The sequence below is a fragment of the Nitrospirota bacterium genome, assembly GCA_016194305.1.
Classification (GTDB): domain Bacteria; phylum Nitrospirota; class Nitrospiria; order JACQBW01; family JACQBW01; genus JACQBW01.
On record JACQBW010000034.1, the window covers coordinates 1 to 43,204 of the forward strand.

Consider the following 43,204-nt stretch of genomic DNA (forward strand, 5'->3'; position numbering starts at 1 on the left):
CTTAATTTATATAATCGATCAATATGATCATCGGCGTTCCGAAAGAAATCAAGGTCCACGAATACCGGGTGGCCATTGTGCCCCATGGGGTCAAGCGGCTTGTTGAAAACCGTCACGCCGTTTTGATCGAAAAAGGGGCCGGCCTCGGAAGCGGAATATCGGATGAAGAGTTTTCCTCTTCCGGAGCTAAACTGGTTTCCAAGAAAGAACTGTTTCTTCAGTCTGAACTCATTTTGAAAGTCAAAGAACCTCTTCTGGAAGAGGTTCCTCTTTTCCGAAAAGGTCAGATTCTCTTCACCTATCTCCATTTGGCAAGCGCTCCCTTGCTTGCAAAAGGCCTTTTGGAAAGCGGTATCACAGGAATTGCGTATGAGACGATCGAACTGCCGGACGGCACACTTCCCCTCTTAATGCCTATGAGCGAAATTGCCGGACGTCTTTCTGTACAGGTCGGTGCTTTTTATCTCCAGAAATCTCAGGGAGGGATGGGCGTCTTGTTGTCCGGCCTGGCGGGGGTTCCCCGGGGAGAAGTTGTGATCCTGGGTGGAGGAACGGTCGGTTCCAATGCCGCCCGGATGGCGATCGGCCTGGGAGCAGGGGTGACGGTTCTCGATTCCCGGCCGAACCCCTTAAGACGACTGGATCAGGAGTTCAAGAACCAGATTCAGACGTTGATCTCCTATCCGGAAACTGTGAAAGAGCAGGTGATGAAAGCCGACATTCTGATTGGAGCGGCGCTTATTGCGGGTGCGAAGGCTCCGTTCCTGGTTTCAAAGGAATTGATTTCCAATATGAAAAAGGGGTCCGTAGCGGTAGATGTGTCTGTCGATCAGGGGGGATGCTTTGAAACAACCCGTCCGACAACACATCAGGATCCGGTTTACAGGGTTGGCGAAGTGCTCCATTACGCCGTGACCAATATGCCCGGGGCGGTTCCAAGAACGGCGACTTTTGCACTGACCCATGCCAGCTTTCCTTATGTGTTGAAATTGACCGAGCTCGGGTTTAAAAGAGCGATACAGAATGATCAGCCCTTTTTGAAAGGGGTCAATCTCCTGTCGGGAAAAGTGACCCACCCCGAAGTGGCCAGAGCAATCAACTGTCGATATGAACCTGTTCTATAGTTAAAACGCCCATAACCAGGGGAAACGCGTATTCCTTCCTTAATCGGCTATACTTCAGGTCTCAAACCCAACCAGATTCGTAAACTCACTCAGCTTTATCGCAGAAAAAATCTCCCTTCTCAACTTATTTCGCCGGAACTGGCAAGAAGCCTCACAGAGCTATCTCTTGAAACCGGCCGGCAGGTCGGTTTGTTGATACACCGGCAGGGAGGGATTGAAGCGGTGATCATAGGGGACGAACGTGAAATCGTCATTCCCGATCTGAGCGCCTATCGCCTCGGTGGAAAGAGGCTCAGAGGCCTTCGTTGTATTCATACCCATTTAAAACACGAACCCTTGACGCAGGATGACCTGACTGATCTGGCCCTCCTTCGGCTGGACTTCATGGCCGTGATCGAAGTCCTGGAAGATGGACTTCCTGGATTTGTCACGTTGGGGTATTTGGTTCCTCCTGATTCGGACCATAAAGTTTACGAGATACTTCCTCCCGTCCCTTTTCATCAATTGAAGCTTCCCTGCGACGAATTTATATCGGATCTTGAAAAGAAATTAACCCAGGCTCAATCCACGTTCGACATTCATGATCCTCGGGAGAGAGCCCTTTTGGTGTCGGTATCCACCGGAGATCGAATGGACCAGGAGGATTCGCTCGAGGAGCTAAAAGAACTGGCCCGTTCCGATAATTTGTTGATCCTTGATGCGATGATGCAAAGACCGAAATCGATTCACCCGAAATATTTGCTCGGTTCAGGAAAAGTCAAGGAGGTAGTCATCAAAGCGCTGCAAGCGGGAGCGACGCTTCTGGTTTTTGACCAGAGTCTTTCACCCGGACAGGCCAAGGCAATTGGTGAACTTTCGGAAATGAAGGTCATCGACCGGAATCAGTTGATTCTCGATATCTTTGCCCAGAGGGCCAAAAGCCGGGAAGGAAAAGTTCAGGTGGAACTGGCGCAATTGAAATACCTTCTCCCCAAACTTTCAGAAAGGAGCACCGATCTTTCCCGGCTGACCGGAGGGATTGGAGGGAGAGGTCCGGGAGAAACCCGTCTGGAAATTGATCGTCGAAGGGTGCGCGAGAAGATTGGAAGACTTGAAAAAGAGCTCAGATCGCTGACCCTGGGACGTGAACAACGGAGAATGAGACGGAAAAACAGTGACATTCCCATTCTTTCGATCGTGGGTTATACCAATGTCGGTAAATCGACCCTGCTGAATATCTTAACCAAAAGCGATGTGACGGCGGAAGATCTCCTCTTTGCAACGCTTGATACGGCCAGCCGCAGGCTCCGGTTTCCCCGGGAAAGAGAAGTCATCATCACCGATACGGTCGGGTTTATTCGTGACCTTCCCAAAGATCTTTTTGCCGCCTTTGCGGCCACCCTGGACGAACTTCAGGACTCAGACCTCCTTTTACATGTCGCGGACATGTCGAATCCGAGGGTCGAACAGCAGATCAAGGCGGTCGAGTCCATATTAGCCCAGCTTCATCTGGAGACGAAACCAAGACTGTTGATTTTGAATAAAATGGATAAAATGGACCCCGAAACGGTCAAAAATCTTACGTTTAGACTTCAGGGAATTCCGGTCTCGGCGCTTCATCCAGAGAGTCTGGAGAATCTCCTCTTGGCCATGGAGGAAAAAGTCTTTCCTCCCCGTAACTTTTTGGAATAAAAGGGGTTTAAAAAGTATGTGGAGGGGAAAAACCGCCCTGAAGAAGGCGGATCGTCACGAAATTGATCCTGATGCCCGTCTGATGCTCCGGTATCGCGAGGGGGATGAGCGTTCCTTTGACCTTCTGTTTCACAAATATTTCAAGTATGTTTTGAATATTTCCAGGAGGTTTTTTGAACAAGAGGCGCTTGCCGAAGAGATGGCCCAGGAGGTTTTTACCCAGATTTATCTGGCCAAAGAAAGTTATGAAGCAACAGCCGCTTTTAAGACCTGGTTATACCGGATCACGCTCAATAAATGTCTGAACGAAAAACGAAAAGGGGTCTACCAATTTCCAACGCATTCAATCGACACCCTGATTGAAGATGAAGATGGAGGTTCATACAGCAGGGAGTTAAAGGATCAATCGCAGATGTCCCCTCTGGAAGGGCTTGAAAAGGCCGAATTGGAAAAATTATATCAAAAAGGATTGGGATCACTTACCGAGCCGCAGCGGGTCTCGTTTATCCTGAGCCGGGACGGGAATCTCTCCTATGCGGAGATTGCACAATCGATGAAAACGACGGAAAATGCGGTGAAATCCCTCATTCATCGGGCGAACTGTTCCCTCAAGAATTATTTGAAAGCTTCTTTTAAGGATGAAGGAAATTGAAATGATGAATTGTCACGAAACTGAAGAACAGTTAACTTCCTATCTGGATCTCGAGTTATCGTTAGGGGAAAGGGAATCGATTAAAGAGCATCTTTTGGGCTGTTCCCATTGTCGGGAAGCCCTTAATGAATTGAAGAAAGTGGGGCAATGGGTTCATCTGGTTCAATCTGAGCCGGACTTCTATTTTGAAAAACAGTCTCTGAGAATCGTTAAATCTTCGGGTGTCACTCGCGAAGAGAAGATTGTTTGGGCTCTGGCTCCGTGGGAGCTTTTCCGTGTCCCCTCATTCCGGCGGGCCGCGATCACGTTCGTTTTTCTTTTCGCGGTCGTGACTGCCTATTACCTGGGTTATCAATCCCGTCCTTTCTGGGTGGCTCAAAGTGTGGGTGTTTCAGAGCGTGACCTTGAAAAAATCAACCGGGAAATCGATTTCTATCAAGATTTCGAAATGATTCACCAGCTCGATCTTCTCAAAAAGATGGATACGGGGAGCGAAAAGGGAAAGGAGCAGAATTTATGACAAAGATTCATTCCGTTATCCTGGGTGGAATCTTCTTCCTCACTTGCATGGTGGCCACTCCCGTTTCTGCGCAGGTGGAACGACTGACTCCTCAGGAAAGAGAAAAGGTCAAAAAGAATTATGAAGAGTATGAAAAGTTGCCACCCGAGGAAAAGAGCCGTTTAAAACAGAGATTCCAGGAATATCAGCAAGCGCCCCCGGAACAGAAAGAGAAATTGAGGGAAAATTACAAAAAGTACAAAAACATGAGTCCCGAAGAGCGGCAAAAACTCCATCGAGAGCTGGAAAAAAGAGGTTAAATCCGAACGCGCAATGAGTTGAAGTCGAGGTCTTTTTTTTAATCAGCTAGTTGTGTTATAGTAAATTAAATGAAATTAGTTCGATTCTGCTCCACTTTGATATTATTGGGCGTGGCCTTGTCCATGACGGGCCGGGGAGTTTACGCCGTGGAGCCTCAAACGACCGCAGGCGCGTCTAAAATTGTCATCGTCACCCCAAAAGAGGGGGACCATCTCCCTGCCAGTGATGAAGTCCAGATCGAATATCAATTTGTCCGTGGCATGAAAGACAACGGAAATCATGTTCATGTCTATCTGGATGGCGAAAATGAGGGGACGTCAAGACGTTCTCCAAGAGGACTGGGAAAACTTGCTCCCGGAAAACATACCGTATTATTAAAAGTGTCCAATCAGGATCATGAGTGGGTCAACGTGGAAGCCACGGTGCAGTTTGAGGTTTCTGCTCATCCCTCCCGTTAAGGAGTTTTTTTCATGTTAAAAGAAACAAAATTTATCTGGCTGGACGGAAAACTGGTCCCCTGGGGTGAAGCGAAGGTCCATGTTCTGACCCATTCCCTCCACTACGGATTGGGGGTATTTGAGGGGATCCGTTGTTATAAAGGGAGTGCGGGACCGGTCATTTTCCGGCTGAAGGAACATACCGAACGCTTATTTGATTCGGCCCATATTACCCGGATGAAAATTCCGTTCAGCATAAAAGAGATCATGGATGCGACGATCGAAACGGTGAAGACAAATGGGCTGGAAGAAGGTTATATCCGGCCACTGGTATTTATCGGCTATGGTGAAATGGGTCTTTACGTTAAGGAGAATCCGATTCAGGTGATGATTGCGGCCTGGCCCTGGGGGACCTATCTCGGAGATGAAGGAATTAAGAGCGGCATTCGGGTCAAAATCTCTTCATTTACACGGCACCATGTCAATATCAGCATGACTCGCGCAAAAGTGAGCGGATACTATGTGAATTCCCAGATCGCAAAGCTCGAAGCAAAGGAACTGGGATTTGACGAAGCGCTCCTCCTGGATACCGAGGGGTACGTTGCTGAAGGTCCGGGGGAAAATATCTTTATCGTCAGGAAGGGTGAATTGAAAACCGTACCGCTGACATCGATACTGGATGGCATTACCAGAAACTCGGTGATGACCCTTGCCAGGGAGCTCGGCATTCCATTTCGGGAGGAACGATTCACCCGGGACGAACTCTATATCGCCGATGAAGCCTTTTTTACCGGAACGGCGGCGGAGATTACCCCTATCCGGGAAGTCGATGGAAGGCAGATTGGAAAAGGAAAACCGGGTCCGATAACCCAACGCATTCAGGAGAAGTTTTTTAATATCGTCAGGGGAAAAGAAAAATCCCACGCCGAGTGGCTTGTCCCGGTCCGGTAATCAGCATCCTGGATGAAATTCGATTACAATAAGATCAGATCGCCTCGAGAAAAGCTTGGGGGGTATCTCTTTCTTCCCCGGTTAATCGACAAAGTCCGATTGCAGGCAAAGGGAGAACTTCCTGCCGAATATTGCGGCAATCTTTTTGGAAAAGGGAACGCACTCGATAACCGATTGCTTCAGTTTACGGGTCTTGATGCAGAAAAACTTCGGGAAGTCATTTTAACATCCTATCGGGACGAAGAAGTTCTCGACTGGGTCGAAAAAAATGCAATTCGCCATACCGAAAAAGAAGTGGCGGCCTGGATTAAAGAGATCGACACTTATCGTCCTGCTCCGGAAGGGGTCCTCTTTCGAAAAAAGAACTATCCCGAACTTGCAAAAAGAATCGATATCGGCGCTCTCAATGTCCTGGACATGATCGACATGGATGAAGGCCGCATACCGGTCAAATAAACCCGTTCCCCGCTCGTCAGGCATTTCTAACAACAGATCCCCATTTCTTGACAGTCACTCATCGAAAGCAGTAGTCTCGATCCATGGGACGTCCGAGTTCTGAATTCAAGAAGGGCCGCGGAAGCGGAGAGAACCCTCGAAATCGATTTGAGTCATTTTCCAGAATTAAAATAACCGACCCCGACTGGGAAGCGGAAGAAGAACCTTCTCCTGCTACTCAATTTCTTACCGATACATCCCGCACGATTATTACCACCCACACCAGCCCGGATGTTGGTTTTGAAGCAAGTATTAATCCATATCGTGGATGCGAACATGGGTGTGCCTATTGTTATGCCAGACCGACTCATGAGTATCTGGGGTTTTCAGCGGGAATGGATTTTGAAACCAGGATCATGGTGAAACCGAGGGCGCCCGAGCTCCTGCGCGGGGAGCTTTCGTCAAAAAGCTGGATTCCGAAATTTCTTGCGATGAGCGGAGTCACCGATCCCTATCAGCCGATTGAAAGGAAGTTGGGATTGACCCGCAAGTGCCTTGAAATTTTGCTCGAATTCCGAAACCCTGTCGCAATCATTACTAAAAATTACGGCGTGGTGCGAGACAAAGACCTCCTTTCGGCTCTCGCGAAATTTCAGGCAGCCATTGTCTATATCTCGATTACCACGCTTGACCGAGACCTCTGCGGGATCCTTGAACCAAGGACTTCCCGGCCGGAGAAGCGATTGGAAGCCATTTCAATCCTTCACTCAGAGGGGATCCCGACCGGAGTCATGGTCGCACCCGTCATTCCAGGTTTGACCGATCCGGAAATTCCCCGGATCTTGCAGTCGGCAGCTCAGGCCGGGGCCCGGTTTGCAGGGATGGTTCCGCTTCGTCTTCCGTTTGCGGTGGCTCCGCTATTTGAGGATTGGCTGGAACAGCATCTCCCGGATCGGAAGAACAAGATTTTAAATCGTATCCGCGAGATCCGGGGAGGCGCCCTGAACGATCCTGAGTTTGGTTCAAGAATGACAGGAAAGGGGGTTTTTGCCAGACAAATTCACGATCTATTCGACCTGTCGTGTCGAAAAACAGGTCTTAACCGGGAGAAATTTCAACTTTCTACCCGGCATTTTCGGCCGCCCGCCGGGAGTCAGATCTCTTTTGATTTCTGATCTTCTTGATTTCCAAAATACGGGACTTCCATACTTCGTTCGAAAACATTCGGCGATTAAAACAAGGAATCGGATTATGGAGAAGAAAGGAATGGAAAGCATGATCGAGAAAATACCGGTTCGAACTATTGCATTCGTCATTTTTTTGATCATGGCTTCTTTAAAAGTTTATGCAGGAGAAATGACGATCTCTGCGGCCGCAAGTCTTACCGATGCCCTTCAGGAGATCGGAATGGTTTTTCTGGAACAGCATCCCGAACACCACGTTTATTTTAATTTTTCAGCATCCGGTCCCCTGATGCGCCAGATTGAACAAGGCGCGCCGGTCGATCTTTTTATCAGTGCCTCTCCCAACGAAATGAATGAACTGGAATCAAGAGGCTTGTTGATAGACAAATCCCGAAAAGATCTTCTGAGCAATGACGTGGTTCTGATCCTTCCGGCGGGGTTGGATCGTCGCGTTCAAAGCTTTCATGATCTTCGGGATGCCTCAATAAAGAAGATTGTTATCGGCGATCCTGCTTTCGTGCCGTGTGGCCGCTATGCCCAGGAAATCCTGAAAAATCTTGGAATCTGGGATGCTCTCAAACCCAAATTGATCTTTGGAGAAGATGTTCGTCAGGTCCTGGAATATGTCGCGAGGGACGAAGTTGATGCCGGAGTGGTGTTCGCAACCGATGCGGCAATCAAATCTGGCAGGGTAAAGGTGGCCGCCTTTGCTCCGGAGAAGAGCCATAGTCCGGTGCTCTACCCCGTGGCTATCATCAAGAGCTCAAAGAACCCGGAACTAGCCAGAACTTTCCTCAACTTATTGGGAAGTCCAGACGCGCTGGCTATTTTTAAGAAATATCAATTTAAACCTTTCGAGGAGAAACTAAAATAATGAAAATCAGCGGTCAGAATAAATTACCCGGAGAGATTATCGCCATCAAGAAAGGGGATATCGAATGTCAGGTCACGATAAAAGTTCACGAAAATCAGGTTGTTTCCGTGATCACGCGAGACAGCGCTGAAGAGATGAAACTGAACATAGGAGACAGGGTGATTGCCCTGATCAAGGCTACAGAAGTCATGATCATAAAGGACTGATTATGAAAGAGATCCCATCCAGTCGATAGGTTTTTTAGGCCATACATTGTTGTCCGTCGGAAAATACGAAATTGTTTTGTTCACGCATTCCACCCCGTTCTCTCCGGTGAAGAGCTCGCCTGGATTCATAAAAATGACTAAAAATAAAGGCGAAATTCCATATTGATTCGTTTTTTACTATTGGCATAACCTTTGCTTATTTTAAGGGCAGAGTCCAAATCCTTTCTCTTCTATAAGGGATGCTCAGTTCAAATTTCAACTAAAACAATGTATGAAAGGGATAGATGGTTAAAGTAAAAGAGATTATGACTAAAAAGTTTGTCAAAATAGAAGCGGATAAATCGATTCGTGAAGCGTGCAAAATGATGGCAAAAATGAAGATTGGAAGCCTGATGGTATGCAAGGGAACTGAAGTGATTGGAATACTGGAAGAAGGTGATATTATCAGAAACGTTCTGGCGAGAGATCTCAATTCCTATGTGACCAAAGTGGAGAAAGTGATGTCGGTTCCTTTCATCATTGACGAGGAAAGTACTGATGATGAAGCGAGTGATATGATGAATCAGCATCATGTCAGGCATCTGGCTGTGACTTCGGACTCGAAGATCGCCGGGATCATCTCGATGCTCGACTTGATCCGCCCGGTCTATTCAGGAAAATCATTTTGGGCATAAAAAATCGATTTTTTTGTCGAGAGGTAATTTTGGAAGAGGCGCGAGCCTCTCTTTTTTTGCCTGTTTTAACTGCGGAGTAAGCGATTTTACCCCAACGAAAAAAAGGGTTACAGCTATAGCTGTAACCCTTTTTTTTCTTCATTGCGGGGATAGGATTTGAACCTATGACCTTCGGGTTATGAGCCCGACGAGCTACCGAGCTGCTCCACCCCGCAGAAGCATCGTAACAAAGCCATCAGGCGATGTCAATTTTAATTTGGGTATGGCTCCCTTCACGTCAGGGAAATTCGTGATTGAACCCCTTTTTAAGGCTTGATAGAATGGATCAATGTCAGCCATTCAAATTGTGACCTTTCCTGCCCCCATTCTGAGAGAAAAAGCGTCGCTCGTGATAAACGTCGATGGCGGTCTGCAAAAATTGATCGATCAGATGATTGAAACCTTATATGGCGTGCCGGGTCTCGGCGTTGCGGCGCCGCAGGTCGGGAAGTCTCTTCGTCTTTTTATTTATGATATGACCCTTAAAGAGGGAGAAAAGCAGAAATTGACTGTGTTGATGAATCCGGAAATCATCGCTTCCGAAGGGGAAATTATCGCGGAAGAGGGCTGTCTCTCTATTCCGGAACATTGGGAAAAGGTGAAAAGGGCCGCCCGTGTTCAAATTAAAGGGATTAATCGTGAAGGAAAGGAGCTCCGGTATGAGGCCGAAGGGCTCCACGCCAGGCTGATTCAACATGAGATTGATCATCTAAATGGCGTCTTGATGTTCGACCATTTGAGTTCTTTGAAACGCAATATCCTCCTAAGAAAATTGAAAAAAGAAAAAAAGCAAAGTTAATTAATGAGGGAGCGTCGGTGTGAATATTGTTTTCATGGGCACCCCTGAGTTTGCCGTCCCCTCGTTAGTGGCTTTGGCCGATTCCGGGAAAAACATCATCGCAGTGGTCACCCAGCCTGACCGTCCCAAAGGAAGAAAACAGATTCTGACACCGTCTCCGGTTAAAGAACGCGCTGAAAAACTCTCTTTTCCAATCTATCAACCTGAAAAAGTCAGAGACCCCCGATTCATCGAAACGATAAAAACGCTTTCTCCCGATGTCATGGTTGTCGTGGCATTTGGTCAGATCTTGCCCCAGACATTACTCGATGTACCTCGTTTCGGATGCGTCAATGTTCATGCTTCGCTACTTCCGAAATTCAGGGGAGCGGCGCCAGTTCATTGGGCCTTGATTGAAGGCGAAAGGGAGACCGGGGTGACCACGATGCTTTTGGATGCCGGGATGGATACCGGACCGATGTTAAGAAAAAAGAGTCTGACGATTCTGCCTCAAGAGACGGGAGTGACGCTCTCGCAGAAACTGTCTCATCTGGGTGCGACAGTTCTCCTGGAGACCCTTGAGGATTTAGAAAAAGGAAAACTCCACCCAATTCCTCAAGATCCGAAATTGGCGACGTATGCGCCACTCCTTAAGAAAATGGATGGAGAGGTGGTTTGGGAAGAGTCCGCAGTGAGAATTGAAAGAAAATGGAGAGCCTTGACTTTGTGGCCCGGGATGTTTACTTACCATCGTAAGGGACTCATCAAATTGGTAACGGTAAGGGTCTCCCAGGAAATAATCCGGGCCCAGCCCGGGGAAGTGCTTGATGCCGGAAAAGAAGCGATCATTGTTGCAACCGGCCAGGGCAGTCTTGAAATTTTAGAACTTCAGCCGGAAAATGGCAGAAAAATGACCGTTTCGCAATATCTTTCCGGACATCCGCTCATGAGAGGGGAGAGATTGGGGGAAAAATAGAAAACACGATTTGATTTATGGTATACTGACCTCCTGGTTTCACAAACAATGCAATTAAGTACCTGACGAAGGAATGAGAAAATGAAGAATAATTTGAAAACCACTTTTTTGCTAGTTTTATTGACTCTTCTCATGATTTTTATAGGAGGCGCGATCGGCGGCAGGGGAGGAATGACCATTGCCTTTGTCATGGCAATGGGAATGAATTTTATTTCCTACTGGTTTAGCGACAAGATTGTTCTTGCCATGTATGGAGCCAAAGAAGTGTCCCAGAGCGAAGCACCGGAACTCTACAGTACGGTCAGTTATCTTGCCACCCGGGCAAATATTCCGATGCCAAAAATTTATATCATGGAAAATCCGACACCGAATGCTTTTGCGACAGGGAGAAATCCCGAACATGCTGCGGTAGCGGTCACCACAGGAATTCTCGGAATATTGAATCGCGAAGAGTTAACCGGTGTTCTGGGTCATGAACTGGCCCATGTTCAGCATCGTGATATTTTAATCAGTACCGTTGCAGCGGCGATTGCCGGAGCGATCAGCATGCTTGCCAATATGGCACAGTGGGGTCTGATTTTTGGAGGCGGGCGAAGCGACCGGGAAGAGGGTTCAGGTGGTTTGGCTGGTTCGCTCGTGATGATTATTGTCGCTCCGATTGCCGCGATGCTGGTACAGATGGCGATCTCCCGTTCGAGAGAATTTGAGGCGGATCGGGGCGGTGCCCTTATTTCAGGCAACCCCATGTCGCTCGCCAACGCACTTCGAAAACTGGAACGAGGTGTTCAAGCAGTGCCCATGGATGCCAATCCGGCGACCGCCCATATGTTTATTGTAAGTCCTTTGACCGGCAATGCTTTTTTCAAGCTTTTTTCCACGCATCCTCCGATGGAAGAGAGAATTGCCCGGCTAGAAAGTATGGTTGTTAACGGCTAATCTCATCTTTAAGATTCCAAAAAAACCCCATCAAACAGCTTAAAAGTGTTTTTGGGGTTTTTTTGTGGAAACCGACCGAATGATGACGAAATCGAATCCTCGACTTTCTGCGCTTCACATTGTGAATGAAGTCGAAGAAAAGGAGGTGTTTCTCGATCCGCTGATGGAACGGGAATATGAAAAGCTCACTTCGCTTGATCGCGGTTTGCTGAAAGAGCTGGTCTATGGGACCTTGCAATGGCAAGGCTATCTGGACTGGGTGATTAACCGGTATGCCGATCGAAAGACCCATCGGATGGGAGAGTGGGTTCGAAATACCCTCCGGTTGGGAACCTATCAGCTTCTCTTTTTGACGAAAATTCCTTCTTTTGCCGCAATTCACGAGAGTGTCGAACTGGTCAAAGAAAAGGAAGGGCTCCCTTCTTCCGGATTTGTTAATGGCGTTCTCAGATCCATTCTTCGGGATAAAGAAGCGCACAAAATCCCCGATCTGAAAGACGACAGTTCCCATAATATTGCCATCAAGTACTCCCAGCCGGAATGGCTTGTAAAACGGTGGGTTGCCCGATACGGAATTGAAAACACGCGGACCTGGTTCAAAAGCAAAATCGGCACGCCCCCATTTACCATTCGGGTGAATCGGGTCCTGATCGATCGGGACCATCTCTCGTCTATCTTGTTAGACGAAGGGATCAGTAACCAGAAAACAGAATTCTCTCCTGTCGGATTGGTTCTGGATAGACCTGGAGATGTGACACGCCTCCACTCTTACCAGAAGGGTCTTTTTTATGTCCAGGACGAAGCATCACAACTTGTCCCTTTTTTATTATCTCCTCGATCCGGAGATCAGATTTTAGATGCCTGCGCCGCTCCAGGTGGAAAAGCGACCCAATTGGCAGAACTCATCGGAGACCGGGGCGAAATTATGGCCGTCGATCAGAGTCCCGACCGGATTAACACGCTCCAGAGGAATTTAAAGCGTCTCGGCCTGACATCTGTAAAGCCACGCCAATTCGATTTAACCCGAAATGTAAAAGAATTTGAAAAGAGAGGATTTAACAAAATACTCCTGGATGCCCCCTGTTCGGGCCTTGGAGTGTTAAGCCGCCATCCGGAAGGGAAATGGCAAAAACGGGAAAATCTCCTCCCCTCCTATTCGAAATCCCAGTCCCAGCTCCTTGAAGTGGTTTCAAAGAGCTTGAAAGGGGGCGGAATCCTGGTATATAGTACCTGTTCAACTGAACCGGAAGAGAATGAAAAAGTAATTGAAAAGTTTATAAAGAACAATCCTGCATTCCGGGTTGAGAATCCGAGGGCTTCCCTTCCGGAAGGTTGCAACCGGTTTATTGGGAAAGACTATTATTTCCGGACCTTTCCTGAAGGGGAGAATATGGATGGATTTTTTGCAGTCAGAATGGTTAAAAAGACATGAAAAAAATAGCCCCTTCGATCCTTTCGGCCGATTTTGGCCATTTGGCGGATGAGATAAAAAGGGTAGAAGAAGCGGGGGCTGATATGATCCATGTGGATGTCATGGATGGCCATTTTGTCCCCAACCTGACCATTGGTCCTCCTGTGATCGAATTCATCCGGAAAGCCACCGCTCTTCCCCTGGACGTTCATCTGATGATCGAAAGACCAGAACAGTCTATCAATGACTTTGTTTCAGCGGGGAGCGATATTCTGACTGTTCATGTCGAAACCTGTCCTCACCTTCACCGGACTATCCAGCAGATTAAGGAAAAGAATATTAAGGCAGGTGTCACTTTGAACCCGGCGACCTCCCTGACGCTGGTGGAAGAGATCATCGACTCGGTAGATCTTCTGCTCATCATGTCGGTGAATCCCGGTTTCGGGGGACAGAGTTTCATCCCTTCGGTTCTTTCCAAGATTCGCCTGGCCCGCAAAATGATCGATCGTAAGAATGCGAAAGTCATGCTGGAGGTCGACGGGGGAATCAAGATCGACAATATTAAAGAGATCTCCGAAGCCGGCTGTGATGTTTTTGTGGCCGGGTCCGCGATCTTCAAGAGCAAAGATTATCGAAAAACGATTACGACGATGAAACAGTTAATATAGGACCGATTTTGAACATTTCTGAAATCATCGACTCGCTCCATCCCCTCGAAAAAAAAGTCCTTCTCTATTTCCAGCAGGTCCCTATACTCCTTTCTGTACCCTTAAAAAAATTAGTAGATTCCCAAGTCATCGATCCTTCTCAAATTGAAATGGTCCTCGGCTGGCTTCATTCCAAACAGATCTGCGAAGTCATTGTAACAGGGTCCCGCAAGTTTGCTTCATTGACGCCTCTGGGTGAAACCTATGCAAAGTCAGAAATTCCTGAAATCAGAATTTTCAGTCGGATCAATCAAACCCCGACGACCATCAAGGAGATCCAGACGAGCGCGGAATTTGAACCGGAAGAAAAGAGTTCGGCCATTGGCGCTTTAAAAGAATCAGGGTTAATCCAGATCGGTCCGGGGGGTGTTCTTCAGGTAAAGAACAGGGATGTTTTAGCCCAGTTTAACAAGATTCAGGATCTTCTCAAAAAACTTTTGGAAAAAGAGGGGCGTTGTCCAATTCAAGAATTATCTGAAGTTGAAAAAATGATTGCGGAAGAATATTCCCATAAACGAGGAAAGTCAAAAGGCCTGATTCGGATTGATGAAGAGGTCGAAAGAGAAATTGTCGTTACCCCCGCTCTTGGAAAAAAGATCCTGTCTTCCTTATCCAACGAGCAGACCGAAGTGACTTATTCCCAGCTCACGCCCGAGATGTTGAAGGATGGGAGCTGGCGAAATCAGGCGCCCCGTAAATATAACATTCATCTGAGACCTTCCCGGATAGCCATTGGAAAAAAGCATCCCTACAGACAATTTCTCGATCTTTTGAAATCGAAACTGGTCGGACTTGGATTTATGGAAATGAGGGGTGAGCTGGTCGAAACGGAATTCTGGAACAATGACGCTCTTTTTATGCCCCAGTTTCATCCTGCGCGTGATATTCACGATGTTTATTTTGTCAAAGAGCCATTGTTTGCCAAATCGATTGGCCAACCTTTTCTCAATCAGGTCTCTGAAGTCCATAAAGACGGCTGGAAGACCGGCTCCAGGGGATGGCGATATGATTTTGATCAGGAAAGGGCAAAAAGACTCATTTTACGCAGCCAGGGGACAGCGGTTTCTTCCAGGACCCTTGCCTCTAAACCGGAAATTCCCGGAAAATATTTTTCGATCGCGCGCTGTTTCCGTTATGACCAGGTCGATGCGACCCACGCTTCTGACTTTTTTCAGGTGGAGGGAATTGTACTGGGCGAAACCATTCATTTCAAAACGCTTCTTGGTCTTTTGACCCTGTTTGCGAAAGAAGTGGCGAAGGCCACGGAGGTAAAATTCCTTCCGGCCTATTTCCCCTTTACGGAACCGTCCGTCGAAGTGCATGTCAAACATCCTCAACTCGGCTGGATGGAACTGGGGGGGGCAGGACTTTTCAGACCGGAGGTGACCCTGCCTCTCGGGGTAAAGGTTCCGGTCATTGCCTGGGGGCTCGGACTTGATCGAATGGCAATGATGGCATTGGATATCCAGGATATTCGGGATCTCTTTTCCCCGGATCTGGAATTAGTCCGCTCCAAGAAAGTCTCGGTGTAACCGATGCCCTCCATTTTAATCAAAAAGAGGGATCTGGAGTCTCTGGTCGGAAGAAAGATTTCCATTGTTCAATTCGAATCCTATCTCCCCTGGGTCAAGGGGGAGTTCAAGGAATTTGATGAGAAGAACGGCGAAATCAAGGTTGAACTAAACGACTCCAATCGTCCCGACCTTTGGTGCAGCGAAGGGATCGCCCGGCAAATCAAGCTAAAACTTAATAACCGAAATCCAAAATATCCTTTTTATAGACATTCGGCCAAGTCCAAAAAATACAGAATTTTCGTTGAAAAAGAGGTCGAATCCGTCCGGCCGTATATCGCCGCCTGCGCCGTTTCCAATTTTGTTATGACTGAAGAAGCCCTGGTTCAGTTCATCCAAACCCAGGAAAAGCTGGCGGATGTCTTTGGTCAGAAAAGAAAATTGTTATCGATCGGAATCTATCATCTTGAACCGGTTGTTTTTCCGCTCGTTTATAAAATGGCATCGTCAACCGGAACCGGGTTTATCCCGCTCGGATTCGAGGAGAGGATGACTCTCAGGGAGATTCTTGAAAAACATCCCAAGGGGAAAGCCTATCGTCATGTTTTTAAGCATGAGAACAAATTACCCGTTTTTGTTGATCAAAAAGGGACCGTTCTCTCCTTTCCTCCCATTATTAACAGCCGCGAAGCGGGAGAGGTTAAGGCGGGAGATCGGAATTTAATGTTGGAAGTGACCGGGACCGATCTAAGGCTGGTCAATCTGGTACTGAATATCCTGGCTACCAATCTTTTTGACCGCGGAGCGAAGATTGAACCGATTGCAGTCTCCTATCCCTTTAAAACCCCGTATGGAAAAGAATTGATTTTCCCGATGGCAATCGATGTGCCGGTGATGGTAGAAATACGGGAGATTGAGAAGCTTCTGGGGGAATCTTTTAAACCGGAACGGGTCAAAAAAGCGCTGACCTCCTACGGGCATAACGTGGGCAGGGGGACCGGCACCAAATTGCGAGTAAACCCGCCACCGTATCGAGACGATCTGCTCCATTCTGTCGATGTGATTGAGGATGTCGCCATCAGTCTCGGTTATAACAATTTTGAACCGGAGCTTCCGAAAGATTTTTCAAGAGGGAGCTTGTCCAGGGAAGAGTCTTTCTCGGATACACTCCGCGAATATTTTATTGGGTTTGGATTTCAGGAAATGATCTCCAATATCCTGAGCTCGCGGGAAGAGCTGGTTGAAAAAATGAATCTGAATCACGCCCCCCTTCATCTGGTTGAAATCGAAAATGTCATGACAGCCCAATTTTCTATCGTCCGGAACCAGATACTTCCTTCGCTTTTACGTGTCGAAGCGGCCAGCAGTAAGGCATTTTATCCCCACCATATATTTGAAATTGGAGAGGTGGCCGAAAAAGATCTTTCACAAGATCTGGGATCCAAAACCCGGATTCAGCTTTCGGCGCTCATCGCCCATCCGAACGCTTCTTTTTCTGAAATGCATTCCTACCTGGATATGCTTTTCTATTACCTGGTCGGGAGCAAATTTCTGTTTCATGGATTAAAGTCAGTGAATCATTCGAGCTATAATTCCGGAAGATTTGGTGAAATTTTTTACAGGGACGAAAATAGTCCGGAAAAAGAGATCCGGGTGGGATCGTTAGGCGAAATTCATCCCGAGGTCTTGGAGAGGTGGCAAATCGGAGTGCCCTGTTCCGCACTCACGCTCGACGTCAATCTCCTGTTAGCACTCACCCAATCCGAATAATATCATATCAATCCATAGGCCGGCGAAGATGGAATCATGAGCCAAATCGATTGGATCGGATTTATCCCGGCGTCCGTTGCAGTCATACTCGCTCCAGGTCCCGGTTCCTTGTGGGTAGCCCGGGTGGCGGCTTCGTCGGGCAACCGCGCTGCCGGTTCGGCGATGCTCGGAATTTTAACCGGCGATGTCATCCTGGTTTCGCTTTCTCTCTTGGGGGTTTCAGCGCTCTTTTCAGCTTATCCCGCCCTGTTTCATGCATTTCAACTGGCGGGCACAGCCTATCTGATCTACCTGGGACTGAAGTTATTTCTGACAACGGGACTTCAAAAACAAACGCTTGGCTTAGAAGAAATCTCGGGAACATTCAAAAAAGGGGTTACCATCACCCTTTCCAATCCGAAGGCCATCTTTTTCTTCATGGCCTTTTTTCCGCTTTTCCTCAGATCAGGAGGGGAGGGGTTTCTCTCTTCTTATGCGACGATGACCTTGCTCTTTCTGGGAGCCAACCAGGTTTATCTCTTTTTTTTAAGTCGAATTTTTTGTAAAGTGGGCGCCGTATTTCAGGAGAACTTGCGGCTGCAAAAAATAGCACGCAAAACCTGTGGAATCGTTTTTATTTTTTTCGGAATCAAGATCGCTTTTTTCACAGGGTAAGGCTTTCTGAAGATCGGGTTTAGAAAGGAGGAAATCAAATTTACAGGTTAGTCAAAAAACTTCATATGCCAGGCCGCAGAAGCGAGGCATACGGAGCGTACATGATGAGTACGTGAGTAATGCCGAGCGACGAGAACGAAGCAGATGAGTTTTTTCACTAACCTGTGGGTTAAGCAGCGATATGCTGTTTCGCCACCTCCACAATCTTATTAAACCCCGCCAGGTCGTTTACCGCTAACTCAGCGAGCATTTTGCGATTAATTCCGATATTGGCCTTTTTTAAGGCATTGATAAACCGGCTGTAAGCGATTCCAGCCAATCCTGCGGCCGCGTTGATTCGGGCAATCCAGAGCCTTCTAAAGTCTCTTTTTTTAGCTTTCCGGTCGCGGTAGGCATATTGAAGACCCTTATCGACCTGTTCAGTAGCTGATCTGAAAAGCTTGCTCTTGGCGCCGTAATATCCTTTCGCCATTTTTAATCTCTTTTTATGTCTTGTTCTGGTTTTGGTGCCGCCTTTAGCTCGAGGCATGTTATTCTCCTTTATCGATCTGACGATAATGAATCACTTGCTGCGTTCTCGCATCTCAACCTCCTTCAACGTACTAACTCAGTACGCCTCAGTCGTTTTCGAAGCTGCGGCCTGGCAATTAATCCATTCTTGTCAGATCTATTTGCTAGTTAGTTTGACTTATTCTTCACAATTTCAGAGCTTGTGTTTTATGAAATTTAAATTCCGCCGCCGTAAGGGAGTAGTCTTTTAACCATTCTCTCTTCCGCCGGGATCAAAACCCCTTCAACTTTGAGAGCTCTCTTTCTTTTTGCGTTTTTAGTGGTTAGAAGATGCCTCTCTCCCGCTCGTTTAATGACCACTTTTCCTGTACCCGTAATTTTAACTCTTTTTGCCATCCCTTTATGGGATTTTATTTTCGGCATTTCATAACTCCTTTTTTCAAATTTATTCCGGTTTAGCTTCTTTCACTTCTTCGATTTTACTCTCCAATCTAATCTCCGCAGGGATTGCCGTTTCAACTTTTGGAATGGCTTCCACTTTTGGAGGTTTAGGTGGTTTGGGTGCCTTTTGTCCCTTTCCTTTTTCTGATTTCGGAATGACGATCATGACCAGGGTGTTCCCTTCCATCCGGGGAATCTGTTCAATCGTGCCATGAAGGGAAATTTTTTCCATGAACTGGTTCATCAGTGCCCGGCCGATGGACTGATTGACATTTTCTCTCCCCCGGAACATCAAGGCCACTTTGACTTTGTTTCCCTCTTCCAGAAAATTTCTCGAATGTCTGATTTTTATTTCCAGGTCATGCGTATCTGTATAAGGACGAAGCTTAATCTCTTTTAAGACGGCGGTCTTGGAATGGAGCTTGGCATTGTGGAGTTTTTTGCTCTGTTCGTACTTATATTTCCCATAATCCATGATCCTGCAGACAGGGGGATTGGAAGTAGGAGCGACTTCGACCAGGTCCAGTCCGCTCTCTTCAGCCTTCTTGATCGCCTCAAAAGTCGGCATGACACCCAGCTGATTGCCTTCTCCATCGATGACCCGCACTTCTCTCGCCCTGATTCCACGGTTGACATTTAATTTAACGATATAGGTTCTCCCGGTTCAAAGTTTTTAATATTATCCATTAAGCCCACCACCAATATCAACGGAATTAATATCCTGATTTAAAATAGAGACAAATTGATCGAGCGTCTGACCCTTGAGTTCCTCTCCGCTTCTTTTCCGGACTGAAATCTGGCCCATCTGAACTTCCTTATCGCCGACAATCAACATGTAGGGGGTCTTTTGAACCTGCGCTTCTCTGATCTTTTGTCCCAGCTTTTCATTTCGGGTATCCACTTCAACCCGATATTTTAGTTTTTTGAGTTCTGCCGAGATTCCTTCAGCGTAGGCCAGCTGTTTCTCTGAAATCGGGATGATCAGCGCCTGTACCGGGGCGAGCCAGGTTGGAAAAGCGCCCGCGTAATGTTCGATCAAAACCCCAAAAAACCGTTCGATGGATCCCATCAGAGCGCGATGAATCATGATCGGCTGATGCTCTTTCCCGTCGGTTCCACGATAAGTGATATTAAACCGCTCCGGAAGATTAAAATCAACTTGAATAGTAGAACATTGCCAGGCCCGGCCGAGGACATCCTTTATTTTTAAATCGATTTTAGGTCCATAAAATGCCCCTCCCCCTTCGTCGACCTGATAGGCCAGACCGGAATCTCTCAGACCTTTTGCAAGGGCTTCGGTTGCAATTTCCCATTTGTCGAGCGTCCCGACATATTTTTCCGGCCGGGTGGAAAGGTAAACTTCGTATTCATCAAATCCGAATTTCCTTAGAGTAGCGAGCGTGAATAAGATAACTTTCAAGATCTCCGCTTCAATCTGTTCAATCCGGCAGAAGAGATGGGCATCATCCTGGGTGAATCCCCGAACTCTCAGGAGACCATGCAGAACGCCCGATCTTTCGTATCGGTAAACGGTTCCCAGTTCCGCAAATCGGATGGGAAGGTCCCGGTAGCTGCGGATTCGCGATTTAAAAATCAGAATATGAAACGGGCAATTCATCGGTTTTAATTCAAAATCAGTTCCTTCCACTTCAATGGGGGAAAACATGTTCTCTTTATAAAATTCAAGATGCCCGCTCTTTTTCCAAAGATCAATTCGCGCAATATGAGGGGTTCCAACCAGCTCATATCCATCCCTTAAATGCTCCTCGCGCCAGTAGTCTTCGATTATTTTTCGAATCAGCGCTCCTTTCGGATGCCAGAGAACCAGGCCGGGACCGATCTCTTCGTGGATCGAAAAGAGGTCAAGCTCCCGTCCGACTTTGCGGTGATCCCTTTTCTTGATCTCTTCCAGTCGGTTTAAATATTGGTCGAGCGCTTCTTGCGACGGGAAAGAAGTCCCGTAAATTCGCTGAAGCATCCTGTTTTTCTCGTCGCCGCGCCAGTAGGCTCCCGCGGTATGCAAGAGTTTAAAAGCCGGAATCTTTCCTGTGGAAGGGAGATGGGGCCCTCTGCAAAGATCGATAAAATCTCCCTGGTGATACAGGGTGATCGGCGCCGCAGGATCGAGATCTTTAATGATATCGATTTTGTAATTCTCTCCCTCTTTTTTAAACCGGTTCAGGGCCTGATCTTTAGAGATCTCTTCCCGGATATAGGGGTTGTCTTTCCGGGCAAGCTCCTTCATCTTATTTTCAATTTTTTCAAGGTCTTCGGGAGTGAAGGGGGTCTCAACTTCAAAATCGTAATAAAATCCATCATCGATGGGCGGACCAATCGCCAGTTTCACTTTTGGAAAAAGTTCCTTAACGGCTTGTGCCATGAGATGAGCGGAGGAATGGTGAAAAATATCCTGACCTTCTCTGGAATCAAATGTGACGAGTTCGAATTCGGTATCTCGCAGAACCGGCTCTCTTAAGTCTCTGACTTCTCCATTAATTTTGACCCCGATTCCATGACGGTAGGGTTCGGGAAGTTTTTCCAAAATTTCAAATATCAGGATTCCTTTTGGAAATTCCTGTTTCAATTGTTGGTTAACTGTAATCTGGATCGTATCTGCCATAACCTAAAATAAAAAAGCATCATAAGAAGACCTGATTATGATGCCCAACCCTCTTTCAATTAAAAAATGGTAGGCACGGGCGGTCTTGAACCGCCGACCTCTACCGTGTCAAGGTAGCGCTCTACCCCTGAGCTACGCGCCTGTGGGAAAAACTCTCATAAAAAAGGAAAAGCTCCAGGAAGACTCACAAGAGCTTGAAATAATATATAAAAATCTCCTCAGGAAGTCAAGCAGATAGCCCGGAAGGAGCGACTTATTCTTCTTTGTTGTTCTTTAGGATTTTAACCGGAATATTGAGCTCTTGGATCTTTTTTCGGAGGGTATTTCGATTTAATCCAAGTATTTCAGCCGCTTGGATCTGGTTACCGTTCGTTTCTTTTAACGTGAGGGTAATCAGAGGTCGTTCAAACTCCTGAAGGAGGGTGTTGTAAAGGTTACTCTTTTTGGCCGAATAATTTTTCTTAATAAAAGCCTTTAATTTAGATTCCAGGAAATCTTCTACATAGACGGCTTTCTCCCTGGAAATTTTTTCTTCTTTATCCCCTTCATGAGTGAGGGAATGGGATAACTCTTCGATATGAGGAGCCGTTCTTCTCAAAAATTTTGAAGGTCCGATGATTATGAGCGTCTTTTTGAGATCGGACTTGAGCACGTTGTTTAGAAGATGGGAATGTTTTTCCTCTTTTCCTGACTCCAGAAGAACCATACGGTTGCCGAGAGAAGAGGGCGAAGTGTGAGAAGCCTTTTCATAACTGGAGACTTCGCAGGAGATATTGGATTGCTGAAGTGTTTTTTCAAAAAGAGGGAGAAGTTCCGGATCATCGTGAAATAGAAAGACGGTCTGTTTCTGCATGAGGTTCCTTGAGAAAATAATTCTTTGGATTTTTAAAATTTAAAAAAGGAAGAGACTTGGAAAAAAGTATTTCATTTTTTAGCATATTCCAATTCAAGAGTCAATTCATTCATTCAACAGAGACCATGCTATGGAAGTCCGACAGGAGATAGTGTAATATGGAATCGACGAAAGAGTGATCAGAATGCAAAAAAGAAACATCAGGAAACGGGCCTCCGGCCATCGAAAATCACGAAAAAAGAGAGCCACTCTAATCAATGTTTATCAGTTGAAAATTGTCTTGATGAATATTGAGCCTCCGATCTGGCGGAGATTTATCGTGCCGGAATCAATGAGTCTTCATTCATTGCACCAGGTCTTCCAGATTGTCATGGGCTGGAGCGACAGCCATCTCCATCAATTCGTCTTAGGTGCCGATATTTACGCTGATCCCGAATCGGAACCGGATGGCGAAATGGGTAAAATGAAGAATGAACACCAGTTTCATCTGGGCGAGCTGTTGCCAATTGAGAGCACGGCGATTACCTATGAGTACGATTTTGGCGACGGCTGGAAACATCTTGTCTTTGTTGAGAAGATTTCCGCATCCGAGCAGGCGGATCGGGGGCGCCTCATCTGTCTGGAAGGGGAGAGAGCCTGTCCGCCCGAAGATTGTGGAGGCTGCCATGGCTATTCTGAAGTTCTTGATATCATTTTTAATCCTTCCCACCCTGATTACGAAGCGATGCTTGACTGGACCGGGAAGGATTTCAATCCAGAGATTTTTGATGTTCAGAAGGTGAACGCCCTTCTGAAGGAACTGGAGAGCTGAAATGGATCCCTCGAAAGAAAAATTTTTATTGGATCAGATAAAATGCCCGACGTGTGGCGACCTGATTCCGGTAAATGAAACATTGCATCACCAGTTGATCGAGGCGGCCCGGAAGGAATTAAAAGAAGAAAATGTCGTGCAGCAGAAGCGTGTTATGGCAAAAGAGACCGAGCTGAAAGAAAAAGAGAAAGCGCTCCTTATTGCCGAGAAAAATGTGGATCTGCTTGTTGAAAGCAGGTTAAAGCAGGAAAAGGACCGACTGCAATCTGACGCGGTATTAAGAGTAAGGGAAGAGTCGGCATTGCAAATCAAAGATATGAGTGCCCAGTTGGCGGAGAAAGATCAGAAATTGAGAATGGCCCAGACCGCCGAACTGGATATCAGAAAACAGAAGAGAGATCTGGAAGAAAAAGCGAAGTCGTTCGAACTGGAGTTAGCCAGAAAACTCGATGAAGAGCGAAGCCTGATTCAGGAGGAGGCTGTCAGAAACGTCTTGGCGGAACATTCGCTAAAAGACGCCGAAAAAGAAAAGAAACTTCAGGATGCCATCAAAGCCAATGACGAACTTCGTCGAAAACTCCAGCAGGGTTCCCAGCAGACGCAGGGAGAGGTTCTGGAACTGGAATTGGAAGAATTATTAAAAAGCGCATTTCCACATGATGATATTGTTCCGGTGACCAAGGGGATAAAAGGGGCAGATCTCCTGCAAAAGGTCTATAGTCCAAATGGTCAGCCTTGCGGGGTGATTGTGTGGGAATCGAAACATACGAAAGCGTGGAGCGAAAGCTGGATTTCGAAGCTCAAAGATGACCAGCGGGAGATGAAGGCCGACGTTGCGGTCCTCGTCACGGAAGTTTTGCCGAAAGAGACGAATCGCTTTGGTTTTAGAAACAACATCTGGATTACAAAGATGGATACGGTTCACGGCCTGGCTACAGCGATCCGCATCACGCTGATCCAGGTTACAGTCTCCAAACTCCTCTCGGTTGGCAAAAATGAAAAGATGGAAGTGTTATTCCAATATCTTTCCGGCGTGGAATTTAAACAGAAAGTTGAGGCCATTGTCGAAGCCTTCGTGGCGATGCAGGAAGATTTAAACGAAGAGAAGAGATTTTTTGCGAAAAGATGGGCAAAGCGCGAGAAACAGCTTGAAAGAGTCATTGCGAATACCGTCGGGATGTATGGAAATCTGCAGGGGCTGATGGGTGCTTCGATGCAAGCTATTCCCGAATTAGAGATGAAAAATGAACCGGATTCTGAGCCCCGGTTGGTCTTGAATGACCAGAACGACGATGATCTCTTCGACGCCTGAACATTTCAATACAGGTTTTTCAAACAGCTTCATATGCCCCCTGCCGAGGACTTCCACGATAAAATTTCTGGCTGTGGGTCGGCCAGGCCGCAGGAGCGAGGAAACCAGAGTGTACATCGTCAGTACATGAGGATTTCCGAGAGACGAGAACGTGGCAGATGTGCTGGTTCAGCAACCAGTTAGTGGGTTAGGTGAGATTTGAGAATATTCTCTACATGTGTCAAATTATCATAGGAAATGGCGGAATACCGCGACCCGCAATAATATTCCGTTGTCCCAAAGCCTTCTTCCTCTTTGGTCCAGACCACTTCTGCTACAAATTCTATCGTAATCGAATAATAATAGAGCTTCATATCCACTTTTGTCCCGATGGGAAGGTGGGTATTCGAGGTAAACATAAGACCGCCGGTTCCGAGGGTTTTGGCCATCGATTCAACCCTTTTTGGCAGAAATTCGCTCTTTAGTTTCGGCTTAAGTACTTGAAATTCCGTTTTTAAATCAACTGCCACTCGGGGATGTGCCCGTTTCCTGATATCGTCCGGTTGAGGTCCAGAAACCTGATTATTCATAGAGGTTCCTCCGATCTACTAACTATTAATTATAGCAGATTTCCAGGTTTTTGCCGGGCTTCAGTACCTATTTTTTGGAGGAGAGGAGGCGAGCTTTGGCCAGTTCGTCTTCGGCTTCTTTGATCAGGCCTTTTTTCTGGTAAAGGCGAGAAAGATTGGTATGGGCCATCACCGCGTCCGGTGAAAGCTCACAAAATTTCTGAGTGACCCGGATGGCGTCATCCAGGCGATTGTTTTTAAAGTAAAATTGTCCGAGAGCCTCCAACCCGTCGATAAACCCTGGTTCCTGCACCAATGCCTTTTCAAGATGGGCAATGGCATCTTCCAGCCGGCTTTCGCGAAACGATTTCATGGCTTCTCGAAAGAGATTTTTTGTGCTTTCCTGGGTCATTTTATAACCTTTCTAAGAATGAATAGCTTGAACCTCAGATAGTATAACTGGCCGATGCCCTACGTTGTCAATATGGAAGTAAAAGGATCTATGGCCTGAGGGGTTTTGATTGATTTTGAAATGTGGGTATGTTAGCTTTTATTCGAAAGAAATTTAACCGCAATTTAATGGATAGGGGGGAAGTTATGAAACAATTTGTTTTTGGGACTATTCTTTTATTTTGGATTGTTCCAGTGGCCCATGCTGAAGCCAAGGGTCATTGTGGAGAGATGGTTAAAGAGGCCCAGCAAGCGGTCGATCACGGAAAAGCAGGTCATATCAATGTTCTCGTTGAACATGCTGAGGCCATGATAAAACATGGCACAGAATGCGAAAAAGAGAGCACGGCGAAAGACCATGTTAAAGAGGCCCTCAAACATGAGGGAGAAGCGGTTGAACATGGAAAAGCGGGACATTTAGATGTCGCTTTGCATCATGCAGAGGGCGCACTCACTCATGCCAAAGAGGCAACCAAATAATATTCATTACCCCACTTCATTCTTCGCTTTCAGGATGTTAGCCGGAATGGATATGGAACATTCCGGCTAACACTCCCGGCTTTACAGACCGAAAATCGTTATAGCCCTTTCTTCGTGATTCTCTGGATGCCTTCTTGAATCGTCACAAAAGCATTGGAATTGCCAGCCTGGTGATCGCTTCGATTGTTTGGGGAGGGTCCATTGTCGCTCAAAAAATCGCGCTACAGAGTTGGCACCCGTATTTTGTCCTTTTCATCCGGGGCGCCGGAACCTTTCTGCTTATTTTTCCTTATCTATGGATCCGGAGTCAAATTACGTGGGGAGCACTTTATAGAGATCGGAAAAATCTTCTCTGGATGAGTATAAGCGGATTGGCGAATTCTCTTTTTGTTTTATTTGGCCTCCAGTATACGTCAGCCATGGTTGCCGGTATGATTATGGGGATTGGTCCGATCCTGATGGCGATTCTTCTTAAAATACTCGGCAGGCAATCCCTGGATCAGAAAGGTTGGATTGCCGCCTCTCTGACGGTATTCGGGGTGGGTTTCGTTGTTTTTCATCCATCGGAGGCGGTCGGAAATTCCAAAAATATCTGGGTCGGAGATGTTCTTGTTTTTTTAGGTGTGGTCTCCTGGTCCATTTATACCATCCTGAGCAAGGAGGCGATGTCGCATCATTCCCCCCTTTTACTCATGGCATTAACCTGGGCCGGGGTCATTTTTCTTGCTCCCCTCGCATGGAAAGAACAGGCCCCGTCGGGCGGGAATATCCTGATCGGATGGTCAGCTCTAGGCTATATTGTTGTTGTTGCGACCGTATTGGCTTTTTTTCTTTGGTTGATTGGACTTCAACAGATCGGATCAGCGCATTCCATGGTTTACTTGAATTTGATTCCCTTATCCGCAATCCTCTTTTCGGCTTTGCTGCTCGGAGAAACGATCCACTGGCGCCAATGGGTTGGGGGAGGAATGATTCTGTCAGGAGCCTGGATTGTGACGCTTCAGCAATGGAAAGATGAGGTCAGGAGGGTTTCAGTAAATTCTTAGGAAGAAACCGTGTGACGCCCCCTTTGTGTCCGGCCCATAACGTTCCTTCTGAATCTTCGACCAGCGCATAGATATCTTCATCAATTCGTTCTTCCATTTTTTCTGCATTTGAAAATTCCCTGCCGTTAAAATGAGAGATTCCATGATTTGTTCCGAGCCAGAAACCGCCTGCCGGGTCCGCCGAAATTGCGTAAACAACGTTACCGGCCAAGCCTTCCCGGGTGGTGTAGTTTTTCCATTGTTTTCCGTCAAACCGGGAAAGTCCTCCTCCCCATGTGCCGAACCATTTCACTCCTTCCGTATCAATCCACATTGAGAAGACATAATTTTCATTGTAGGTTTCTTTTCCTGCTTCATCCACTGTTTCAAGGTTATGTTTGTGACGGGCGAGCTGTATATCTTCCAATTGTTCTGATCCATGATGGAGAGCGGCTCCCTGTTTTAAATGAGAACTGTTTTCTGCGCCCAGCCCGTCTTGATGTGTCCAGGTTTGCCATTGTTTTCCGTCAAACCGGTTCACACCCCCTTCTGTTCCCATCCAGATCGACTGATCTCGATCGACAGCGACAGCATAAACCCAGGGATTGACCAGCCCATCCTTGACCCGGTAATTGGTAAAACGCTTGCCATCAAAGCGGGAGACTCCGTTCCATGTTCCGATCCACATGACGCCGTCGTTTTGATAGGCGATCTGATAAACCCAGGAATCGGCGAGATCGGGAGGTAAATAAGTCTGCCACCTTTCATCACTCATCAAGCGAGAGAGTCCTCCGGCATTGGTGCCGAACCATTTGGATCCTTCTTTCGAAGCTGAAATCGTGAAAATATAGGGGCTCTTGAGTCCATCTTTTTGAGTATAGGTCTGGAGAAGCACGCCCGATGTCCGCTGAATTCTCAGTGCTCCGAGAGAAGTCCCTACCCAGAGAAAGGGTCCGTCCAACGCGAGAGATCGCACATAGGTATCAGAACCGGTTTCAAAAGTATCAAAAGGGAGGTATTGAACATTTTCAACCGTCCGGGCGTTTGGTTGAGAGGCACTTTCTTTATGGGAACAGGCGAAAAGCGCTGCGAATGCGAAAAGGAAAAAAATACGGAAAGCGTTCAGTTCAATAAGTGACGTCATCGTGCCGGTTTTCTGTTCAACAGAAACAGGATCATGCCAAAGCCAAGCACTGCCATGGGAAAACTTAAAAATTGACCCATCGAAAATGGACCCAAAATGAGCCCGAGCTGGGGATCCGGTTCTCTAAAGAATTCGACAAAAAAGCGAAAGGTTCCGTACCATGCGATAAAAGACCAGAACAAGGCTCCTTGCGGGAGTTCCTTCCGATTTAAGATGAGCAAAATTAGAAATAGGACAACTCCCTCCAGCGCTGCTTCATAGAGTTGAGAGGGGTGCCGGCAGACCGACCCTCCCATTGGGAAAATCATGCACCAGGGAACATCCGTGGCTCGGCCAAAAAGCTCTCCGTTGATGAAATTGCCTAGCCGCCCTAAACCGAGACCGATCGGGATTGCCGGAATCGCGTAATCGGCTATCTGAAAAAATGAAATCTTCTTATGCTTTGCAAAAAGAATCATGGCGGTCAGTGTGCCCAGGAACCCGCCATGAAATGACATTCCTCCTTCCCAGACGTAAAAAATTCTCGCGGGATGTTCGAAGTAATATGAAAAATTATAAAAGAGCGTGTATCCGAGTCTTCCACCCAAAATGACTCCAAACGCGGCATAGGTGACGGCATCGCCGACATCTTCTTTCGAAAGAGAAAGCTGTTTTTTGTTTTCAATCTGCCTGGAGAGGAAAAGATAGCCGGCGATAAAACCCAAAAGATACATGAATCCGTACCAGCGGAATGCGAGCGGGCCAAGTCTAAAGAGGATGGGGTCAATATTCGGATAATTAAGCATATCAAGTAGGCTGTTGAAAAAGCCTCATTTGCTTTGTTCTCGAATCTCGACATACTCAACGTACCAGTCTCGTACGCCTCCGTTGTCTCGATTCTGCGGCCTAGCAACTGAAGCTTTTTGAACAGCCTGAAGATTTTTTAAGTTCGTATATATTACGGTGAATCGGTTTTGTTTGCAATAGGAGTTGAAGTTTTGTTAGAAAATCTCTAGGATACCCGAAGGAGAAAACGGGCATGGTCAAAAGAATTAAAAGAAAAATAAAAATCACACCGCACACCCGACATCTGATTTCCCTGGCGATGGTGATTTCTCCGCAATTCGGACCTTCCCGGGAAAGTCCATTCTTGCAGACCTCATTTGATCCGCCGGAATTATTGGCCGATTTTTTTCACCAGCATTTTAGAGTGGAGCTCTTTCCTGCCGATCGCTTCCTTTCTTTTGAAGAGTATCGGAAATGGGTTGCTTCGACAAAACCGGTAGAGTTTCTCAAAACAGAAATGAAAAAAGGATATCTCCATTTTGAAGCGGTACCTGAAACCTCACTTCGTGAAAACGCTTTGGAATGTCTCTTCTTGCCGATATTGGGTGCGGCGACCGATGCGGATTGGGCAGAGCAGCTCGAAGAATGGACGGAAGGATTCTCGGAGCTTCAAGGAACTGTCTTTCGACATCTGATTGAACCGGTGCTTGGGATTGTACCCGGAGTCGACAAATGTTTTTACCTGGGGCCCGCTCCGGTCAAGGGCATTAATCAGGTCATTTTTTATCTGCATGGCCGGGTTTCCGACGACTGCCGTTTGAATCAATGGCCGGTTCCGTCTCTTTTTCCGATTCTTGATTTCAAAATCATCGAAAAATTGCCGCTTAAATATCCCATCTCCTTTTAAAAATAATTTGAATTCATATTGATTGCCGGGTTTCTTCCTTTTCCGGATGCAATGTCTTGATCGAGGCATACAAGAGAAGATCGTATACGATCTTTAAACCGCCTCCGAGCAGAATAGGCGTTCCTGCGGAAAAGGTCAGGACAATCCATCCAGTCATCGCGGGACTTGCGGACTGTGCCAGGGTGCGGCTCATATTTGTGAGAGCCGCCGCCTTTTCCCGCTCATGATCTTGAACGACCAGCATTAAGAATGTCTGGCGGGTGGGGACATCCATCTGTGAGAGAAGATGTCTGGAAAATAGCAAAATAACAGCGACGGTTGCAGTTGGGCTTAAAGCCAAAGCGATCAAAACCAGATTGGAAATCAGGTGGGTAAAGACCATGGTCTTGACCAGTCCGAAGTTTTCGGCGATTCGGGGTGCCATGAGAAACGAGATGCCTGAAAGAAGCTGTGCACCGAATGAGATCCAGCCGAGCTGACCGAGATCCAAATGAAATCGGGTGTAAAACCAGTAAATAATAAGGCTTTGAATCACAAAACCGCCTGCGAAGGCGTCGAGAGCAAAAAGGGCGGCTAATCGTCTTACCAACGGCCTGGAAGGATGATCATCTTTATGAAAAACGCGCGGAAGAAGTTTGTCTTCGGAATTCAATAATCTGTAAGTGCAGACCTGGATCAGACCGCCTATCAAAAAAATCACGAAGACTGAACGAGTAGAAACCCAGGTCGTTCCGACGAGGGCTCCTCCCAGGGCGGCCGAAACATATCCCGCAAGATTATAATAACTCATCACTCCGATTAGCCGGTCACGTGAGACCGCTCGGCCGAGAAGGACTTGTTCCAGTGAGAGGAATGGACCGGTCTCTCCGATTCCCACGGCCAGGCTTCCCAGCATCGCTGCAGCGACGACGAGAATGGGGTGAGAGGAAGATAGAAACGATGCTCCCGATAACACAATCAGAAGAGAAAGTTGAACGAGTACGGACCGTGGGCCGAAAGATTCAGCGGGACGCCGGATCGCGAAGGTCAGCGCGGCACTCGACAAAAGCATTACCGTTACGGCCGCTCCGATCTCCTTCGAACCCATTCCAAGATTGTTGAGATAAACAGGGAAAAGGACTCCCAGAGATCCATAAGAAAAGGTTCTGACCGACTTGGCAAATAGAATAAGCCAGACATCCCTTTTCTGACCCAACAGATTTGGGACGACCGTTAACGAGGGTTCAAATTGATTCTTATTTTTGCTCTTTTTGATCTTCTGCGACCAAATCGTCATTGGGAACAATGTGAAGTTCCACCCGCCGGTTTTTGGACCGGCCTTCGGCGGTACTATTATCGCTCACCGGATTTTCACTTCCGAAACCTTTGGCTGTGACGCGGCTTGATCGGACACCGTTATCGACGAGAAAAAACTTTACCCCTTCAGCCCGATTCTGGGAAATTCTGTCGTTGACGCTCGCAGAGCCTGTGTTGTCCGTATACCCTGCGACAGTGATATCTGTCTTTGGATATTTTTTAAGAATATCCGATATTTTGGTCAGCGATGTTTTGGCTTCGGGTTTGAGTTCCGATTTACCGACATCGAAAAGGATTTTATCATTCATCGTTACGACAATTCCATCCTGGGTCCTTTGGGTTTCAGCTACCTTTTCCAGCTCGGCGGCCTGTTTATCCATATAGTTTCCGATGAGTCCTCCACCCAGGGCTCCGATTAGTCCGCCGATGAGAGCCCCTTGGCCGGCCTTTCCACTTTTGCTTCCGATCAATCCACCGACCGCTGCACCGCCTAAAGCGCCAAAGAGAGCTCCTTTTTCTGCCCGTTTATGTTCACCTTCGGTTGCGCATCCCGCAGTAAAGACAATGATTAAAAGTAGTGTGATTCCTTTCATTCCGAATCCTTTCATCCCGATGTTCTCCTATCGATAATAATGTTCAAGTGATTGGGTCAATGACATCCTAAATTTCAATTTTTTTCGACTCCTTAATACGATTGATGACGATATAGGACAAGATATAGGAAAGAAAAGCAACGATCAGTCCGATAATCGTGGTGCCAAGAAAAAAGGGACCGATATAAGGTTTTAAATTTTCAATAAATCGCAAAAGAGTCAAATGTTCCCAGGAGACCTGGGGTAAAACGGCAGACCCTCCGTATAAATAGATGCCGAACCAGAGACAAAGGCCATACAAGGGGGCGAAAGTCCAGGGATTATTGACAAATGCGCCGGCAAAAAGGGCGACCGGATTCAAACGAAAGAGCCAGGCTGATAACAGAACCATAATCGTATGAAAACCCAATATTGGAGAAAAGGCAATAAACACGCCGACGGCAAACGCAAGCGCTATTTTTCGGGGGGAGTCATTAAGATGAAGAAGTTCCTTTATTTTAATTTTGACTTTGGCAATCATGATTTCGAAGTTGATATGAAATGTTCAAATCCCATGTCTTTAAGTTTTAAAAGATTTCCTTCCCGATCGAGATAACGGATCCCCTTCTTTCGAGTTATTTTTCCGACCGACCGTGCCCCGATTTTACCAGATTGTATCAACTGATTCATGTTTTTTATTTTTTGGGGTGAAACCGAAAATAAAAGTTCGAAATCTTCTCCGCCTGAAAGGGCAACCAGGGCGGGATCGACTTTTCTTCTTTTTCCGTATTCCCGGAGTGACGGAGAAAGAGGAAGGTTGTCTAAATGAATCTCAGCGCCGACGTCGCTGGCCTGGGTGAGATTGAGAATATCAATAAAAAAGCCGTCGGAAATATCGATCATTGCAGAGGCCAGCTTTTTTTGAGAGAGCAGTTGTCCTTCCTTTAGCCGGGGCAGAGGGGTTAAGTGTCTGCGAAATAGCGATTTCCGCCAGGGTTCCGGATTTGAAGTGCCGAATTGTCTTAAGAGCTCCAGGCCTGCTTTGGAGTCACCCAGGGTACCTGTGACAAAAAGAGTGTCGCCTGGATGAGATCCGTGTCTTAAGAGGGAATGGTCCGGTCTGACCTCTCCAATCAGGGTAATCCCGATTGTGACCTTCGGTGCTTCGGAAAGATCTCCTCCAATCAGGCAGGTTCCATTCCGTTTTGCAAGTCTGTCTGCGCCGCGAATCAGTCCGAGAATTCTGGAAACTGAAGTGGTTGAAGGAAAAGCCAGGGAAAGCAGGAAATACCTGGGGAAGGCCCCCATTGCCGCGATATCACTTAAATTGGCCGCCATGGCCTTGTGGCCGGCCTGTTCAAACGTCGTATAATCGAAATCAAAGTCAATTTTTTCAATCAGCGTATCTGTGGTGAATACAAGATTCCTCCCGGGACGAGGCTGTATTATTGCGGCATCATCGCCCATTCCCACTTTGAGGTTCGGGCAGGCACGGAAAAATCTCTTAAATATCGATTTGAGTAGTTTTCTCTCTCCCCACTTTGAAACCAGCTCCTCAGGCATTGGCGGATACAGGAAGACGCTTCCGGGGAACATGATGAGAGGTTTGAATCTGACGTTTTAACGCGTGCTGGAGGACTTCCTCAGTGGTTTCGACAAAAATCAGTTTCAGATCCTTTTGAATATGTTTTGGAATTTCCTCCAGGTCTTTTTCGTTCCTTTTCGGCAAAAGGATGGTTTTGATGCCGGCCGCTTTTGCGGCCAGAATTTTTTCTTTGAGTCCTCCAATGGGCAGGACTCTTCCGCGTAACGTAATTTCGCCGGTCATTGCCACCTCTTTTCGAACCGGGATTGCGGTCAGAGCAGAAGCGATTGAACAAGCCATTGTAATCCCTGCGGAAGGACCGTCTTTGGGAATGGCTCCAGCCGGAACATGAATATGGATATCGTTTTTTGAGAAAATATCCGGATGGATTCCGAGCTCCTTGCTTTTTGACCGGATAAAGCTCAGAGCGGCCTGGGCCGATTCCTTCATGACATCTCCTAACTGGCCGGTGAGAATCAGATTCCCTTTTCCTCTCATGAGCGTCGCTTCCACGTATATAATATCTCCTCCCACTTCGGTCCAGGCGAGACCGGTCGTGACGCCGACCTCGTCTTTCTTCATTTCTTCTTCGGGGAGGTACTTGGGAATTCCGAGATATTGATTCAGGTTGGTTGGCGTGATCGAATAAAGTTTCGGTTTTCCTTCTGCGATTTTCCGGGTTACTTTTCGGAAGACCTGCGCGATTTCTCTTTCCAGATTACGGACGCCGGCTTCCCGGGTATGTTCGGATATGATTTTTCTTAAAGCCGCTTCAGTCAGCTGTGCGTGTTTTTTTGTAATTCCATTGGCTTCCAGCTGTCTCGGAATCAGATACTGCATGGCGATACCCAGTTTTTCTTCTAGGGTATAGCCGGAGATTTCAATCACTTCCATTCGGTCCCGGAGCGGTCCCGGAATGGTGTGGATTAAATTAGCCGTGGTAATAAACATGACGTTTGATAGATCGAACGGGACAGCCAGATAGTGATCCATGAACGCATTGTTCTGCTCCGGGTCAAGCACTTCCAGAAGGGCAGATGAGGGGTCTCCCCTGAAATCTGTTCCAATTTTGTCTATTTCATCCATCATAAATACGGGATTGAGCGTTCCCGCCTGTTTGATTCCCTGAATAATCTTTCCGGGGAGGGCTCCGACATACGTACGGCGATGTCCGCGGATTTCCGCTTCATCCCGGATTCCGCCGAGTGAAATACGGACAAATTCTCTACCGAGGGATCGTGCGATCGATTTACCCAATGAAGTTTTTCCGACTCCGGGAGGTCCTGCGAAACAGAGTATCGGTCCTTTCATTTTCTCCTTCATTTTTCGGACGGCCAGAAACTCCAGGATTCTTTCTTTGACCTTTTCCAGATCGAAATGGTCCTCATTGAGCACCTTGGATGCCAGTTTGATGTTCAGTTTATCCTTCGATTTTTTACTCCAGGGGAGTTCTGCGACGGTTTCGAGGTAGGTTCTTAAGGTAGCCGCCTCGGCGCTGTCTGGGTGCATTCTTTCCAGTCTCTTTAACTGTTTATCCGCCTCTTTTCCCACTTTTTCCGGCATCTTGGCTTCTTTAAAACGTTTTCTTAATTCGCCAATCTCCTCCGACCGCTCATCCAGGTCTCCGAGTTCCTTTTGAATCGCCTTGACCTGTTCCCTTAAGTAATACTCCCGCTGGGTCTTGTCCATTTCCCCTTTGGCTTCGGCCTGAATTTTTTGCTGCATGGAAAGAACATCGATTTCCTTGGCAAGGACTTCGCTCACTTTGCGGAGCCGTGCGACTGGATCAATCATTTCCAGGATTTCCTGGGCGACATCGACTTTCAAGCCCAAATTGGAGGCGATCATATCAGCAAGACGTCCCGGGTCTTCGATGTTTTCGAGAATGACCATAATGTCGGGAACCACAATTCTTCCAAAATTGATTATCTTTTCAAGTTGTTCCTTCACCGTCCTCATCAAAGCCTCCACTTCCAATGGAAGTTTTTCCTGTTTTGTTTCGGGAATCTTTTCAATTTTGACGGTGAAAAACGGAGATGTTTCCGTATACTCCAGGACCTTTGCCTTCGAGATGCCCTGAACCAGAATCTTGATCCGGCCGTCCGGAAGTTTCAACATCCTCATCACCATACCGATGGTTCCAACCGTAAACATATCTTGTGGACCCGGATTTTCAATTTCAAGCGACTTTTGCGCGACCAGGAGGACCAGTTTATTCGACCCGAGGGCATGTTCAATCGCCTTGATGGAGAGATCTCTCCCCACAAAGAGAGGTAGGACCATGTAAGGGAAAACGACGATGTCCCGGATCGGGAGCAGGGGAAGAAGATTTGGGATTTCTATCTGGGAAGCTTCATTTTCAGCTGAGGTCGACAATGTGTGATCCTTTTATGGTTTATAATTTCAGTGACTTTAAATATTCTTTAAATGCTTTTCCAAATTCAGAATTTTTTAGGCCAAATTCAACCGTGGCCTTTAAAAGGCCGAGTTTGTCACCTGCGTCATGCCTTTTCCCTTCGATCTCATAAGCGTAGGAAGCATTTTCGCGCGTGTATGCCTTTAAACCATCGGTCAGTTGAATCTCCCCATTTTTACCCGGCTTCGTCTTTTCAAGAATGGTCAATATTTCCGGAGTCAAAATATATCTTCCGATAATGGCAAAATCAGAGGGAGCTTCATCGGCAGTCGGTTTCTCGACCAGGTCTGAAATCTTATATATCCCTTTTGCCTGAAGCGCTCCGGAGATTACCCCATATTGATGGATTTGATTCCTGGGGACCCGGTGTACGCCGATGACGGGGGCATGATACCGATGATAAATTTCGATCATCGAAAGGAGAGTCGGCTTGACGGAATCGATAATATCATCTCCCAGGAGGACGGCAAAGGGTTCGTTTCCAATTAAATGGGCCGCGCATAATATGGCATGGCCGAGTCCGAGGGCTTCCGGCTGACGGACATAACAAAATTTTGCAGAATTCGAGATCTTTCTGAGGTTTTCAAGGGCCTCCTTTTTCCCTTTCGATTTCAGATTTTCTTCCAGTTCGAAAGAGATATCGAAATGATCTTCGATGGCCCGTTTACCTCTTCCTGTGACAATGATGATTTCGGTAATGCCGGATGCAACCGCTTCTTCGACCACATATTGAATAAGGGGCTTGTCAACGAGAGCGAGCATCTCTTTGGGAGAGGCTTTGGTAGCAGGAAGGAATCGGGTTCCCAGACCCGCGGCTGGAATAATCGCTTTGCGTAACGGGTGCTCGGATTTTTCTCTTTTCATCATGATCTAAATAGCAAAGAACGGGTTCAGAAATGGCCGCTACAGAATACGGGCTAATCTGGAAATTTCATGGAAGTACGGTAAAATGATCGTTTTCGGCCATCATATAAGAGATAAACCTTGAAAGTCAACTTATTCGCTTTTTGGGGACCGATTCCTTGACAGATTACAATTCCTCGGTTATCTTTTCAAAAGCCTAACAGGGCGAAACAATATATTAATCTATTGTTAATGTTTTTATTATCTCAATAATTGGAGGAGGATGACTTTGGTCAACAAATCTCTTGAAGGAAAAGATCTCGGTCTGGAATGTAAAGATCGCTGCCAGCTTCCCCGACTTGTCGAATTGGCCACTTATGACGATTTGACTAAAATATTGAATCGAAAAGGAATCATTGCCTCGCTGGAAAGTGAATTTAGAAGGGTTTTCAGACATAAATATCCACTTTCGCTTCTCTTGATCGATTTGGACCATTTTAAAAAGATTAATGATTCTCACGGGCATATCCAGGGTGATTTTGTATTAAGAGCTTCTTCTTCAAGGATGAAAGAAGCCCTTCGGCAAGAAGACTACCTTGGGCGATATGGCGGGGACGAATTTCTGGCAGTTCTTCCGCATACCGATTTTAAAGGAGCGATGATCGTAGCACAGAGACTGGTGGAAGAGTTTAGCCAGGCGCCTCTTCAAAGAGGCAAGCTGTCGTTTAATCAAACGGTCAGTATCGGCGTCGCATCCTATGAATCAGGTGATACGCTGACCTCATTTCTGGAAAGAACAGATGGTGCCCTTTATCAGTCTAAAACCGATGGCAGGTGCAGATGTTTTGGTCGGTTTAGCGATTAGGTCGAAATTCCTCGAGTATTTCACGGAAGATCTTATGAACTCTTTTCCGGGTTGATTCCCTGCCCTCATCACCTTTGATAAGGTAATCTGCGTATTTCCTTTTTTGCGAGTGAGAGAATTGTGCCCGAACTCTTTTGACACTTTCGTCCCGTGTCAGGTGATTTCGTTTGATTAGCCGGCTAATCTGGATTTCTCGCTTCACATGGACCAAAACCACGGCATCCATCTTTACGAATGAGCCGGTTTCAATTAAGAGCGGACTATCATATACGATCACGGCGTTCCGGTTTTTTCTTTTAATTTGTCTTTCAATTACTCTCTCCTTTTTGAAGATTTCTGGATGAACGATGGTGTTCAGAATTTTTCTTTTTTCAGGGTTTTCAAACACAATTTTCCCCATTTTTTTCCGGTCAATTTCTCCTTTTTTGTTTAAACAGGAAGGACCGAAGGCGCGGACCATTTTTTTGTAAGCCGGTGTCCCGATTTCGGTTACTTGCCGTGCGATCAAATCGGCGTCGATAAGCTCGGTTCCCAAGGCTTTAAACATCTTGGCTATTCTGCTTTTTCCTGCAGCGATACCTCCCGTAAGGCCAATTTTCAAAATTCCCATATTTGACGGTTCCTTAAGCCTTTGATACACTTTATAAAATAAGTCAGCGGTCCAAAATTATACAATTTGTATTGAAAAATCAACTATTTATATCATCGAGGCCCCTATGAGTTCAGATCCAAGAATTACCCTGCTGAAATCGAATATTGAAAAAATCATTACCGGTAAGGGGGAAATTGTTAAAATGGCTATCGTCACCCTTCTGGCAAAAGGCCATCTTTTAATCGAAGATGTTCCCGGCGTCGGGAAAACGACCTTGGCCCAATCGATTTCCCGTTCAACGGACTGTTCGTTTAAGCGGATACAATTTACCAGCGATCTTCTCCCATCCGATATACTCGGGGTTTCGGTTTACGACCAGATAAAACAGAGGTTTCAATTTATGCCCGGACCAGTCTTTTCAAACATCATTCTTGCGGATGAAATCAATCGAACGACGCCGAAGACACAAAGTGCTCTTCTCGAAGCCATGAGCGAAGCCAAAGTTTCCATCGAAAACCGGACGATTCCGCTTCCGCAACCCTTTATGGTGATTGCGACCCAGAATCCGATTGAGTATCAGGGAACCTATCCCCTTCCGGAATCCCAGCTGGACCGATTTATGATCTGTCTTAGAATGGGATATCCCTCGGTTGAAGATGAGAAAAAAATTCTGAGATCTCGAATCTTCTCCCATGCGATTGATCAATTGAAGCCTGTATTGACCGGAAAAGATATCCTGGACCTTCAGGAAAGGGTTGAGGAAGTCAAGGTGTCAGATCCGGTCGTCGACTACATGTTGGCGATTGTCGAGGCGAGCAGGACCTCTGATCTATTTGAATTAGGGGTGAGTACGCGGGGGACCGCCTTCCTCTTCCGGTCGGTTCAGGCTCTGGCATTTGTAGAAGGAAGAGAGTATGGAACTCCGGATGACGTCAAACGGCTGGTCCCGCTCGTCTTCTCACATCGGGTGATTGTTCATCCCGAGAAATCAATTAAAGGACGGGGCCTGGAAATTCATCCTATTTTAACGCTTCTCAAAGAGATCCCCGTTCCTTTATAGCCGATGAGGGTTCTTAAACTTTCGATCAAATCAAAATCTCTGATTGTCACTTCATTAGGTGTCCGTTTTATTCTGATGATGATGGCAGTCGGTATCGCCGCCGTCAATACCGGCAACAATCTTCTCTATCTTATTTTAGCCATGATGCTGAGTCTCATGGTCATTTCAGGGGTGTTATCGGACACTTCTTTATATCGGCTCCGCTACGGCCGGGAATTGCCATCTGCGATCTATGCCGGTCAGCCCGTCAATATGATCCTGACGGTATTTAACGACAAGAAAATTATCCCGGCATTTTCTCTGCTTATTGAAGACTCGCTTGAAAAATATTCGGAAGGGTCGATTAAAGATAAATATTTTTTCAAGCTTCCACCGGCGACATCGCAGAAACGCTCCAGCCGAATTACTTTTGAAAAGCGCGGTGTCTACCCGCTCCAGGGGGTTTCATTTGCAACACGATTCCCGTTTGGAATATTTACGAAGATCAGAAAAGAGGAAGAATCCCCCGGTTCAGAGATTGTCGTTTTTCCGAGAATTTTCAAAGTTTCAAGCCTAAACGAAAGAGAAACCCTGGTGGGATCTCATTTTTCGACCCGGAAAGGGCAGGGGATCTCTCTTTATCAATTTCGGCCCTACCATCATGGAGAAGATGCCCGTTCCATCCATTGGAAGACCTCGGCCCGGAAACAAAAACTGATTGTCAGAGAGTACGAAGAGGAAAAAGAAAAGAAAATTTCAATCGGAATATCGAACAGCGCTCCGATTCCCCCGTCAAATGATGATTTGATTCGATTTGAAAAAGGGATCGAGCTGGCCGCCTCTTATGTTTCGTTTTATTTGAAAGAAGGGTATCAACTTGCGTTCTTTACCGATGAGACGGTTCTTCCTCTGGGCATGGGAGCGGCCCATTTGAAGGAGATTTTAACCTTACTGGCCTCTCTAAAAGCAGTACATCAGTCAGGTCCACTGCCTCGATCGACTCATCCAACAGAAATCCCGGTCTTACTGATCTCTCCTTTGAGCCAAAACCAATTCAATTTCAAAAACGACGTAAAGATTTTTCAGCCTGACGAAATTGATCGTCTTGTCTACTGGAGCGGGGAATGAAGTTCAGAACCTCTTTTATTCTCTCAGTACACCTGATGGCGCTGGCCAGTTTTCAAGCCTTGATTCAGACCCACGAGCTTCCGTTGATCTTTTCTCTTTTGATTGTGACTCTGATCGTAACCAGTTTTGTACTCAATCTGAAATATAAGTCGCTAAAAGTGAACAAAAGCCTGGTCAACGGAGTGATTTTTGGCGCGGCATTTTTCTTTTTGGGAGACTGGATTTATTGGTCCCGCGGTCTCTTGATGGCCAGCACGCATTTCTTGAATCTTCTGCTGATCATAAAACTCTTCACGTTGAAACGCTCGAAAGACTATATTCAGCTCTTTGTCGTCAGTTTTCTTCAGGTTCTGGCTGCTTCTGCCATGAGTATCCAGATTTCGTTTGCGGTTTCACTTCTTGTCTACCTCATGATGGCAACCTGGGGAATGATACTTTACCAGATGAAAGCCGATATCGAGTATCGTAACCAGATATCCGGATTTCAGGACAATATTCATTTCCCCGAAACGTTCGAGTCAGAAGAAGTGGTCACTTTTCCTCTCGTCGTGACGACACTTGGCGTCGGCGTCATTTCATTTGTCTTCACGCTGATGATCTTTTTCATGATTCCCAGAATGGGAGCAGGATTTTTTCAGAAGAAAGAAGGGGAGGAAATTCGTACCAGCGGTTTTTCTGAAAAGGCCGACTTTGGAAGCCTGGCGCCGATTAAACTGGATTCAACGACAGTCATGCGGGTTTCCATGTCGTCGGCCCCTTTTAAGATCTATATTAAAGGGACTTCCTTTAATGTCTATGATGGAAAGGGGTGGAAAAATACCCTTCATGTTCAGAAAAATCTTTCTGCGGATGAAGAGATTCCCGCGCCTTTGAAATCCGAATCGATCATCACACAGGAATATGTGGTCGAACCCATGGATACGTTAGCCATCTTTGCCCTCTCCCAGCCTGTCCGTTTGGAAGGCGGGTTCCGTTCTTTCAATCAGGATCAAATGGGAAATCTGACCATGCAGATTAACCCGGGAAACCGCCTTGCTTATAAAATTATTTCTTCGCTTCCGGTCATTTCCAGGCAGGATCGGGAGGCGAAAGTCGCACAGATTCCTCTCCAGTCCGGCGGACAGACCTATGTCGAATACCCCTTTCCGCATCCGGAGAAGCTGGAAGATCTCGCCCGGCATGCTTCGGAAGGGACCTCGACTCTCCTGGAAAAAGCATCGGCAGTGCAGCAATATTTAAAAAATAACTATACTTATTCACTGAACGTGTCCCCGTCAAAAGAATATTCGCCGATGGAGGATTTCCTTTTCCATCAGAAAAAGGGATACTGTGAGCATTTTGCAACGGCCATGGTCCTTATGATGAGAAGCTTGGGAATTCCATCCCGTTTGGCCACGGGATATTCTCCTGAAGAGTGGAATCCTTACGGCAACTATTTCAAAGTGCGCCAGAGCGACGCCCATGCCTGGGTGGAAGTCTACTTTCCGAACAGCGGATGGATTACCTTTGATCCGACGCCCGAAGGAAGAAACTCCCCGTTGAATCTTACATTAACCGCCCAGCTGAAGAAGAGCCTTTTTCCGGTGGATCAAATGTTTGACGCACTCCGACTCAAGTGGGATCGCTATGTGGTCCATTATTCCATTCAGGATCAAATGGAGGTGGGGACGGTTCTTCAAAAAAAGGGAACATTCTATGCGGGCTATTTGAAAGAGAAGATCCATCGATTATCCGAAAATCCTTCCCGATACCAGAAAAGCGCGGCCGTGTTGATTTTGATCATTTCAGGAGCGGTTCTCATATACTTCGGAATCAAAAAGCTTTATCCGAATGGGTTTGGAAGGCCGTTTGCTGAAAAAGAGGAGAATGAGGCAGTAACTTATTACCTTAAATTACTTCAGATTCTCTCCCGGTATCATCTGAACAAGAAACCCCAGCAAACACCTCATGAATTTTTGGCTGAATCAGAAGAAACACTTCACCTGATCGGAGATCCGTTTTATCCGGGAGCAGAACGACTTACCGAACTCTATTACCAGAATCGTTTCGGTGAGAAAGATCTTTCTCAAGAAGAAAGAAAGCGTTCCGAAGACCTCCTGAAGACCCTCCGCGAATTTTCAACTCCTTCCCGGAATTAAGGGCACACCCTACTTAATGGATGACCTCTCATCTGAAGAATAAACCAATCTTATAATATTAAAGATAGCAAAAACAAAGCGCGATAGGGCGCGAGAAGGGTATTCAGCATAATAAGAGGGAGTCATTTCCTCGAAAGACGTCGCAGGGACCAAAGTCGATTCCGCAGGTCATCCTGAACGAATGTGGTTGAAACAACAGATATTTGATTTATTGGTGACCTCATGGCTTAGACTACTTCCAGATATCCACAACCTTGGACCATTTCTACCGATATACGATTACTTTTGGTAATACACACCCGTTGACTCATAAATAAATGTTAGCGAAGTAATATAAGGAACAGAGCATCAGATTCTATATTTGTGAAAGAGTTAAGAGGGATTTCTCCTTCTTTCTTATCTCTTCAAGGTATTTCAAAAGTATTTCAAAATCAACTTAGCTTTTTTTAAACCAAACTGGAATAGTTACCGAATCGGCGGGTTTTTTGCCCGAAATAAAATGAAGGTCGGACCATTTTTCCTATTTTTTCAGGACAACGTGGGTTGCCTGCTCGGCAGCAACGCGCTCAATGCACTTGAAACCCAAGGCATTTAGATCGAGACCGGAAAAAAGATTCTCACCCTTTCCCATCAGAACGGGCATCAAGGCCAGGTGCATCTCATCGATCAAGCCGGCCTGTAAATACTGCCGGATGGTGGAGACGCCACCGCCTATCCTAACATCCTTATTGCCCGCGGCTTTTCGGGCCTGCTGGAGGGCCGATTGGATCCCATCGGTCACGAAGATAAATCGGGTCCCACCTTCCATTTCCAGGGGCGGACGGGTGTGGTGGGTCAATACGAAGGTCGGAACATGATAGGGCGGGTTAGTTCCCCACCATCCTTTCCAGCTTTCGTCCGGCCAGGGGCCACGAATGGGACCGAACATGTTCCGGCCCAATATCCAGGCTCCCATGTTCTGGAAGGATCTTTCGCCAAATTGGTTGTCCACACCGGTCGTGCCGCCGCCATTCCCATGCATATCGTTGAATACCTTCGTAGGGAAAAACCAACC

46 protein-coding genes and 2 tRNA genes are annotated in these 43,204 nt (G+C 46.7%); 29 read left to right on the forward strand and 19 right to left on the reverse strand.

From position 1 onward, the window contains the following. Positions 1-23 precede the first annotated feature (23 nt). The 12 genes from ald (at position 24) to HY200_10225 (ending at position 9,028) form a co-directional block, all read left to right on the forward strand. Complete coding sequence (ald, locus tag HY200_10170) at positions 24-1,124, forward strand: alanine dehydrogenase (GenBank protein ID MBI3595310.1); 1,101 nt, start codon at positions 24-26, stop codon at positions 1,122-1,124. A 30-nt stretch (positions 1,125-1,154) separates the two neighbouring features. Then, positions 1,155-2,795 (forward strand): GTPase HflX, encoded by a 1,641-nt coding sequence (gene hflX / locus HY200_10175; protein ID MBI3595311.1) that lies wholly within the window; start codon positions 1,155-1,157, stop codon positions 2,793-2,795. A 16-nt stretch (positions 2,796-2,811) separates the two neighbouring features. Further along, entirely contained in the window at positions 2,812-3,447 is a 636-nt protein-coding gene (locus HY200_10180) for an RNA polymerase sigma factor (GenBank protein MBI3595312.1), read from the forward strand. Position 3,448: 1 nt separating this feature from the next. Then, positions 3,449-3,967: a zf-HC2 domain-containing protein gene (locus HY200_10185; protein ID MBI3595313.1), complete on the forward strand. Its 519-nt coding sequence runs from the start codon at positions 3,449-3,451 to the stop codon at positions 3,965-3,967. After that, positions 3,964-4,266 carry a DUF3106 domain-containing protein gene (locus tag HY200_10190; protein MBI3595314.1) on the forward strand — a complete coding sequence of 101 codons (303 nt, stop codon included), beginning with the start codon at positions 3,964-3,966 and terminating at the stop codon, positions 4,264-4,266. Before HY200_10185 ends, HY200_10190 begins: the two co-directional genes overlap by 4 nt. Before the next feature lie 69 nt (positions 4,267-4,335). Then, on the forward strand, positions 4,336-4,725 hold the full coding sequence (locus HY200_10195; protein MBI3595315.1) for a hypothetical protein: 390 nt from the start codon (positions 4,336-4,338) through the stop codon (positions 4,723-4,725). 12 nt (positions 4,726-4,737) lie between these two features. Continuing rightward, positions 4,738-5,655 carry a branched-chain amino acid transaminase gene (locus HY200_10200; protein ID MBI3595316.1) on the forward strand — a complete coding sequence of 306 codons (918 nt, stop codon included), beginning with the start codon at positions 4,738-4,740 and terminating at the stop codon, positions 5,653-5,655. Positions 5,656-5,667: 12 nt separating this feature from the next. Further along, positions 5,668-6,111 (forward strand): DUF5069 domain-containing protein, encoded by a 444-nt coding sequence (locus HY200_10205; GenBank protein MBI3595317.1) that lies wholly within the window; start codon positions 5,668-5,670, stop codon positions 6,109-6,111. 83 nt (positions 6,112-6,194) lie between these two features. Then, positions 6,195-7,265 (forward strand): PA0069 family radical SAM protein, encoded by a 1,071-nt coding sequence (locus tag HY200_10210; protein ID MBI3595318.1) that lies wholly within the window; start codon positions 6,195-6,197, stop codon positions 7,263-7,265. A gap of 76 nt (positions 7,266-7,341) precedes the next feature. Then, the gene (modA, locus tag HY200_10215; protein ID MBI3595319.1) at positions 7,342-8,148 is read left to right on the forward strand and encodes a molybdate ABC transporter substrate-binding protein; all 807 of its coding nucleotides are present in this window, start codon (positions 7,342-7,344) and stop codon (positions 8,146-8,148) included. Next, on the forward strand, positions 8,148-8,354 hold the full coding sequence (locus tag HY200_10220) for a TOBE domain-containing protein (GenBank protein MBI3595320.1): 207 nt from the start codon (positions 8,148-8,150) through the stop codon (positions 8,352-8,354). The genes modA and HY200_10220 overlap by 1 nt, the downstream gene beginning before the upstream one ends. Before the next feature lie 284 nt (positions 8,355-8,638). Then, complete coding sequence (locus tag HY200_10225; protein MBI3595321.1) at positions 8,639-9,028, forward strand: CBS domain-containing protein; 390 nt, start codon at positions 8,639-8,641, stop codon at positions 9,026-9,028. A gap of 141 nt (positions 9,029-9,169) precedes the next feature. On the opposite strand, the gene HY200_10230 is transcribed toward HY200_10225, so the two are convergent. After that, a tRNA-Met gene (locus HY200_10230) sits at positions 9,170-9,243 on the reverse strand. A 113-nt stretch (positions 9,244-9,356) separates the two neighbouring features. Here HY200_10230 and def point away from each other — a divergent pair. The 8 genes from def (at position 9,357) to HY200_10270 (ending at position 17,810) form a co-directional block, all read left to right on the forward strand. After that, entirely contained in the window at positions 9,357-9,866 is a 510-nt protein-coding gene (def, locus tag HY200_10235) for a peptide deformylase (GenBank protein ID MBI3595322.1), read from the forward strand. A 34-nt stretch (positions 9,867-9,900) separates the two neighbouring features. Further along, positions 9,901-10,821, forward strand: coding sequence for a methionyl-tRNA formyltransferase (locus tag HY200_10240; protein ID MBI3595323.1), 921 nt, complete (start codon positions 9,901-9,903; stop codon positions 10,819-10,821). 81 nt (positions 10,822-10,902) lie between these two features. Then, positions 10,903-11,757, forward strand: a complete 855-nt coding sequence (htpX, locus tag HY200_10245) for a zinc metalloprotease HtpX (GenBank protein MBI3595324.1) — start codon at positions 10,903-10,905, stop codon at positions 11,755-11,757. 79 nt (positions 11,758-11,836) lie between these two features. Then, positions 11,837-13,189, forward strand: coding sequence for a 16S rRNA (cytosine(967)-C(5))-methyltransferase RsmB (gene rsmB / locus HY200_10250; protein MBI3595325.1), 1,353 nt, complete (start codon positions 11,837-11,839; stop codon positions 13,187-13,189). Continuing rightward, positions 13,186-13,836: a ribulose-phosphate 3-epimerase gene (locus HY200_10255; protein ID MBI3595326.1), complete on the forward strand. Its 651-nt coding sequence runs from the start codon at positions 13,186-13,188 to the stop codon at positions 13,834-13,836. The genes rsmB and HY200_10255 overlap by 4 nt, the downstream gene beginning before the upstream one ends. A gap of 8 nt (positions 13,837-13,844) precedes the next feature. Then, positions 13,845-15,407, forward strand: a complete 1,563-nt coding sequence (locus tag HY200_10260; protein ID MBI3595327.1) for a phenylalanine--tRNA ligase subunit alpha — start codon at positions 13,845-13,847, stop codon at positions 15,405-15,407. Between the two features lie 3 nt (positions 15,408-15,410). Then, positions 15,411-17,156 carry a phenylalanine--tRNA ligase subunit beta gene (gene pheT, locus HY200_10265; GenBank protein ID MBI3595328.1) on the forward strand — a complete coding sequence of 582 codons (1,746 nt, stop codon included), beginning with the start codon at positions 15,411-15,413 and terminating at the stop codon, positions 17,154-17,156. Positions 17,157-17,192: 36 nt separating this feature from the next. Next, positions 17,193-17,810 carry a LysE family translocator gene (locus HY200_10270; protein MBI3595329.1) on the forward strand — a complete coding sequence of 206 codons (618 nt, stop codon included), beginning with the start codon at positions 17,193-17,195 and terminating at the stop codon, positions 17,808-17,810. 169 nt (positions 17,811-17,979) lie between these two features. Here the strand turns inward: HY200_10270 and rplT are convergent, their stop codons facing one another. From rplT to HY200_10300, 6 genes are all read right to left on the reverse strand, one after another. Then, positions 17,980-18,339 (reverse strand): 50S ribosomal protein L20, encoded by a 360-nt coding sequence (rplT, locus tag HY200_10275; protein MBI3595330.1) that lies wholly within the window; start codon positions 18,337-18,339, stop codon positions 17,980-17,982. A 197-nt stretch (positions 18,340-18,536) separates the two neighbouring features. Next, the gene (rpmI, locus tag HY200_10280) at positions 18,537-18,743 is read right to left on the reverse strand and encodes a 50S ribosomal protein L35 (protein ID MBI3595331.1); all 207 of its coding nucleotides are present in this window, start codon (positions 18,741-18,743) and stop codon (positions 18,537-18,539) included. A 22-nt stretch (positions 18,744-18,765) separates the two neighbouring features. Continuing rightward, the gene (locus tag HY200_10285) at positions 18,766-19,410 is read right to left on the reverse strand and encodes a translation initiation factor IF-3 (GenBank protein MBI3595332.1); all 645 of its coding nucleotides are present in this window, start codon (positions 19,408-19,410) and stop codon (positions 18,766-18,768) included. 30 nt (positions 19,411-19,440) lie between these two features. Then, the gene (gene thrS / locus HY200_10290; GenBank protein ID MBI3595333.1) at positions 19,441-21,381 is read right to left on the reverse strand and encodes a threonine--tRNA ligase; all 1,941 of its coding nucleotides are present in this window, start codon (positions 21,379-21,381) and stop codon (positions 19,441-19,443) included. A gap of 67 nt (positions 21,382-21,448) precedes the next feature. Then, positions 21,449-21,523: transfer RNA gene (locus HY200_10295), tRNA-Val, on the reverse strand. A 111-nt stretch (positions 21,524-21,634) separates the two neighbouring features. Further along, positions 21,635-22,234, reverse strand: a complete 600-nt coding sequence (locus HY200_10300) for a hypothetical protein (GenBank protein MBI3595334.1) — start codon at positions 22,232-22,234, stop codon at positions 21,635-21,637. A 184-nt stretch (positions 22,235-22,418) separates the two neighbouring features. Here HY200_10300 and HY200_10305 point away from each other — a divergent pair, with 184 nt between their 5' ends. Both HY200_10305 and HY200_10310 read left to right on the forward strand, forming a co-directional pair. Beyond that, complete coding sequence (locus HY200_10305; protein MBI3595335.1) at positions 22,419-23,045, forward strand: plasmid pRiA4b ORF-3 family protein; 627 nt, start codon at positions 22,419-22,421, stop codon at positions 23,043-23,045. A gap of 1 nt (position 23,046) precedes the next feature. Next, complete coding sequence (locus HY200_10310; protein MBI3595336.1) at positions 23,047-24,357, forward strand: DUF2130 domain-containing protein; 1,311 nt, start codon at positions 23,047-23,049, stop codon at positions 24,355-24,357. A gap of 179 nt (positions 24,358-24,536) precedes the next feature. Here the strand turns inward: HY200_10310 and HY200_10315 are convergent, their stop codons facing one another. Beyond that, positions 24,537-24,926: a PilZ domain-containing protein gene (locus tag HY200_10315; GenBank protein MBI3595337.1), complete on the reverse strand. Its 390-nt coding sequence runs from the start codon at positions 24,924-24,926 to the stop codon at positions 24,537-24,539. A 67-nt stretch (positions 24,927-24,993) separates the two neighbouring features. Further along, the gene (locus HY200_10320; protein ID MBI3595338.1) at positions 24,994-25,317 is read right to left on the reverse strand and encodes a tetratricopeptide repeat protein; all 324 of its coding nucleotides are present in this window, start codon (positions 25,315-25,317) and stop codon (positions 24,994-24,996) included. 185 nt (positions 25,318-25,502) lie between these two features. Here HY200_10320 and HY200_10325 point away from each other — a divergent pair, with 185 nt between their 5' ends. After that, positions 25,503-25,835 (forward strand): metal-binding protein SmbP, encoded by a 333-nt coding sequence (locus HY200_10325; protein MBI3595339.1) that lies wholly within the window; start codon positions 25,503-25,505, stop codon positions 25,833-25,835. Between the two features lie 134 nt (positions 25,836-25,969). Then, entirely contained in the window at positions 25,970-26,881 is a 912-nt protein-coding gene (locus HY200_10330) for an EamA family transporter (protein ID MBI3595340.1), read from the forward strand. Here the strand turns inward: HY200_10330 and HY200_10335 are convergent. Both HY200_10335 and HY200_10340 read right to left on the reverse strand, forming a co-directional pair. Then, entirely contained in the window at positions 26,856-28,004 is a 1,149-nt protein-coding gene (locus HY200_10335; protein MBI3595341.1) for a regulator, read from the reverse strand. The two genes, HY200_10330 and HY200_10335, sit on opposite strands and share 26 nt — an antisense overlap. Beyond that, positions 28,001-28,789, reverse strand: a complete 789-nt coding sequence (locus tag HY200_10340; protein MBI3595342.1) for a prolipoprotein diacylglyceryl transferase — start codon at positions 28,787-28,789, stop codon at positions 28,001-28,003. The genes HY200_10335 and HY200_10340 overlap by 4 nt, the downstream gene beginning before the upstream one ends. 233 nt (positions 28,790-29,022) lie before the next feature. Here HY200_10340 and HY200_10345 point away from each other — a divergent pair, with 233 nt between their 5' ends. Beyond that, positions 29,023-29,676 carry a hypothetical protein gene (locus tag HY200_10345; protein MBI3595343.1) on the forward strand — a complete coding sequence of 218 codons (654 nt, stop codon included), beginning with the start codon at positions 29,023-29,025 and terminating at the stop codon, positions 29,674-29,676. Between the two features lie 13 nt (positions 29,677-29,689). Here the strand turns inward: HY200_10345 and HY200_10350 are convergent, their stop codons facing one another. Genes HY200_10350 through galU form a run of 6 tightly spaced genes read right to left on the reverse strand, consistent with a single transcriptional unit; the run spans position 29,690 to position 36,409 of the window. Next, a complete protein-coding gene (locus HY200_10350) occupies positions 29,690-30,952 on the reverse strand; it encodes an MFS transporter (GenBank protein ID MBI3595344.1) in 1,263 nt (420 codons plus the stop codon). Next, complete coding sequence (locus HY200_10355; protein ID MBI3595345.1) at positions 30,912-31,580, reverse strand: OmpA family protein; 669 nt, start codon at positions 31,578-31,580, stop codon at positions 30,912-30,914. Before HY200_10355 ends, HY200_10350 begins: the two co-directional genes overlap by 41 nt. Before the next feature lie 52 nt (positions 31,581-31,632). Further along, positions 31,633-32,085, reverse strand: a complete 453-nt coding sequence (locus tag HY200_10360) for a DUF2062 domain-containing protein (protein MBI3595346.1) — start codon at positions 32,083-32,085, stop codon at positions 31,633-31,635. Continuing rightward, a complete protein-coding gene (gene thiL / locus HY200_10365; protein MBI3595347.1) occupies positions 32,082-33,107 on the reverse strand; it encodes a thiamine-phosphate kinase in 1,026 nt (341 codons plus the stop codon). The genes HY200_10360 and thiL overlap by 4 nt, the downstream gene beginning before the upstream one ends. Next, positions 33,100-35,505: an endopeptidase La gene (lon, locus tag HY200_10370; GenBank protein MBI3595348.1), complete on the reverse strand. Its 2,406-nt coding sequence runs from the start codon at positions 35,503-35,505 to the stop codon at positions 33,100-33,102. Before lon ends, thiL begins: the two co-directional genes overlap by 8 nt. A gap of 19 nt (positions 35,506-35,524) precedes the next feature. Continuing rightward, positions 35,525-36,409, reverse strand: a complete 885-nt coding sequence (gene galU / locus HY200_10375; GenBank protein ID MBI3595349.1) for a UTP--glucose-1-phosphate uridylyltransferase GalU — start codon at positions 36,407-36,409, stop codon at positions 35,525-35,527. A 262-nt stretch (positions 36,410-36,671) separates the two neighbouring features. On the opposite strand from galU, the gene HY200_10380 reads away from it, so the two are divergent. Next, a complete protein-coding gene (locus HY200_10380) occupies positions 36,672-37,253 on the forward strand; it encodes a GGDEF domain-containing protein (GenBank protein MBI3595350.1) in 582 nt (193 codons plus the stop codon). On the opposite strand, the gene HY200_10385 is transcribed toward HY200_10380, so the two are convergent. After that, entirely contained in the window at positions 37,243-37,863 is a 621-nt protein-coding gene (locus HY200_10385) for a dephospho-CoA kinase (GenBank protein ID MBI3595351.1), read from the reverse strand. The genes HY200_10380 and HY200_10385 overlap by 11 nt on opposite strands. A 106-nt stretch (positions 37,864-37,969) precedes the next feature. Here HY200_10385 and HY200_10390 point away from each other — a divergent pair, with 106 nt between their 5' ends. Genes HY200_10390 through HY200_10400 form a run of 3 tightly spaced genes read left to right on the forward strand, consistent with a single transcriptional unit; the run spans position 37,970 to position 42,150 of the window. Then, on the forward strand, positions 37,970-38,905 hold the full coding sequence (locus HY200_10390; GenBank protein ID MBI3595352.1) for a MoxR family ATPase: 936 nt from the start codon (positions 37,970-37,972) through the stop codon (positions 38,903-38,905). A 3-nt stretch (positions 38,906-38,908) separates the two neighbouring features. Further along, the gene (locus HY200_10395) at positions 38,909-40,012 is read left to right on the forward strand and encodes a DUF58 domain-containing protein (GenBank protein ID MBI3595353.1); all 1,104 of its coding nucleotides are present in this window, start codon (positions 38,909-38,911) and stop codon (positions 40,010-40,012) included. After that, positions 40,009-42,150, forward strand: coding sequence for a DUF3488 domain-containing protein (locus HY200_10400; GenBank protein ID MBI3595354.1), 2,142 nt, complete (start codon positions 40,009-40,011; stop codon positions 42,148-42,150). The genes HY200_10395 and HY200_10400 overlap by 4 nt, the downstream gene beginning before the upstream one ends. A 520-nt stretch (positions 42,151-42,670) precedes the next feature. Here the strand turns inward: HY200_10400 and HY200_10405 are convergent. After that, positions 42,671-43,204: dihydrofolate reductase (locus HY200_10405; protein ID MBI3595355.1), on the reverse strand; the 534-nt coding region annotated here is incomplete at its 5' end.

Coding starts and splice junctions, on each gene's coding strand:
- ald (MBI3595310.1), top strand. CDS start 24: ATGATCATCGGCGTTCCGAAAGAAATCAAGGTCCACGAATACCGGGTG.
- HY200_10180 (MBI3595312.1), top strand. CDS start 2,812: ATGTGGAGGGGAAAAACCGCCCTGAAGAAGGCGGATCGTCACGAAATT.
- HY200_10185 (MBI3595313.1), top strand. CDS start 3,449: ATGATGAATTGTCACGAAACTGAAGAACAGTTAACTTCCTATCTGGAT.
- HY200_10190 (MBI3595314.1), top strand. CDS start 3,964: ATGACAAAGATTCATTCCGTTATCCTGGGTGGAATCTTCTTCCTCACT.
- HY200_10195 (MBI3595315.1), top strand. CDS start 4,336: ATGAAATTAGTTCGATTCTGCTCCACTTTGATATTATTGGGCGTGGCC.
- HY200_10200 (MBI3595316.1), top strand. CDS start 4,738: ATGTTAAAAGAAACAAAATTTATCTGGCTGGACGGAAAACTGGTCCCC.
- HY200_10205 (MBI3595317.1), top strand. CDS start 5,668: ATGAAATTCGATTACAATAAGATCAGATCGCCTCGAGAAAAGCTTGGG.
- HY200_10210 (MBI3595318.1), top strand. CDS start 6,195: ATGGGACGTCCGAGTTCTGAATTCAAGAAGGGCCGCGGAAGCGGAGAG.
- modA (MBI3595319.1), top strand. CDS start 7,342: ATGGAGAAGAAAGGAATGGAAAGCATGATCGAGAAAATACCGGTTCGA.
- HY200_10220 (MBI3595320.1), top strand. CDS start 8,148: ATGAAAATCAGCGGTCAGAATAAATTACCCGGAGAGATTATCGCCATC.
- HY200_10225 (MBI3595321.1), top strand. CDS start 8,639: ATGGTTAAAGTAAAAGAGATTATGACTAAAAAGTTTGTCAAAATAGAA.
- def (MBI3595322.1), top strand. CDS start 9,357: ATGTCAGCCATTCAAATTGTGACCTTTCCTGCCCCCATTCTGAGAGAA.
- HY200_10240 (MBI3595323.1), top strand. CDS start 9,901: ATGGGCACCCCTGAGTTTGCCGTCCCCTCGTTAGTGGCTTTGGCCGAT.
- htpX (MBI3595324.1), top strand. CDS start 10,903: ATGAAGAATAATTTGAAAACCACTTTTTTGCTAGTTTTATTGACTCTT.
- rsmB (MBI3595325.1), top strand. CDS start 11,837: ATGATGACGAAATCGAATCCTCGACTTTCTGCGCTTCACATTGTGAAT.
- HY200_10255 (MBI3595326.1), top strand. CDS start 13,186: ATGAAAAAAATAGCCCCTTCGATCCTTTCGGCCGATTTTGGCCATTTG.
- pheT (MBI3595328.1), top strand. CDS start 15,411: ATGCCCTCCATTTTAATCAAAAAGAGGGATCTGGAGTCTCTGGTCGGA.
- HY200_10270 (MBI3595329.1), top strand. CDS start 17,193: ATGAGCCAAATCGATTGGATCGGATTTATCCCGGCGTCCGTTGCAGTC.
- rplT (MBI3595330.1), bottom strand. CDS start 18,339: ATGCCTCGAGCTAAAGGCGGCACCAAAACCAGAACAAGACATAAAAAG.
- rpmI (MBI3595331.1), bottom strand. CDS start 18,743: ATGCCGAAAATAAAATCCCATAAAGGGATGGCAAAAAGAGTTAAAATT.
- thrS (MBI3595333.1), bottom strand. CDS start 21,381: ATGGCAGATACGATCCAGATTACAGTTAACCAACAATTGAAACAGGAA.
- HY200_10300 (MBI3595334.1), bottom strand. CDS start 22,234: ATGCAGAAACAGACCGTCTTTCTATTTCACGATGATCCGGAACTTCTC.
- HY200_10305 (MBI3595335.1), top strand. CDS start 22,419: ATGCAAAAAAGAAACATCAGGAAACGGGCCTCCGGCCATCGAAAATCA.
- HY200_10310 (MBI3595336.1), top strand. CDS start 23,047: ATGGATCCCTCGAAAGAAAAATTTTTATTGGATCAGATAAAATGCCCG.
- HY200_10315 (MBI3595337.1), bottom strand. CDS start 24,926: ATGAATAATCAGGTTTCTGGACCTCAACCGGACGATATCAGGAAACGG.
- HY200_10320 (MBI3595338.1), bottom strand. CDS start 25,317: ATGACCCAGGAAAGCACAAAAAATCTCTTTCGAGAAGCCATGAAATCG.
- HY200_10325 (MBI3595339.1), top strand. CDS start 25,503: ATGAAACAATTTGTTTTTGGGACTATTCTTTTATTTTGGATTGTTCCA.
- HY200_10335 (MBI3595341.1), bottom strand. CDS start 28,004: ATGACGTCACTTATTGAACTGAACGCTTTCCGTATTTTTTTCCTTTTC.
- HY200_10340 (MBI3595342.1), bottom strand. CDS start 28,789: ATGCTTAATTATCCGAATATTGACCCCATCCTCTTTAGACTTGGCCCG.
- HY200_10345 (MBI3595343.1), top strand. CDS start 29,023: ATGGTCAAAAGAATTAAAAGAAAAATAAAAATCACACCGCACACCCGA.
- HY200_10350 (MBI3595344.1), bottom strand. CDS start 30,952: ATGACGATTTGGTCGCAGAAGATCAAAAAGAGCAAAAATAAGAATCAA.
- HY200_10355 (MBI3595345.1), bottom strand. CDS start 31,580: ATGAAAGGATTCGGAATGAAAGGAATCACACTACTTTTAATCATTGTC.
- HY200_10360 (MBI3595346.1), bottom strand. CDS start 32,085: ATGATTGCCAAAGTCAAAATTAAAATAAAGGAACTTCTTCATCTTAAT.
- thiL (MBI3595347.1), bottom strand. CDS start 33,107: ATGCCTGAGGAGCTGGTTTCAAAGTGGGGAGAGAGAAAACTACTCAAA.
- galU (MBI3595349.1), bottom strand. CDS start 36,409: ATGAAAAGAGAAAAATCCGAGCACCCGTTACGCAAAGCGATTATTCCA.
- HY200_10380 (MBI3595350.1), top strand. CDS start 36,672: ATGACTTTGGTCAACAAATCTCTTGAAGGAAAAGATCTCGGTCTGGAA.
- HY200_10385 (MBI3595351.1), bottom strand. CDS start 37,863: ATGGGAATTTTGAAAATTGGCCTTACGGGAGGTATCGCTGCAGGAAAA.
- HY200_10390 (MBI3595352.1), top strand. CDS start 37,970: ATGAGTTCAGATCCAAGAATTACCCTGCTGAAATCGAATATTGAAAAA.
- HY200_10395 (MBI3595353.1), top strand. CDS start 38,909: ATGAGGGTTCTTAAACTTTCGATCAAATCAAAATCTCTGATTGTCACT.
- HY200_10400 (MBI3595354.1), top strand. CDS start 40,009: ATGAAGTTCAGAACCTCTTTTATTCTCTCAGTACACCTGATGGCGCTG.